Here is a 54,207-nt window from a genome sequence, read left to right as displayed (position 1 = left end):
TGCCTTTTGCCTCGGAATTTCCCCATTCGACGCCCACTGCTGGGTAATACCAAAGGCGGACATCCTCCGTTTGTGGAAGGTCGAGCACCGGATTGCGAGTCAGCATGGGGGACAGGATGGAGCAGATACGGCTTGGATCGATACACGGCCGGACAGCCCTCCTGTTTGGTTAAGGGCTTACGGTGGGTCTCTTTCGGACGGCCTACATGTGTTTTCTTCACTTACCGGTTTTTCTGTCGAGACCTTGCACAGTACTCTGGGTGAGAACGATATTTAGTCTCCCTTCGCTGCCTCATTCTCGCGCTTTTCTTGACTTTTTCCGGCGGTTTCGGGCATTCTATGCGGACGCGGCGGGCGCCGCGCTTCCCCCGTGCCGGTCACGGAAAACCACCCTCACAGGAGCGAGCGAGTCATGCACAAGGTTGTGTTGTTGCGCCATGGACAGAGCACTTGGAACCTCGACAACCGGTTCACGGGCTGGACGGATGTGGACCTGAGCGACCAGGGCCGTCAGGAGGCCGCCGCGGCCGGGAAACTCCTGAAGGAGGAGGGGTTCGAGTTCGACCTGGTGTACACGTCGGTGCTGAAGCGCGCCATCCGCACGATGCAGATCGCCATGGACGAGCTGGACCAGATGTGGGTGCCCGTGGTCCGCAACTGGCGGCTGAACGAGCGCCACTACGGCGGACTGCAGGGGCTGAACAAGGCCGAGACGGCGGCGAAGCACGGCGAGGAGCAGGTGAAGATCTGGCGCCGGGCCTTCGACATCGCGCCGCCGGAACTGGAGGAGAGCGACCCGCGCTTCCCCGGCCATGACCGCCGCTACGCCGACCTGACAAAGGAGCAGCTTCCCCGCACGGAAAGCCTCAAGGACACCATCGCGCGCTTCGTGCCCTACTGGACCGAGGTCATCGCGCCGCAGGTGGCCGCGGGCAAGCGCGTCATCATCGTCGCCCACGGCAACAGCCTGCGCGCCCTGGTGAAGTACCTCGACGGCATCTCCGACGCCGACATCATCTCCCTGAACATCCCCACGGGCATCCCGCTCATGTACGAGCTGGACGCCGACCTGAAGCCGGTTTCCAGCCGCTACCTCGGCGACCCCGAGGCCGCGAAGCGGGCGGCGGAGGCCGTCGCCAACCAGGGCAAGGCCGGGAAGTAACCCCCCGGAGACAAACGCAAGAACGGAGCGGGTCCCGCGCCGCGGGGCCCGCCTCTTTTTTTTAACCACCGATGAACAGTGATGAACGGTGATGGGGAGGGCTCGCTCGCTGCGACTGATTGGTCGGACAGGTCGGACGAGTCGGACGAAGCCAGGAGAATTGATCCGACCGATCCGACGGATCCGTCCGATTGGTCGGAGGTTCCCTTTCGGGTCCGGGCGGGAATCTGCTATCCTGCCGGGACGCCGCGCGCGGCGGGGGCCGCGCGGGCAACAGGAGCTTTCCCATGGACCGCCGTGATTTCCTGAAGGGGCTGGGGGGAGCCGCGCTGGCCGGGGCGTTCGCCGGGGGCGCCGCGCGCGCCGCAGAGGCCGGAGAGGAATTCTGCTTCGCCGTGGTGGCGGACCCGCACTGCGCGGAGGGGCCGCGCAAGGGCATGGAGGCCCTCGGGACGGGGGCGGACCGTTTTCTGCGGTGCGTGGAGGCGATGAAAACCCTGCCGGCGGCGGAGCAGCCGGACTTTGTCCTGGTGCTGGGCGACCTGCATGCGGACGCCTTTCTCCCCCTGCTGAAGGAGGTGCCGTATCCCGTGCATGTCACCTTCGGCAACCACGAGTCCACGCCGGTCCAGCGCAGGGCCCTGCGCGGGGCGTTCCCCGGCGACTTCACGGTGAACGGCGAGCCCTCCGACTATTACAGCTTCACCCACAAGGGCGCGCGGTTCATTTCCCTGTGCGACGCCGGGCTGGGGGGCGAGCACATCGGCACGCTCTGCTCCGAGAACATCCGCCCGCGCGGCCAGTGCGAGTGGCTGGAGGCGGAGCTTTCCGCCCCGGAGCCGCGCAAGGTGCTCTTCGCCCACATCCCCGTGGAGCGCGGCGGCGAGGACCGCGAGATGCACCTGAACCGCAACGACTCCCGCTGGATGAACGCGCTCCTGCGGGAGAAGGGCCCGGACGCGGCCTTCTTCGGCCACCTGCACACGCCCACGGAGGAGTACAGCAACGGCAAGTCCCACGTGTGGCAGGTGCGGTCCTGCTGCTGGAACGGGGGCAATGCGCCGGTGGGTTTTCTGCTGGCGCGTCTGACCCCCGGCGGCGTGTCTTGCCGGGAAATCCTTACGGGCCGCGCGTCCTGACCCGCGCCAGCGGAATGGTTGTCCCCCGGGGGGCATAGTTGCTAAGATGGACGGCCACGGAGCGGCCCGCGCACCGGGCTGGTTTGATGCGCGGGCCGTCTCCCCCGACCGCACAAACTTGGAGACTCCCCGTGTTTGAACGACTGGAAATGGCACCCCCCGACGCGATTCTCGGCCTTACTGAAGCCTTCAAGAAGGACCCCCGCCCGGAGAAGATCAACCTGGGCGTGGGCGTGTACAAGGACGCGGACAACCAGACCCCCGTGCTGAAGTCGGTGAAGGCGGCGGAGCGGCGGCTGCTCGACACGGAGAGCACCAAGAACTACATGCCCATCACGGGCGACCCGGCCTACGCGGAGGCGGTGATCCGCACCGTGTTCGGCGGGGCGGGCGCGGCGGCCCTGGGCGGGCGGGCGCGCGCGGCCCACACCCCCGGCGGCACGGCGGCCCTGCGCGTGGCGGCGGATTTCCTCACGCGCGGCTACGGCGCGCGCACGGTGTGGATGAGCGACCCGACCTGGGCGAACCACCCGGCGGTTTTCCAGGCGGCGGGCCACGCCGTGAAGTCCTACGCCTACTACGACGCGGCGACGAAGGGGCTGGCGGCGGACGCGTTCTTCGCCGCCCTGGAGGCCGTTCCGGCCGAGGACGTCGTGCTGCTGCACGCGTGCTGCCACAACCCCAGCGGTCTCGACCCGGAGCCGGGGCATTGGAAAACCATTGCGGAGATCGCCGCGCGGCGCGGCTGGCTGCCCCTGGTGGACTTCGCGTACCAGGGCTTCGGCGACGGCCTGGAGCGGGACGCCTTCGGCGTGCGCACGCTCACGGAGGCGCTGCCGGAACTGCTCATCTGCACGTCGTTCTCGAAGAACTTCGGACTCTACCGCGAGCGCTGCGGCGGGCTGATTCTCGTGGGCGGCAGCGCCGACACGGCGGCCCGCGCCTTCAGCCAGATGGAGAAGGCCGTCCGCACGAACTACTCCAACCCGCCGGCCCACGGCGGGCTTGTCGTGTCCACCATCCTCAACGACGCGGAGCTTCGCGCCCTGTGGGAGTCGGAACTGGTGGAGATGTGCGGCCGCATCAACGGCATGCGCCAGCTTTTTGTGGAGACGCTCAAGGCGAAGGGCGTGGACCGGGACTTCTCCTTCATCACCCGCCAGAAGGGCATGTTCTCCTTCTCCGGCCTGACGAAGGACCAGGTGACCGCGCTGCGCGAAAAAGACGCGCTGTACATCGTCGGCTCCGGCCGCATCAACGTCGCGGGCATGACGCCGTCCAACATGGACCGGATCTGCTCGGCCATCGCGGCGGTGCTGGCGGGCTGACCCGCAGCCAGTGAGAGGTGTCGCCGGCGGCGGAACGCCGGCGTGGACAGTCAGGGTTTGCAGGCAACCAAAACGAGAGGATTTCGTCATGAAGCAGGCCAAAAGCACGTTTGCGCTGTTTTTCGGTAACCGCGGGTTTTTCCCGGCGTCGCTGCAGGCGGGCGCGCGCAAGGAAATGACCGAGACGCTCCAGAAGCTGGGGCACAAGGTGATCGCGCTGGACGCGGACGCCACGCGCCACGGCGCGGTGCAGACCCCGGCGGAGGGCGAGGTGTACGCGAACTTCCTGCGCCGCAACGCGGGCAAGTACGACGGCGTCATCCTGTGCCTGCCGAACTTCGGCGACGAGACGGGCGCCGTGGCGGCGCTGCAGAACGCCGGGGTGCCGATCCTCATCCAGGCCTATCCGGACGACCTCGACAAGATGGCCCCCGAGCTGCGCCGCGACGCCTTCTGCGGCAAGTTCTCCATCATGGACGTGTTCCACCAGTACGGGCTGGAGTTTACGGTGCTCAAGCCGCACACCGTCCATCCGTCCGACCCGCGCTTCGCGGAGAACGTGGACTATTTCGACCGGCTCTGCCGCACGGTGAAGGCCATGCGCTCCATGGTCCTCGGCGCGATTGGCGCGCGCACCACGGACTTCAAGACCGTCCGCATTGACGAGATCGCCCTCCAGCGCCGCGGCATCACCATGGAGACCCTGGACATGTCCGAGGTCTTCGCCCGCATGAACGCGCTCAAGGCGTCGGACAAGGCGGTGAAGGACAAGGCCGCCCTGCTCAAGGGCTACTCCAACTGGGGCCGCACGCCCAAGCGCGCCTTCGACGGCATCGTGCGCCTCGGCGTCGTGCTGGACACGCTGGTGGACGAGCTGAAGCTGGACGCCATGGCCGTCCGCTGCTGGATCGAGCTCCAGCGCCAGCTCGGCATCTCCCCCTGCGTCCTCCTCAGCGAGATGAACAACCGCGGCATCACCGTCGCCTGCGAGGTGGACTGCGGCAGCGCCGTCACCATGCGCGCCCTGGCCGCCGCGTCCAACGGCGTCGCCACCTGCCTCGACTGGAACAACAACTACGGCGGCGACGACAACAAGTGCATCCTGTTCCACTGCGGGCCCGTGCCCCAGGCCATGATGACCGCCAAGGGGCGCATCACCGACCACGCCATCCTCGCCAACTCCGTCGGCAAGGGCTGCGCCTACGGCTGCAACACCGGCCGCATCGCCCCCGGCCCCATGTCCTTTGGCAACCTCATCACGGAGGACGGCCGCCTGAAGTTCTACCTCGGCGAGGGGCGCTTCACCGCGGATCCCGTGCCGGACGACTTCTTCGGCTGCGCCGGCGTCGCGGAGTTCCCGGACCTCCAGGAGTCCCTCATGCGCATCGGCTACGCGGGGCACCGCCACCACACCGCCGTCGCCATGGGCAGCGTCGCCGCCCCCGTGCGCGAGGCCTTCGAGAAGTACCTCGGTTACGAGGTGCTGCCCGTCTGAGGCACCGGACATTCCCCGAAAGCGCAACGGCCCGTCCATAAAGGACGGGCCGTTTCCTTTTTTCGGCGCGACCCGGGGCCTGCCGGCAGATGGGCGACCCGGGATGCCTTCTTGCCGTTCCCCCTATACAACGAAGAACTCCTGAACATCGTCCCGAGGTGAACCGCCTCCATGCCGTCTACTTCGGGTCCCGTGCGGACGCGCTGATGGAAAAACTCTTCGCATGGGCTTGATCTGTTTCGCCGCCGTGTTTGTCCCGAAGGGACAGCCGAATATAGCCCAGGGCATGCCGCCGCCCGAAGGGCCAGGCTTGCCCTGGGTCAGGGCCTTTACTGAAAAATGCCCTGAAGGGGCATCCGAAATTCAATCCCACACATACTGCTCGTCATACGCGACCCCGTGCCGCGCCAGCAACTCCCGCAGCTCCGCCTTGTAGTCCATCTTCTCGTGGTGCGCCTCCTGGCGCACGATATAGGCCCGCACATGGTCTTCGTTGGACGCACTCACGGAAAACGCCCCGTAGCCGTTCTGCCATTGAAAGCCCGCGTGTTCCGGGCCGTGCTGCCGTGCCCAGACGGTGACCGCGCGCTTGGCCACGCGCACTAGGTCCGCCACCGTTATTGTCCGCGACAGGAGGCAGAGAAAATGGACATGGTCGCCTGTGCCGCCCACCGCAAGCGGCGGGCATTGGTGCCCCCGTAATACCCCTCCGAGAAACGCGTGCAGCTCTTCCCTGAAGGAGGAGGGTTCAATCCATGCTTTCCGGTCCTTTGTCGAAAAGACAACATGAAGCGCAAGATGCGCGAGAGATTGCGGCATGAGTTCCTCCTTTCTGCGGTTGCCACGAATGTAGCACAGGCACCGGATCGGGGGTGTGAGCGGAATTTCGGATGCCCCTACAGGGCAGGTGCTACTGTGCGTCTTTACCCAGGGCAAGCCTGGCCCTTCGGGCGGCGGCTTGACCTGGGCTATATTCGGCAACACCTTTGGTGTTGAAGAGGGCTGCCGGCTTGATGGTCCTTCAAGGGATCACAGATTTGAGGCAACCCATTTCCGGCCATGGGCTGACCGAAGAAGGTAGCTCCTAATGGCGTCTTTGCACTGGTGGCTAGATTGAAATCAAGATGCCGTCTCCTACCCTAGTTTCTCCCACAATGCCCAGCGAACGCAATGGTCTGTGGCACGCGATGTCCGGTTTCCTTGCGCCAGGCAGCGGCAGTTTCCCACAGGACAAATCACATAGGTCGGTTTGTCCTTCGTGAAGGTAACCCGCCTATCCGCAGCTTCCCAGTAGCGGCACGTCGCACATTTCCTCTCCGTAACTCGATATGTTCCAGTAGCCATGCTTACCCTCCTGCATGGGTTCAATCGCTGAGACCTCCAAAATTGGCTTGTCCGGACAGTGTACTGAGACTCAAAGCTGAGTTCAACTGATGTCGCGGCGGTGTTCTGCCGTGCAGGCGGGGGGAGCGCGCAACATCGAAGGTAAGGATGTCATCAGGCACTACGGCCAAACCGGTTCACCGTTCCGGCGCAAAATTCTTGGGCGATCCATCACAAAAGGCTTGACAAATGCTTGAACTTGTGCTACCATCACGGTCGGTTCGATGCTAGGGACTGAGAGTCACGGCGTCTAATAGCGCACATAGGCCAAAGAGGAGTCAGGAGGACAAGATGGTACGTTACGTAGCCCCTGATAGGAAGTGCACACAGAAAACTGTGCGCAGAGATTACAGAGTAACCAACGTCTCTCTGACATTTCTATGCATCGCCACGCTATGTACAACAACATTGCAAGGTTGTGTGGACGGGACGGGGGGGGTAAGAGTCAAGCTGTTAAGGTATTAACAGGGCTCTCCGTTAATAACCTCGAGCTTCAAGAGGCGGTATTTGATGTGCTCGTTCGCGGATATGCAGAGCCCAAGGATGAAGATAACGATGAAGAAGTCAATGTGCCTCTAGGTCAAAGCAGTGGTCCGAAAGACAAATATACGAAAGAAGTCCTATACCGCGCGCGACTAAAAATTACTTATGGAATCCAGCTTTCGGATTTGACCATTGAATCCCCTTCAATGCCATCGAATAGAATGGTCGTTGTCTTAGACGAGCCAACTATGCTTTCAAGCAAGACACTGACAACGGGTGGTTCTGATAAGAAGATTGGTATCTTGGCAGTAAAAGGGGAAGGGTGGTTTAGCGGTTCTGTGCCAAGGGGAGATTTGGATCACAAGATTGAGTCATATTTAGTCAAGAATTCAAGTGTGATTGGCGACAAACTCATGAGTGAGTTAATCCCAAGCATGAAGATTCAATCGGAGGAGATTCTTTGCTCTCTCCTAAATCCAATTCTGCACGACGCAGGGATGGAGCTTGAGATAAAGTGGAATACTGCCCCAAAGCCATATCAAGAGGGCGTATTGTCTCCAAGAACTATTGAGTTGCCCGTCGAGAAGGAGATTTCACAATGATCACGCTAGTCAAGGCCGCGTTCTTCTTTCTTGGAAAGTCGGTAATGGGCATTTTCCGTCTCACGATGCGTTTTTGGATGACGGTGTTGGGGGTCGGCTGGCTGAGTACCGTTGGAACGGTGGCCACTATTTTGTTATTGTGCTGTCTGTTTATTTATGGAACGATGAGTCTTGCGAATCTGTTTTCCTTCACGCGAGCACCTCGCGAATATATATTTCGTCCATCAGAACTACAGGCAACGCTTGAGTCTATCAGTAAGACGGGTGAATTGGTTCTATATCAGACTATGTCTTCTTACAGAAATGATCCGAAAAAAGAAAATGATAAGGGCGGATTTTGGATCGACGAAAATGCGAATATTGAGGATGAACGCGGGAATTTGTTAGATAAGGGGAGTTATTTTTTGGACTATGTGGCGACAGTTACTATCCTTGCCAAGCTTGATCTTAGAAAAGTGCAGGTTTCCTTGGAGGATGGTGTTATTCATGTGCAGTTGCCTGTCCTGACATGTGACACTCGGCGTGAAACAGACTATTCTTTTGTGTGGGATGAAAGCGTTCCTGGAGGGTGGCCGCAATGGGCGGGTGGACAAAAGCCTGTGCCGCAAGAGGGCATTAATAGAGTAAAAGAGTGGTGTGAGAATAAGATAATGACAGATGTGTATTCCGATCCAGAGTTCATAAGTGATGTACGTAATGCCACTCAGCGATGGTTTAAGACAATCTATTCTTTTACTAATTATGATGTAAAGATAGAATTTCCGACACAATTGTTTTCCAGTGCACAAATAGGTGCCAAGGCAATGAGTACCGCGTCTCAGGGCGTGTAGCGCACGGTGCCCGTGTCGTCCACGGTGTACCCGAACTGGCGGACGTACGCGTCGCCGGGGAGGAAGGCGTCGTTGCGTGCGGCTAGGATTTTTTTCAGGCGCGTGTCCAGCTCTTCCTGCACCTGCCGGTATTCCTTCACGCCGCAGAGGTTGCGCTGCTGGTACGGGTCGGCCTCGTTGTCGTAGAGGAGCCAGGGGCCGTCGAGGCTGCGGACGTAGGTGTGCCGCGCCGTGCGCACGCCCCGGTACTCCCGGCCGCCGCGCGTGCGGACCCACTCGCCGAAGGGATGGGCGCACAGGATGAGCGCGGCGTCGCCGTCGGGCCGTTTCCCCTCCCGCAGGGCGCGCGAGAAGTCGCGGCCCTCGGCGGCCGCCGGAATCTCCGCCCCCGCGAGGCCGAGCAGGGTCGGCATAATGTCAGGGGTGTTCAGCGGCGTGTCCAGCGCGCGGCCCGCCTTTCCCAGCCCCGCGGGCCAGCGCAGCAGGAACGGCACGCGGATGGACTCGTCGTAGGGTTTCTGCTTGCGCTCCATGCCCTGCGATCCGAGCATGTCGCCGTGGTCCGACGTGAAGACCAGGATCGTGTCGTCCGCAAGCCCCTGCGCGTCGAGGAAGTCCAGGATGCGGCCCATGTTCTCGTCCAGCGCGCCCGCGTGGGCGTAATACCCCGCCAAATCCTTCCGCGCGCGCCCCGCCATTTCCTCCGGGACATTGGGTCGCAGGGTGATGGTGTCGGGCGAGAACCGCGCCTTCCAGCGTTCCGGGGCGGTCTCATAGGGGTTGTGCGGCGGCCCCCACGACAGGAACAGGGCAAAGGGTCTTTCTTCCGCCGCCGCGCCCTTGATCCAGGCCAGCGCATCGTCCGTCTGGGCGTCCGCGTCGTAGCCCTCCCACAGCCGGGGCTCCGGGCTGTCCGCGTAATACTGCGAATGGTTGTAGTCGTGCGTGCATTCCTGCACGCGCCAGTAGCCGAAACCCTGCCGCCGCTCCGGCGGAATGAACGACGAGCGGCCCCGCCCGTCCAGATGCCACTTGCCGATGTACGCCGTGCCGTAGCCCGCGCCGTTCAGCGCCTCGGCGAAGGACACCGCGTCGTCGCGCAGGGGCACGTCGTTCAGGAAGATGCCGTGGGTCAGCCAGTACTGCCCCGTCAGCAGGCTGGCGCGGTAGGGCGAGCACACGGGGCACCCCGACACGGCATGGGTGAAGTTAACGCTCTGCCCCGCGAGCCGGTCCAGGTTTGGCGTGACGGCGTTCGGGTCGCCCGCGTATCCGAAAGCCTGCGCCCGCCACTGGTCCGCGAAGACAAACACCAGGTTTGGCTTCTTCGCTGGCGCTCCGCAGGCGCGGTTTGCGGCGGCCATCAGCCCCGCCCCGACCGTCCCCAGAAATTCACGGCGTTTCATGCGTCATCCTCCGGAGACGCGTCCCCGCGCCTTTCGTGCTAGCGCCTGTCCGGCGTGGGCGAGGGCGGCGCGGTCCGCGCGGTTGAGCAGCCCGAACAGACAGGCCAGCGCGAAGACTGCCAGCAGCAGACCGCGCGCGGGCAGCGACCACGCATAGGGCAGGGTGAACAGCGGGAAGCTGGCGGCGAGGGCCGCGCCGGACAGGGCGTACAGCCCGAGCATGCGTTTGGTGTCGAAGGGCAGCGGATGCACGATGTGCTGCGCGATGACCCAGGTGAGCAGGAGTTCCAGCCCGAAGGCCGCCAGGGTGGACACGGCGGCGCCGGCCAGGCCGAAGTGCACGATGAACCAGTAGGTGACGGCGATCTTCGCCGCCGCCGCGCCGCAGGTGGCCGCGGCCGCCCAGGCCATGCGCTTGGAGATGCCGATGCCGATGTTGACCACCTGCACCGCGCCGTGGACGGCGTAGGAGTAGGCGATCCACGGGATGATCCCCAGCGCGCCGGCGTAGCCCTCGGCGGGCGCGAAGATCCGGAGCAGCTCGGGCGCGGCGCAGGTGACGCCCGTGGCGCAGAAGAACATGAGCAGGTTGAGCCAGTGCGCGGCGCGGGCGATCTCCGCCTTGCCGTCCGGGCGGAGGATCATGGCGAAGGCCGCCGGCGGCCAGGAAAGCTGGATGGACTGCGTGAACAGCGCCATGAGCGTGCCGATCTTGAAGCCCAGGCTGTACGGGGCCATCTCCTCCAGCGTGAACATCCGCGCGAGGAAGTAGCGGTCCGCCACGGTGAGGATGCCCACGGTCACGCTCATGGGGATGGTCGGCAGCCCGAAGGCCAGCAGCGACCGCAGCATGCCCGGGCTGAACTCGGGCCGAAGATGGCCGCGGCACACCCACAGCGCGGCCGCGGCCAGCACTGTCAGGCCGAACAGGTCGCCCCAGAGCGCCCCGGCGACCCCCTGCCCCAGCCACGCCACCAGGAGCAGAATCGCCAGCGGCCCGGCCACGCCGCGCACCAGGTTGAGCATGGAGAACAGCACGCTGCGCTGCATGGTGCGCAGCAGCGACAGCGCCTGCTTGCCGTAGGCCGTGACGGCGGCGGACAGGAAGACAATCCGCACGAGGTCCGCGTCCGCGGCGTCGCGGAAAATCATCGCGGCGAGGGGCCGCGCGAAGAGGAACCCCGCGCCGACAATCAGCACGTGGGCTGCCAGCACAAAGAGAAGCCCCGTGCTGAAGACGCGCCCGCGGTCCTTCTCCGACTCATGGTCGTGGTAGATGCGGACCACCGCCGGGCTCATGCCGAGGTCCAGCACGGGGAAGAGCAGGATCAGCGTGGTCGTGCAGAGGTCCCACTTGGTGAAGGCCTCGGGGGTGAAGATGCGGGTGAACAGCGGCACCAGCAGGAAGGCCACGCCCCGGTTCAGGATGAGACCGGCCATGTAGACCGCCGTGTGGAAGAGCGTGGACGAGAACCGGCTCATGCGGCGGCCCCGTCGGCGGCGCTTTCGTCCCCTTCCGGCGCTTCCCGGAGGAAGACCAGCGAGAAACCGATCGCGTAGTACAGGACGATCATGCCGGAGACCCATGCGGGCTCGTAGCAGTAGTGCGCCATGGTGCAGAGGTACCCGGCGACCAGCCCCACGGTCACGGGCTCATGGGCGCGCGGCACCTGCCGTATCCGCCGCAGAAAATGCAGGGCGAAAGACGCGTGCAGGGCCAGGAAAAGCCCCAGTCCGACGGGTCCCGTCTGGTAGAGCATGTCGAGGAAAATGTTGTGGGTCGTGCCCTGGATGCGCAGGAAGGTGCCAGACGTGGTCTTCTTCGGGTAGGAAAGCTGGTCGCCCAGCCCCCGGCCCAGGACGGGATGCTCGGCATAGCGCGACAGGGCCTCGCGGTAGGCGTAGAACCGCGTGTCCTCGTCGGACATCAACGGCATGCCGAAAGTCGTCAGGCGCTCCTGAAACATGAACATGACATGGCCGACCCGGTCGGACAGGGCGAAGAAGAGCGCTGCGGTCCCCGCGAGCAGGATCACCCCCACCAGCGCGAGGCGCAGAACGATCCCCGCAATGCCGCGGCCCCGGTTGCGCGCCATGAGCACCACGGCGAGGGCGGGCGCGAGCAACGCCTGCGCGATGCCCATGCGCCAGCCGCTGAAGCACATGAGCCCCGCCGTGGCCGCCGCGAAGCCCAGGGCCGCCAGCTTGAGCGGGCGCGGCCGCTCGGCCAGCAGGAAGGCGGTGAGATAGGCGAGCAGCAGCGCCAGACTGACAATCTCGTCGTCCGCCAGCAGGCGCGGGAAGATGTTGATCTCGTCGTTCGGGTAGAAATACCGGCCCGTCACCAGCCGGAACAGCCCGAAGAGGAACGCGACGCCGCACCCCCCGATCAGGGCCAGCTTCACGCCCTCCAGATGCCTGCGCCGCGTGGCGAGGCACAGCGGCGGCAGCAGGGCCCAGGAGTAGATGAAGAAACGGCGGAAGTCGCCCAGGACATCCTTGATCTCGCAACCGTTCATGACGCCTGTGGCCATGGACACCACGCCCCAGCCCGTCAGCGCCGCCAGCAGCACCACCACCCGGCGCTCCCCCCGTTCCAGCGAGAACAGCGCGGGTTTTCTCCCCAGCGCGGCGGTCACAAAAGTGAACAGCAGCGTCGCGCCCACGAGATACAGGAGGACGTCCCCCCCGTAGAAGCGGAATCCCCCCGCGCGCAGGGGGTGGAAATTCATGGGCGTGCGCAGGCCGAGGGCCGCGCCGAAGAAGATGATCGAAACCCAGGGGGCCGCGGGAAGCAGCACCAGCGCCGCCGCCCCCGCCAGCCCGGCCAGCAGCAGCGTCTCGCTGGAGAGCCCCGCCAGCACCGCCAGCACCGACGCCGCCGCCAGCCCCGCAAGCAGCAGCCCCGCCTGATACGGGGGGACGGCGGCGGTTTCTCTGGTGTCGGCCATGGAACGGCGGTCTCCGGGATTGCGGCGCAAACGGAGTCATGTCACGGGGACAGCATACCAAGCCGCCGGAGGGACCGCAACACCGCGCCGGAAGGGGTTTCTCCGCAGGCGGTCCGCCTCAGGCGACGTTCTGTCCGCCCGTGTCGAACGCGTCCATGAGCGCCATGCGGTCCACGGAACCGGTCCGCGAACGCGGGATCTCGGGCAGCAGCACCACGCTCATGGCGGGGGCGATACCCGGAAACCGCTCCGCGGCGTAGGCCGCCAGCTTTTCCCGTTTTGTCTTCGCGCCGGGCGCCAGCACCACAAAGGCGACCAGCCCCCCCGCCTGTTCATGGCGGGGCAGCACGCAGACTTCCGCAACGGAGGGGTGGCTGATAAAGTACTCGCCCACCTCGTTGATCATGGGGATCATCGTTCCAGACTCCTGTGGAAGGCGCCGGAGAGGCGCCCAATGCAATCGGTGTAGGACCCATATTATCGCCCCATCAGCCCCTCTGGGGCAACTTAAGGCCGAAAAACCGGCCCGCCGTCTTACTCCCCGGACATTAGAAGCCGGTAAATCTCCCAGGCGACCGCCCCGTTCACGATCCCCGAGGCCGCCAGGGCGGGCACATCGTACCCCTCGATGGAAACGCAGGCGTCGGGCCAGTCCCACATGGGGTCAACCCAGACCGCGCCCGCGCCGTCCGCCATGAAATCCCGGTCGGGCCGCACAGACACATAGGCCACCCGCGCCCCTGCGGGCACCGCCCGCCGCAGCAGGGTGTCCGGCGGCTGCTGGTATCCGATGTGCGCGATGAAGTCTCCGGGGGCATAAACGTCCTCCGGATGCGGCACCCGGAACCCGGCGTTCCATGTCGCGGAGGCGAAGACTGTTCCCAGCGCCGTCTTTTCCACCTCGTCGGGGAAAATGTGCCCCATGCTGTACATCCACAGCTTCTTTCCCCCCTCCCGCGCCTCGCGCGCCCACTTGCCCGCCGTTTCCAGCTTTCCCCGCCCCTCCCGCTCGATCCGGCCCAGCATCCGGCCGGTCTCCGCGGCGTAGCGCGCGCCCAGCACGCCCGGCGCAACCGGCGGCACGCCGGGATTCTCGTGGAATGCGATCTCCCCCTGCTTGAACTGGGTCATGCGCGCGTTCCCGCCGTAGGCCCCGATGCTTTCATACAGCACCGGCATCTTTCCCAGCCGCGTCAGGGCGGCAATCAGCTCGCCGGTGAACAGCCACGCGGGCGCCGCCGCCGCCAGGCTCGGCGACACGCCGAACGCCTTCGCATGGCTCTCAAACACCGGCGCGTCCAGGCCGGGTTCCGGCACGCCGAACACGGCCACAAAAGCCGCCGACCCCGCCAGCGCCTCCGGCGCGGCCAGGCCGGGCGCGGGCGTGTGCAGCACCACGTCGTCCGGACCCGGAATCTCCTTTCCCAGGGGGCGGATCATCATGAACCCGCCCGCGCGGCCCGTCAGTTCGCTTACCATCCCCGGTGCGCCCGAGGCGAACAGCCGTCCGCCGCGCGCCAGCCGCGCGGCGGCATCCTCCGCCGGGCCCCGCATCGCGGGAAGGTCCTCCGCGCACCGGGCCACCAGCGCCGCCACCCGCGTCAGGCAGGAGCCGGAGGGCGCGTCCGCGCCGAACAGAAAACACAGTGCCAGCAATGCGGTCATCGGTCACTCTCCTTGTCGCGTGTTCCGCAGCCAGTGTAGCGCAGCGCGGGGTGTGCCGGAAAGTCCGCTCCGACCCCGGCGGGCCTGCTATACTTTTCGCGGCATTCATTCCTGGAACCCCATCATGCTGAAATTCGCCTTGCTTGGAAGCGGGAGCAGCGGCAACGCCACGGTGGTCACCGACGGCTGCTCGACCGTGCTGATAGACAACGGACTGAGCTATGTGCGCCTCGTGGACCGCATGGGCCGCGTGGGGCTGTCGCCCGACCGGCTGGACGCGGTGTTCGTCACCCACGAGCACTCGGACCATGTGCTGGGGCTGGGGGTGCTCTCGCGGAAGGTCCGGGTGCCCATTTTTGCCAGCGCGGGCACCTGCGACGCCCTCCCGAAGAGCCTGGGCAGCCTGCCCAATCTGGTGCCCTTCGAGTCGGGGGACACGGTGCCCGTGGGCAACCTGAGCGTCGGCAGTTTCTCCGTTTCCCACGACGCGGAGGATCCCGTGAGCTACACCGTGACCAACTCCGGAACGAAACTGGGGTTTGCCACGGACTTCGGCCATGTGTCGCAGCTCGTCCAGACCCGTCTGGCCGGGGCGCACGCCCTCGTGCTGGAGTCCAACTACTGTCCGGACATGCTGCGGACCGGCTCCTATCCCCCCGCGGTCCGCCAGCGCATCAGCAGCCGCGTCGGCCACCTGTCCAACCACGACGCCATGCGGCTCCTGAAAGACCTGGCCCACGACCACCTGAAGATTATCGTGCTCGTTCACCTCAGCCAGCAGAACAACCTGCCGGACCTTCCGCTCCAGCTCGCCCGGAAGACGCTTCGGAACCACCCCGCCGAGATCATCATCGCCCCGCCGGACGGGGAGTCCCGGTTTTTTGAGGTGTCGGCCTGATGGACGCCCCCGCGCTGCCGCCCGCCCACGCGAAGATTCTGGAGCGCGCCGCGCGGGTCGCGGGCGTGCCCGTGGCGGTGCACCGCCTGCGCGGCGCCGCGGAGGCGCTCGCCGCCGGGTGGGGCGGATGCGCGGTCTGCCGCGCGGCCTGCGGCTCCGCCGCCGGAAAGGCCGCCTGCGCGCGGTCCCGCGCCTCGGCGCGGCCACTGGCGCGCGCGCAGGGCGGCCCCGTCACCCTGTTCTGCCATCTGGGGCTGGGCTGCGCCACTGCCGCGTGGCCCGGCGCTTCGGACCTCATGCTCACCTTCGGCCCCTACGTTCCCTCCGGAGAGGACCGCGGGCTGGCCGTGGCGGTGCGGCGCGCCCTCGCCGCCCTTCCGGGGGGCCGCGCCCCTGAGAAGGGTGTGCTTGCCCCGCTGGTCGCCGAGATTCCGCGCACACCCCCCGGCGCCGTCCTGGCCGCTTTGGAATGGACGCTCGAGGAACTGGCGCGGGCTCCTTTCCCCGCCGAGGCGGCGCCGGAGGAGCAGGCCGCGACGAAGGAGACCGCGCTTCCGGCGCCTCCGCGGCGGACTGCCCGGCGCAAAGATGCGGGCGCGGACTTCGACGCCGCCCGCATTGCCCTGGCCGCCTCCGGCGGCAAGTGGGCCGAGGTCAGGGCCATGCTCGGCGAGGCGGCCGCCGCCCGCACGGGCACCCGCCGCACGCGCAGCGCGGCGTTCCTGAAGCGGCTCGCGGAGGCGCTCGCCGCCGCGCGGGAGGCGGGGGGCGACACGGCGGGCGCGTGGTCCGTGCTGGCGGAGCTCTCCGCGGACGTTGAGGCCGGTGCGCCGGACGCTGAGGCTCTCGCCGGCGGCGGCGCCCGCGTGCTGCGGGCGGTGAAGTGGCCGGGGAAACGCCCCGGCGCCGGACGGCAAGTCCTGCGGCCCCGGCTGCAATACGCCCCGCTTAACACCATCCTGTTCGCGCGGTATGCGCAGCGGGTGACGCTGGCGGAGGTGGCCGCCGAACTGGGCGAGAACCCCACGACAATCACGCACCGGCTCCAGCGGAACTTTGGGCTCAGCTTTTCGGACTACCTCGCCTGCGTGCGCGCGGAGAAGGCCAAGCCGCTCCTGCGCCGGACCAGGGCGTCCCTGGCCGAGGTGGGCCGCCGGGTCGGCTTCTCCGACGCAAGCAATTTCGCCCGCGCCTTCCTCAAAGTCACCGGCATGCGCCCGGCGGAATACCGCGCCCTGCACGCGCGCCCCGAAAGGAGACGGAAATGAGGCTCTTCAAGCGGCTGCGCGAGTGGTGGCTGCGCCTGCGCTGCCCCACGGAGTTCCTCTGCGACAACTGCCGCTACGACTACGGGCAGGCCTGCACCCGCCGCGAGCGCCCCAACGCCCTGAAGTGCCCCGACTACACCCCGCGCGGGTGAGAGAAGCATGGGAAGGCGGCCGCAATACCTGCCGGCAGCAACGCCCCCCGGCCCCGTCCATGCAGTCCATGTCGTCCATTTCGTCCATCCCCTGACGGAGACTGCCTCATTCCCCGCCTGACGGCAGCAGCAGCACACGCAGCGCCGCGGAGAGGGCGTCGGCGGGGGGGGCGTCCCCCAGCACCCGCGTCACCGCATCCCCCAGTTCCTCCGGGCCGCTGAAGGGTTCGGTCTGTGCCACGGTTCCCCGGAAGCCCGGCGGCAGTCCCGCGGTGTGTGTCGCGGCGATCCAGGCGGCGAGGGCGGGGGAGAGGGTCACCGAGGCGGGGTCGTTGGCCAGGGCGAAGCGGACCCGCGCCTCCAGGCTGCGCCGCCAGTCCATCCACTCACGGGATGGGGCGGCCAGATCGCCTGCGGCCGCGATGCCCAGAAGGCCCGCGAGGACCGGCTCGAACGAGGCGGCGGCGCGGAACACGCGCCAGTCGAAATCCGGCAGGGGCGCGCCGGTGTTCAGGTCCGACCAGCGCACCAGGAAATCGCCCAGCACGGTCGCCTTGTCCCGGTGCTTCTCCAGAAAGGCTTCCCGCCGGGCGGGGGGCCACGGGGCCGTCGCGTCGCGCAGGGCGAGGAGGCACCACGCGGTGTCCGAGGCGTTGACCACCGCCTCCGGAAAGGCGTGGGCACCGTCGGCGTGCGCAAGCACCGGTAGCGACCCGGCGGGGGCGGCGTCCGTCTCCTTCGTCCGCACCAGTCCCATCAAGAATTCCAGTTGCTTTTCGGCCTGGTCCGTGAGGCCCAACCGGGAAAACGCCAGCGCGGCGCAGGCCGCCAACTGCGGCGTGACCACGGCGAGGGGAGGGGTCCCGCAGGGCGCAAAGACCACGGTGCCCCGGAGCTCGTCCCAGGACAGGAGCAGGCGGTCCGCGGCGTGCCGCGCAGTCTCCGGAAGGGGCTGGGGCAGTTCCCCGGCTTTGTCCGCGGCCGCGGCCCACTCGCCAAACGGACGGTCCAGCAGCGTCCGCAGCGTTTCCGTAGCGGTGTTGCGGCTGCCGCCGAAGCCTACGGCCGCCACGGCCCTCCAGCCCTCCCCGTCGGGCACGGGGATGACGCGGAGTTCCAGACGTGCGGATGCCGCGCCCACCGCCGCGCGTCCCGGGGGCGGCGCGTCGGGAAACTGGGCCGTCATGCGGCCCGTGGCGCCCGTGGCAATCCAGGTTCCGCCCTCAAAGATGTCCCAGCCCGCCCGGTTGGCGTCCTCCTCCGCCAGACGGCGGGCCCGCTCGCGGTCCTCCGGGGCCGGTTCGCCGGGGCGGAACACGAACGCGCCGCGTCCGTCCCCGAACACAGCACCGGCAAACCCCCGCGCGGCGGCGAAGGGCGGCGCGGCCAGCGGCACCCCCCGGGCCCGGTCCGTGGCCGGGAGCAGCGCCTGTTCCCACACCAGCGCGGGGGGTTCCGTGGCCGTGCGGGCCTCCAGCTCAACCACAAACCCGTCCATCCCTGGAGGGGCGACGATCCGCTGCCGGATTTCCTCCCCGTCCCGCCGCCAGACCGTCTCCACCAGGCCCCCACTGTGCGTGGAGACCTGTCCCTCCATCTCGTTCAGCCAGGCCACACCGTCTCCGGTGTCCACCCCCCAGTGCGCGGCGCAGGGCCGCGCCGTGCCGGGCAGGCTTCCCGCCTGCTCGATTCCGCCCGCGCCCGGCCACAGGACCGACACCAGTCCCCCGGCGGCATCCAGCGACACCGCCAGCCGCCCGTTGGCGGCGGTGGCCGCCGGGTCCGCCGCCTCCGGCGTCGTCTGGCGCAGGAAATCCGTGACCTCGTTGCCCGACGCGGCTCCCGTGCACACGGACAGGCAGGCCACCAGCAGGAGCGCCATTTGGTTGTCAGGCTTCATGGTGTCTGTCCCGGCGGGTCATCCCAGCGGATGGGGGCCAGCCCCCCCTGCCATGACAGGCCGTCGGCGGTTCTGACCGCCGTGAGCTCCATCCGCCCCGCCTCCTCCAGCACCCGCAGCAGCGGCAGGACCGTTCGATCCAGTTCGCGCGGCGTGGTGCCGGGGAGCCAGCCCTCCGCCGCCGCGTGGGAAAACGACTCGCGGAGCAGCGCGGCCAGCGCCGGTCCCTCCACACGCAGCCAGCACTCTCCCGGGGCGGCGCCCCGCCAGGCCGGCGGGCTGGCGGCCAGCCGAGCCATCAAGGGGGTGTTCGACGCCGCCAGCGCCGCCCCGGCGTCGGCGGGCATCAGGCACAGGGACAGTGCGTCCCCCAGCAGGGGCAGCAGCAGGCCCTCCGCGCCCTCCCATTCCATGATCCGGCGGGCGGGGTCCACCAGACTCCGCTGGAGGCTGTCGTAGGAGGGGAAAAGGCCCCGCCAGGCACCCGCCGCCTCCGGGAGGGGTGCGGCCCCGTCCCAGTGCAGACCGTACAGCGCCATCGCGGCGAAGGGAACCCCGGCATCCTCCGGAGGCTTTGTTGCGGACAGTCCGGGCAGGGACGCGCCCCACCGCGCCCCGGCCGCCGCCAGCGCATCCCGCAGGGGGGAGTCCCCCAGCAGGGAGTCACCCCCCCGCCACAGGAGGGCGAACACCTCGCGGCAGGCCGCCGCGTCCGCCGCGCAGAACGTGAGCGCGGGCTTGTCCGGCCATTCCAGGCGCGGAACCGTCGCGGCGGTTTTCGGCTGGCCGGACGGGTCGGACTTGTCGGACCGGTCCGGCAGATTCACCGTGCCGTCCAGGGTCAGGAGGCTGCCCGAGTCGCCCCTCACCACCGTGGCACGCGCCCACCCCTTGGGAAAGGTCAGAAAAACCGAAGAGGTGCTGAGCTCTGTCTCGATTTCCGGTGGCGGTGCGGGGGTCTCCCGCAGTTCCGCGGCCCATTCCGCGTCGTTGGACAGCACCAGCAGCCCGTCGCGCCACTGGCAGTGCATGCCGCGAAACCTGCCGGCGTTCCCCAGCAGGCCGTTGAGCGTGGTGGCGGCGCGCGCGGCGATGCCGGGACGCGTTACCAGACACCAATGGCCGTCCGCGCCGGACAGCACCGCCGGGGATCCCAGCCAGAAGTCCCACCTGCCCGGCGTGGGGCGGATTCCCGTGAGAAGCCGCGCGCGCAGGGCCAGCGCGGCTTGTCCCTGCGGATAGTGTTTTTGAAAGGCCTCTCCAGGGGTTTCATATTGAAAGTCCACCCAAAACCCGGGAGCATCGGGCGAGCTGGCCACCCAGGCGGCGTCCGGCGGGGCGAGCCGCAGCACGCCGCCCGCCTTCAGGGCGGCGTCCAGCCGGACGAACAGCACCATTCCCGCCACAAACAGGAGGGTCGCCGCAATCAGCGTGCGGCGCGCGCGGTGTCCGGAAGGGGGAGGGGGGGTCACCGGCCAAACTCGTCGTCGAGGACCGACGCGATGAACCGTTCGACGGAGATCTGGTAGTAGCGGCTTTCCGGCGTGAGGATCACCCCCGTGGTGATGTCCTCCTGCCGCTCCATCTCGTCCAGTTTCCGGCTGAGCAGCTCGTCCACCGAGATGTCCACATGCTCGACATGGAGATGCTCGGAGCTGCACTCCACGGGCTTGCCGCGAAAGCCCAGGAACCCGAAGAGGCGGCCGGACAGATCGTTGTCCACGCCGTCCTCGCCGAAAATCTCGCCGTAGCTGGGGTTAAGGTGGGTGGGCCGGATCACGAAGCGCGGCGACACCTGCACCTTGCCGCGCACCATGAACGCGCCGCGCGACGGCTCCAGGGGCTGTCCCAGGCAGAAATAGGGCAGCTCGTGGTAGCCGCTCACAATGCCGTAAGTCGGCTTGCGGACCACCACCGTCCGGTTGAAGATGTCGCGCATCTCGTCAGAACCCAGGGGCATAAAGACCGTCCTCGCAGGTTTCCCGAAGTGTACCCGCACCGCCCGCCGCCGCGCAATCGGGACCGCCGGGCGTGCCTTCAGGGCGCGTGCTATAATCGGCCACGGGCAGCACCCACGGAAACCCGCCATGCGCATCGCCTTCGCCGACATGATGTTCTCCTGGCCGCCGCACGGGGGCGGGGATGTGGACATGTTCCACGTCCTGCGCGGCGCGGCGGGCATGGGGCACGAGGTCCGGCTCTTCGCCGCGCGCGACGAGGCCACCTGGGAACGGGGGCGCATTACGGGGGAGCTTCCCTTTCCCGCCGAAATCCTCTCCTTTTCCACGGGCGATTTCACCGGACCGCACGTGGCGGAGCGGTTTCGCGCCGCCGTGGACGCCTGGCATCCGGACGCTGTGTTTGCGGGCCAGGGGTTTCTGATGAAGCCCTACCTGCTGGCCGCGCTGGGGGATTGGCCGCTGGTCTCGCGCTACCACGCCCACGAGGCGGCGTGTCTCCGCGACATCACGCGGTTCCTCGACGGCGCGCCCTGCCCCAACGCGTTTCTGGAGACGCCGCAACTCTGCCGCGACTGCTCGCTCCGGCGGTGGGGCGGCGCCATCCGCAACGGCGAGACCAACGCCTGGCTCCGCGAATACCTGGGCGCGGCGTGCTGGAAGCCGGAATATGCGGCGCTGGTGCGCGACGCGCTGGCGCGCGTGCGGGTGGCCCTGGTCTCGACGGAATCCATGGCGGCGGCGCTGGGCGGCCTGCCAGTGTCGGTGCGGATCGTTCCGAGTTTCACGGACCTGGACCCCTTTCTCGAAATCCCCCCCGGTTCGGTGGCGGAACCCCTGACTGTCCTCATGCCGGGCCGGGCGGAAGACCCCGTGAAGGGGTTTGCCGTGCTGGCGGAGGCCGCCGACCGGCTGTGGGCGCGCCGGCAGGATTTCCGCGTGGCCGCAACGCTGGCCCCCGGCGGTCCCGGAAGACCCTGGCTGGAGCCCCTGGGCTGGGTGGCCCACGACCAGATGCCGGCCCTTTACGCGCGCGCCGCCGTGTGCGCGGTGCCCAGCGTGTGGGAGGAGCCCTTCGGCCTGGTGGCGGTGGAGGCCATGGCGGCGGGCCGTCCCGTCGTGGCCAGCCGGACCGGCGGGCTGGCGCGCATTGTCGCGGACGGCGAGACGGGTCTGCTGACGCCCCCGGGCGACGCGGCGGCCCTTGCGGACGCGCTGGCGCGGCTGCTGGACGACCCGGCGCTGCGGGCGCGCCTCGGCGCGGCGGGCCGCGCGCGCGCCCTCGCCGAACACACCCCGGCGCGCATTCAGAAGACGCATTACCGGCCCCTGTGGGACGCCTTGGCGGGGGACCGGCCATGAAGCGGCGCGTGGCCTTTGTGGATCTGGTGTTCAGCTGGCCGCCCAACGGCGGCGCGGACGCGGACCTCTACCATGTGATGACGGGCCTCCAGCGGGAGGGGGTGGAGGTGCGCCTGTTCCTCCTGCGCGAGGAGGGCAGCCAGGAGCGCGGCGTGGTCCACGGCATGCTTCCGTTCCCCGTCACGCCGCTGTCGTTCCCCCACAACCGCCTGAACGCGGACACCGTGGCCGCGCGCTTCCGGGAGGCGGTCGCGGAATGGGCGCCGGATGTGGTGCTGCTGACCCATGGGTTCTGCCTCAAACCGCATGTCGCGCGCGCGCTGGCGGGGTTTCCCCTGGTGGGCCGGTATTACGCCCACGAGCTGATGTGCGCGCGCGACGGGTTCCGCTACCGCGCCGGCGCGCCCTGCCCGAACGACTTCCTGCGGACGCCCGGCGTCTGCCGCGACTGCGCCGCCGAATCCCTGCAGCCCGAGATCGCCTCGGGCGAATGGCGCACCTGGGTGTCGGACTACGTCGCCGCGCAAGCCTGGCGGCCCCGGTACCATGAGACGGTAACCGCGTCCCTGGGGGCATTCCGCGAAATCATCGTCTCGAACCGCTCCCTGCGCGAGGAGCTGCTGCCCCATCATCCGGCGGTGACGGTGATTCCCGGCGGGGTGAACGCGGACACCATTCCCCGGAAAGACCCGGCGCGAGGCGGGTCCGGGAAACGGGTCATCCTCATGACCGGCCGGGTCGAGGATCCCCGCAAGGGGCTGGGCGTGCTGCTGGCGGCGGGGGAGCTGCTCGCGCGGAAACGGGACGATTTCGAGATCCACGCCACGCACTTTGACTTGGCGGCCGGCGGGCCGCCCTGGTACCGCCCCCTGGGCTGGATGACCCACGCGGAGGCTCTCGCGCTGTACCAGGGGGCGGACATCTCCGCCGTGCCGTCGCTCTGGCGCGAGCCCTTCGGGCTCGTGGCGGTGGAGGCCATGGCGGCGGGCCTCCCGGTGGTGGCGTCGGACACGGGCGGCCTGTCGGACATCGTCCGCCCCGGCGAGACCGGACTCCTCGTGCCGCCGGGGGACGCGGAGGCCCTCGAGGCGGCGCTGGAGACCCTGCTGGACGACGACGCGCTGCGCGCGCGCATGGGAGCCGCGGGCCGCATCCAGGCGGAGACCGAGCATGACTGGCAGGCCGTGATCCGGCGGCATTACCTGCCGCTGCTGGAAAGGGTGGCCGATGGACGTTCCTAAGCGCATAGGCCTTTTCTACAGCCTCGGCCCCCATTTCGTCCGCGCCCTGCGGCAGGTTCGCGCCGCGCACCCCCATGCCCGCATCACCGCCATCGTGCCCCCCGGCTTCCCCAAAGCCATGCTGGAGCACGCCGACAACGTGCTCACCGTGCCACCCCCGCCCCACGGGCTGCGCAACGCCGCCGCGCTGGTGCGCGTCCTGCGGGAGCAGCGCTTCGACCGGCTGGTGGTCCTCTTTGACAGCCCGCGTCTGCGGGTGCTCGCCCGGCTGAGCGGCGCGCGCGAGCGCTGGTGCTGCGGCCCTGACGGCCGCCACGCCGCGCTGGAGGGGGGCATCCTGGGCACCCTGCTTCGGGGCCTGGGCCGGAAGATCCGGGGCCACCTCACCTGGGCGCGCATCTGGCTGGAAATCCGGTTGGCCCGCAGACTGTGACCTTTTCCGGATCGGAGGGGACAAAACACCGGTCCTGAAGGGCCCCTTTGGGGCAGCCCTTCAGGGCCGGGCGGGTTATGCTTCTGCCCGTTTGCCTAGGGTCTTTCCGCGCTCATTCCGTGCTGGTGAAACGCACTGTGGCGCTGGTGGTCACCGCCACGGTTCCGGCAAGTCCGGGATCCATGACGCCGAGGCGGTTTCGGGAGATGGTGACCCAGCCCTGCACGGAAGATGTCGGCGCATCCGCATCCAGAACCAGCGTGCCTGCGGGCACCGTGTAGGCGCCTGTGTCGGCGACATCCTCCATGATGCCCTGGAGATACTCCCCGGACACGGTCACGGTCGCCAGTCCGTCCGCGATGGGGTTGGTCCAGTTCACCGCAAGGTCGGCGGCACGGGACACGGAGGCGTCCGCTGCGGGGGCGGTCACCGCGAGGGGCACAAGGGTGTCCACGGTTCCGGTCAGGGCGGTGCCGTCGCCGCGGGTGAAGGTGAAGGTGTACTGCTCCGCCGGATCGAGAGCTGTCTGATAGAAGTCAGTGGCGACACCGTTGCGACGGGGCATGGCCACCCCGTTCACCGTCACCGTGTCCCCCGCCGTCAGGATGAGGTTGACGGGGCCGATCCCGGTGCCCGTGGTCCAGAACGAGGCCCGCGCGGTAACGCCGACGTCGTTTACGTCCACGGTGAAGGTGCAGGAAATCTGGTCAGTGGGGTAGTCGCCCGAGTCGCCGGTCTGGCAACCGACCAGTCCGGCGACGCACAGCAGGGCCGAAAGCGCGAGAAAAGCCTGTTTCATGGAGAAACCTCCTTGTTGTTTCTTGGCCGATGTCCTTTGCCCTTTCTGCGAAATATACAAAAGTCTAGCCCTTTTGTTACAGGACGTCAAGGGGAAATCCGGACGCGCCGCCTTTGTGCGGATTCCGGGTGGCGGCGCGGCGGACGGGCGTGATAGGCTTGTTATGCAGTTCAACGGGCCATTTGCAGGGAAATCCCATGGAAAAGCTGACTTTTTTGACGGAAGAGGATGTCCGGCGGGTGCGCCGGGAGTTTGGCACGCCGGTCTTCGTGTATGACCGGGCCGCGCTGGAGGCGCGGGGGCGCGAGGTGCTCGCGTTTCCGAACGTCTTCGGGTTGACGGCGCGGTATGCCATGAAGGCCTGCCCAAACGCGGCGGTGTTGCGCGTTTTCCACGAACTCGGGCTGCACATAGACGCAAGCAGCGGGTATGAGGCCGCCCGCGCGATGCGCGCGGGAATTCCCGCGGCGCACATTCAGATCACGGCGCAGGAGCTTCCGGACGACCTGGAGGCGCTGGTGCGGGCCGGGTGCCTGTTCAACGCGTGCTCCATCCGCCAGCTGGAGGCTTACGGGCGGCTGTTTCCGGACACGGAGGTGTCGGTGCGGGTGAATCCCGGCCTGGGCTCCGGCGCCACGAACCGCACGAATGTGGGCGGCCCCGGGGCGAGTTTCGGCATCTGGCACGGGCATCTGGACGAGGCGCTGGCGGCGGCGGAGGCCCACGGTCTGCGCGTGACGGGCATGCACACGCACATCGGTTCGGGCTCCGACCCGGAGGTGTGGGTGCGTTGCGCCGGGCTTTCCCTCGGGATCGCGGCGCGCTTGCCGGAGGTGACGCGGCTGAGCCTGGGCGGGGGGTACAAGGTCGCGCGGATGCCTTATGAGAAGGGGGCCAACCTCCAGGAGATCGGCGCGCAGATCGTGCCCGCCTTCGAGGCCTTCGCCCGCGAGCACGGCCGCCGCCCGCATCTGGAGGTCGAGCCGGGCACCTATCTCGTGGCGAACGCCGGGTCGCTGGTCTGTTCGGTGGAGGACGCGGTGGACACGGGCGCGGACGGCTACACCTTCCTCAAGGCCGACGCGGGCATGACGGAGAACCTGCGTCCCAGCCTCTACGGCGCCCAGCACCCCCTGATCACGGTGCCCGCAGCGCCGGAGACGCGGGAGACAGCGGAATACATCGTGGCGGGCCACTGCTGCGAGAGCGGCGACCTTTTCACCCCCGAGCCGGGGAATCCCGAGGGGCTGGCGGCGCGCACCCTGACCCGCGCGGTGCCGGGCGACCTGCTGGTGATGGAGGGCGCGGGGGCCTACTGCGCCGGAATGGCCGCGAAGCACTACAACAGCTTTCCCGAGTGCGCGGAGGTGCTCCGCGAGCTTGACGGGACCTTCCGCCTCATCCGGCGGCGGCAGACCCTCGACCAGATCATCCAGAACGAAGTGTGACCGACCAGCCGCGCGGCGCGGGGGACCGGTTTCGTGCGCATCCTGTTCATCTGCCAGTATTTCCCGCCCGAGCCGGGGGCGCCGGCGGCGCGGACCCATGAGCACGCGCGGGCCTGGGCGCGTCTCGGGCACCAGGTGACGGTGGTCTGCGGCGTGCCGCACTATCCCGAGGGCGTGGTGCCGCCGGAATACCGGGGCCGCCTCCTGACCCGCGAGCAGGTGGACGGCGTGGCCGTGCTGCGCTGCTGGATGTTCGCCGCAAAGAACCGGGGCGTTTTTCTGCGCAGCCTCTCCTTCCTCTCCTTCATGCTTTCCTCGACCGTGGTTGCGGCGTTCTTCGCCGGCCCGGCGGACGTGGTCGCCGCGACCTCCCCGCAGCTGCTGTGCGGCGTGTCCGGCTGGGTCGCCGCCCTGCGGCGGCGGTGCCCCTTCGTATTCGAGGTGCGCGACCTGTGGCCCCGGCAGATTGTGGACCTGGGCGTCATCACCAGCCCGCTGCTCATCGCGCCGCTGCGGTTTCTGGAGAAGTTCCTTTACCGCCGCGCGGCGGCCGTGGTGGCCGTGGCCCCGGCGTCGCGCGACGCCCTCGTCGCCGACGGCGTGTCCGCGGACCGGGCGCACTGCATCCCCAACGGCATCGAGGTGGACTTTTTCCGCCCCCTGCCGCGCATGAACACGGCGCGGGAGCGGAATGGGTGGGGCGGGGAGACCTTTGTCGTGCTGTACATCGGCGCGCACGGGCTGTCGCAGGGGCTGGAAACCGTGCTGGACGCCGCAAAACGCGTCGCGGACCGGCCGGACATCCGGTTTGTGTTCGCCGGAGGCGGCGCGCGGCGCGAGGCGCTCATGGCGCTTGCCGGGGAAATGGGGTTGGGGAACGTCACCTTCTTGACGGCGCGGCCGAAGGCCGAGATGCCGGAATACTACGCCGCCGCCGATGTCTGTCTTGTGCCGCTGCTCAAGCGGGAGGTCTTCGAGACCAACATTCCCAGCAAGATGTTCGAGATCATGGCCTGCGCGCGGCCCATGATCCTCGGCGCGGGGGGACAGGCCCTCGCGCTGCTGGAGGAGGCGGGTGCGGGGGTTGCGGTCCCCCCGGAATCCCCGGACGCGCTGGCCGAGGCCATCTTGTCCCTGCATGGGGATCCGGGTGCCTGCCGCGCGTATGGTGAAGCCGGCAGGGCTTACGCGGAGCGCCACTGCAACCGGGCCGACCGCGCGAAGGAGTATGTGGCGCTGTTTGAGTCGGTGGTGGGGCGCGGGGAGTGAGGGGGGTGGACGCTGTGGACAGGGTGGACTGTGTGGACGAAGGCTCGATGCAGATTATCTCCTAACCCGTGACTTGGCAAAAGGTTGCGCAGAATACTGTCGCGGGTGTACACTGTCGGCCTGTCAACCGATTATTCACCGGGAGACCGTCCGGGGGCGGGACGGGCACCCGACCTACTGCAAGGGATCATCCATGGCGCGCAGCATGACCGGCTTTGGACGGGCGACCGTTGAGTACGCGGGCGAGGGCATCACCGTCGAGGTGAGCGGCGTGAACAGCCGTTTTCTGGAGTGCATGGTGAAGCTGCCGCCCGTGTGGAGCGCCATGGAGCCGCCCCTGCGTGAGGTGGTCCGGCGCGAGGTTTCCCGGGGCAAGGTGAATGTCTTCATCCGCCGCGCGTTTGGGGCGTCGGGCCGCGCGCGGGTGACGCTGGACGAGGACGCGGCGCGGGGCTATATCGAGGGGCTGAAGCGGCTTAACGAACTGGCGGGACTCCAAAGCGGCGCGCCCCTGGGGGTGGACCGGCTGGCCCTGCTGGACGGGGTGTTCATCCATGCGGAGGCGGAGGAGGACCAGGAAGCGCTGCTGGCGGCGCTGACTTCGGCGCTGACGGCGGCGCTGGCGGCGTACAACGCGGCGCGCGAGGCGGAGGCCGCCCAGCTCATGGCGGACATGGCGGCGCGGATTGACGCGATGGCGGCGGCGACCGACCGGGTGGAGGCCCGGGTGCCGGAGATGCAGGCGGCCCACACGGAGCGCCTGCGCGAGCGGATGCGCGAAATCTGCGCCGACCCGGCGCTGAAGGAGGATCGGGTGGCGATGGAGGCGGCCCTGATGGCCGACCGCATGGATGTGACGGAGGAGTTGGTGCGGCTGCGGTCGCATTTTGTCCGGGCGCGCGAGCTGTTCGCGTCCGCGGAGCCCGTGGGCCGCGACCTGAACTTCCTCCTGCAGGAGATGCAGCGGGAGATCAACACGGCGGGGTCCAAGCTCCGCGACCTGGACAGCGCCCGCGAGCTGCTCTGGCTCAAGTCCGAGCTGGAGAAGCTGCGCGAGCAGGTCCAGAACATCGAGTAGGCTTTCCATGGAACGCGGCAACCTGTATGTGCTGTCGGCCCCGTCCGGCGCGGGCAAGAACACGGTGCTCGACGAGGTGCGCCGCCGCGCGGGGCACCTGGTCTCGACGGTTTCCGCCACGACCCGCGCCCCGCGCCCCGGCGAAGTGGACGGCCGCGACTACCACTTCCTCCCCCGGGAGGAGTTTGACCGGCGCGTGGCCGCGGGCGGGTTTGCGGAGTGGGCGGAGGTGCACGGGAACCGCTACGGAACGCTGAACACGGAGCTGGAGCGCTGTCTGGCGGCCGGGCATGATATACTACTGCAACTCGACGTCCAGGGGATGCGCAGCCTGAAGCGGCTCCACCCCGGGACTGTCGGCGTTTTCCTGGCGCCGCCCTCCCTGGGTGAGCTGGAGCGGCGGCTGCGCGCGCGCGGCACCAACAGCGAGGAGGACATCGCGGTCCGCCTGCGCAACGCCCGGACGGAAATGGCGGCGGCGGGCGAGTTTGACCATGTGGTGGTAAACGACACGGTGGCGCGCGCGGCGGAGGCCATCCTCCGCATCATGGCGGAAAGACGAGGCGAGTGACTCCGGCCCCGCGCCGGGTTGACCCTACAGACACGGGAGACTAGACAGATGCCTGCACCCTACTGCGTGGACGATTTCAAGGACAAGTTCGACAGCCTGTACCGGCTGGTGATCGTGGCGGGCAAGCGCTCCGTCCAGATCAGCCGCACGGAGTCGCACGGCTTCGGCGCGGCGGCCCGGGGCCGCAAGCCCACCATCACGTCCCTCGAGGAGGTGATGGAGAACAAGCTGACCTGGTCCGCCGAGGAAGAGGCGGCGGGCGACTTCTTCGCGGACGACGAGGAGTCGGAGTGATTCCATGAAGCGGTGCTTCTCCGGCAAGACCGTCGTGCTCGGCGTGACGGGGTCCATCGCCGCCTACAAGGCGTGCGAGGTGGCGTCGAGGCTCGTTGAATGCGGCGCGGCGGTGATCCCCGCGCTCTCGGAGTCCGCCTGCAAGCTCATCGGCCCCGCGACCCTGGAGGCCATCACGGGCCGCCGGGCGATCCTGGGCCTGTGGGAGCCCGGCACCGCGTCGGAGATGGAGCACATCGCCATGGCCCGCCAGGCCGACCTGTTCCTGGTCGCCCCGGCCACGGCCAACATCATCGCGAAGGCGGCCAACGGCATCGCGGACGACTGGATCTCGACGACCCTGCTGGCCACGCGCGCGCCGGTGCTCTTCGCCCCGGCGATGAACACCAACATGTACCTGCACCCGGCCACGCGCGACAACATCGCCCGGCTGCGGCGGCGCGGCGCGCTGTTCGTGGGGCCGGGCAGGGGCCGGCTCGCCTGCGGCACCGAGGGCGAGGGGCGCCTCATTGAGACGGACGTCATCCTTGAGGCCGCCGCCATGGCCCTCAACCCGCACAAGGACCTTTTCGGCCGCACCATCCTGATCACCAGCGGGGCGAACCACGAGCCTCTCGACCCGGTCCGCTACATCGGCAACCGGTCCACCGGCCGCATGGGCCGCGCCTTTGCCATGGCCGCCCTCAGCCGCGGCGCGCGGGTGTGGGTCGTGCGCGGGCCGTCCACCGAGCCCCTGCCCGCGGCGGCGCAGGTGACGGACGTGCAGACCGCCCGCGAGATGCACGACGCGGTCATGGAGCTGGTGCCGCGCGCCGACGTGTTCATCGCCGCGGCCGCCGTGGCCGACTACCGGCCCGAGACCACGCACCTTTCCAAGATCAAGCGCAGCCCGGACGCGTTCACGCTGCCGCTGGTGCCGAATCCGGACATCGCGGCGGCGGTCGGCGGCAACCGCCGGCCCGGCCAGATACTGGTGGGGTTTGCCGCCGAGACGGAAAACGTGCCCGCGAACGGCGCGGCGAAGCTGCGCGCCAAAAACCTCGACCTGCTCATCGCGAACCGCGTCGGCGGCGCGCGCAGCGCCATCGGCTCCGAGGACTGCGAGGCCTGGCTGGTCCACCGCGACCGCGAGCCGGACGCCTACGGCGTCATTCCCAAGACCGTGCTGGCCGACCGCGTGCTGAGCGAGATTGCCCGCATGCTGAGCGCCCCGCGTCCCGTCGCCTGATCCCCCCTACCGTTATCCCGCCTCCACCGCGCCCCGGCGCGCGTTAAGCGTGATGCCCAGCACGATGAGCGCCATGCCCGCCGCCTTGGGCGCGTCCACGCCGTGGCCGAACACCGCCGCGTCCAGCCCCGCCCCCATCACGATCTGGCTCAGCCCCACCAGCGCCATCAGCGTGGGCCGGCCCCGCCGGTATGCCGCCGTCATGAGCAGCTGGCCCGCCGTGCCGCAGACGCCCATGGCCGCCAGCACGGGCAGGTGCCGCGCGGGGGACCACGCGCCCGCGGGCAGGGTTCCGCCCGCCCCCGACAGTGCCAGGGCGAGGGTGGCAAGGGTCGCGAAGAGGGAGAAATGGGTGACAACCGTCTCCTGCGGATAGTCGTGGGTGCGGCTCAGGCTGACCATGGCCACGGCCACGGCCACCGACCCCGCCAGCGCGACAGCCAGCGGCAGGGAGTCCGCCGAGAAGGAGGGCCTCTCCATGAGGAGCACCCCGGAAAGGGCGAGCGCCAGATGGAGCCAGGTGGCAGGCGGCGTGGGCGCCCGGTCGAGGCGCGCGGTGATCAGGACGATCCACAGGGGGCTCATGGCGAAGATCACCACCGTGTCCGCCACGGGCATGCGGCTCAGGCAGTAGAAGGTGGTCAGCAGGCCGAGGGTGCCGAAGACGCTCCGCAGCCACAGCGTGCGGTTGCCCAGCAGCACCAGGGGCGCGCGCCGCGCGGCCAGCACCCCCGCCATCACGGCCAGCATCGCCGCGCACCGCGCGAAGGCCACCACCGGCCACGGCAGATCCCCGCGCAGGCCGTGGGCCAGCGCGGCCATGAGGGCGAACCCCGCCGCCGCGCCGAACATGGCCAGGGCGGCGCGCCGGTTGTCGTCGCGGGAGGGCTGGGGCCGGGAAGGGGAGGGCATGACGGACACTGTACCCTGCGGCGCTCCACGGGTCAAGGCGGGGCCTGACCGTCGGACTAGTCGGACAGGTCGGACCAGTCCGCCGGGCCTGGGAGGTTGTGTGTGGTTGCGCGGGCGCCGACAGGTCCGTGCCCGTCCGTGTCAGTCCGTGCGCGCGGGGGGCGGGGCCTCGGTGAGCAGCAGCGACACCTGCACCGCCGCCGCGCGGGGCGAGGCCGTGCGCTCATACAGGCGGCGGGCAGCGACGGTCACCGTATCCAGGCGGTGGTCGCCCGCCAGTTTCTCCAGCACCGCCCGCAGCGCGTCGAAATCCCCCGCGCGCACGCCGTGCGCGCAGCCCCGCCGGAGGAGCGCGTCCAGGCCGCACCCGTGGGCGGCGACCACCGACACCCCCGAGGCAAAGGCGCGCACCGCCGCGTCATGCGTCCGGCCGGGACCCGGGGCGCCGTCCCCGCAGAACCCGACCACCACGGCGTCCACGCCGGAAAAAGGCGTGCCGCCGGATTGTGGAGGGGCGGGCACGGCCGCCCGCATGTCGAGGCGCTTGAAGAAATGTCCGGCATTGTCGGCCGTGCCGCCGACCGGCAGAACGCGGAATCCTTCCAGCGCGGCACCGCCCGCCGGGGGAAAGGAAGGCGCGTCGGGGCATCCCCCTCCCACGGGGAACCCCGCGCCCTCCAGACCGGGCAGCACGCGGGAGGTGGTTTGCCGCACCACCGCGCCGGGAAGGGCCGCCGGTTCGGGCGCGTCCTCGAGAAACACGGGAAAGCCCTGCGGGAAGGGGAGTCCCACGAGCAGCCGCGCCGCGTCTCCGACAACATACAGGGCGTCGGCCCCGGCCAGATGTTTCGTGATGGCCTCCGCCGTCTCCACGGCCTCCGCTTTGGCGATGTCGTGGCTCGTGAGGATGTCGGCGAGGGCGCGCGCGCGCGGGGCGTCCGCATCGGCCCCCAGCACGAGCACCCGCGGGCGCGGCGTGATCCGCGACAGGGACGGCAGGCCGTCGCGGCCCAGCAGCGTGACATTGCCCCGGACGATCCGCTCGACGAAGCCCGCGCGGTGGCGCTGGGTGTCCGTGAGCTGCCCCCAGCCGGGATGCCGCCGGTAGAGGGCGAGCAGCGCGTCCACCGCCACCGGCTCCACGCTGTGCGTGTAGCGCAGGGCGAGGTCCCAGTCCTGCCCCCTGGGCAGGGAGTCCGTGAACCCGCCCAGCCGCTCATACAGCGCCCGGTGGTGCATGAACGTGTTCAGATCCAGGTGGTTCCGCACCAGGAGCCGCTCATAGTCGTGGTCTATCCCCCGCGCCGAGCGCACCCGGAAACGGCCGTCCGTGCCGGCGACGGCCTCCACGCTCCGCGCGAAGGCGCATACCGGCCCCCGGCCCGCCACGGCGGCGAGCATAGTCTCCAGATAGGCCGGGTGCCACAGGTTGTCCGTGTCCAGATACGCGATGTGTTCGCCCCGCGCCTCCGCGAGGCCCGCGTTGCGCGCCCGCGCCGCGCCCCCGTGCGGGAGCCGCAGCACGCGCACCCGGGGATCGCCCGCCGCCACCGCGCGCGCCGCCGTGCCGTCCACGCTGCCGTCGTCGCACACGAGCAGCTCCCACTGCGTCCAGGTCTGCTCCAGCACGCTGCGCACGGCGTCGCCGATGACCGCCTCGCGGTTCCAAGCGGCCATGATGACCGAGACCAGCGGGGCGGGTCCGGCCGGGGAATGCTGCCGCCGGAGGGCGGCGGCATGGGCCTCGCTGGCCCGCCAGACATGGGGAAGCAGGGGATACCCCCCGTCCCGGAGCAGTTCCGCCATCCTGCCGCCGAAAAGCGAGGCGTCCGGCGGGGCGGCGGTCTCGGTCCGGTTCACCGCGGGCAGGCGGTCCGGATACCACGCCCCAAAGTCCGACCACGCCAGCCACGCGCGGAACAGGCCCATGACCTCCGCCGCCTCCTCCGTTGGCATGCGGAAAGCGCGCTTCTTCACGCCCAGCGCCCCCGCCGCGCGGCGCGCCGCAATGCCCAGCCGCCACCACGGGCTCCGCGCCATGCGCGTCAGCTCGCCGTAGATTCCCGCCAGGACGCGGCACTGCGCGTTCACCGCGTCCACCGCCTCCGCGCCCGAAAGCCCGCCGCCGTCCAGCGTCTCCAGCACCCGGCGCTGCTCCTCCTCCGCGCGCGCGCGCAGGGCGGCCGCCGCCTCCGCGGGCAGCGGCGGCTTTGGCAGCAGCCCCAGCGCCTCCAGCGCGGCCCGCCGCCGCAGGCCCGCCCGCCACCACCACAGCCCGTCCATCTCCTCCAATGCGAGGCCGACCTGCGCCGTCCAGTCGCACAGGCGCAGATAGTCGGCGCGGAAACCGCCGTCGCCGCGCGGCGTCTCGTGGTGTGTTCCGGACATGCGGACTCCCTTGGTTTGCGCCCCTATGGTAGAGTAAGCCTTGTCGAAAGCGCAAAGACCGGCGGCCGGGACGGGCCGCCGCGCACAGGAGGGTTTCCCATGTCGTTTCTGCTTGCCGTGACGATGCTGGCGTGCGGTGCCGACGCCGCGTCCACCGAGGGGCTGGTTCTCCCCATGTTCAAGACCAATGTGGAGACCCACCGCGTCTTCGGGCAGGAGCATCCCGGCCCGTACAAGCACCCCGCCTCGATCACCCAACTCGCCAACGGGGACCTCTACATCGCCTACTACGGCGGCGAGAACGAGTATGACGACAACACGGCGGTCTACGGCGCCCGTCGGAAGGCCGGGGAGGAGGGCTGGTCCCACCCCGTGGTCATCGCGGACACGCCGTTCCAGGGAGACGGTAACCCCGTGGTCTGGCAGGCGCCCGACGGGCTGGTGTGGCTCTTCTATGTGAACCGCCTCGGGGAGACGTGGTGCACGTCGCGGGTGAAGGCGAAGGTGTCGAGGGACGGCGCGGAGACCTGGTCCGACTCCTTCATGCTGACGTGGGAGGAGGGCACCATGGTCCGCGGACAGCCCATCGTGCTGAACAACGGCGACTACCTCCTGCCGCTGTACAAGGAGATGGGCGGCGACCGCGAGTTCACGTCCCCCGAGACCACCTGCTTCTTCCTGCGCTACACCCCGTCCACCAAGACCTGGACCGAGAGCAGCCGCATCCACTCGGCCAAGGGCAACGAGCAGGCCCAGGTCGTCCAGCTCACGGACGACCACCTCTTCTGCTTCACCCGCCGCAGCGGCGGCTACGAGCCCACAACCGACGGGTGGATGATCCGCAGCGACTCCTTCGACGGCGGCAAGACCTGGTCCGAGGGCGTCAACACGGAGTTCCCCAACTGCAACGCGGCGGTCGAGCTCATCAAGCTCACCAACGGCGACCTCCTGCTGGTCTACAACAACAACATGAACGACCGCACGCCGCTCACCGTCGCCGTCAGCAAGGACGGCGGCGAGACCTGGCCCCACAAGCGCGACATCGCCGGGGGCAACAACGACTTCGCGTACCCCTACGCCGTGCAGGGAAAGGACGGGAAAATCTACCTCGTCTACACCACCAACGGCCGCACCACGATCATGCTCGCCGTGTTCGACGAGGCCGCCATCACCGAGTACACCGACGAGTGACGGGGGGATGCCGGGTCTCCGGAGGAAGAGGGGGGAAACCACCGATGAACAGTGATGAACACCGATGGGAGGGACGGGCTGGGAAGGGATGAACCTAAACGGAAGGGTGTCGGTCCCGCGCTCCTGGGATCGCCAGGCTTCCCCCTGGCTTTCGGGAAAACGTGCCATGGATAGGCCCGCGCGGGAAAGACCAAGAGGCCAAGCTGGAGCTTGGCGATCCCAGGGGCGCGTGGTTGGGGGAAAGCGGGGAAGCGGAATCGTGGCGTGCACGAGATGGCTTCGCTTCGCTCGCCATGACCTGGGTGCGCGGGGCGGTGGCGGGAACGAGATCGCTTCGCTTCGCTCGCGATGACGCGGAAGAACACGTCATTGCGAAGGAGCGGCAGCGACTGCGGCAATCCCGTTCCCGACACACCCCGGTTCTCACGCTTCCCTGTCCGGTGTTTCCGCGCCGCTTTCCGTTTGCCTTGGCACGGCGGTTTTCGTATGCTGGTGTCTCCAACCAACAAGGAGCGCGGACCATGGGCAAGATCGGCATCGGCGTGAACATGGAGTTTGTCCGGCACGAGGACAAGAGTTTTGAGTGGGGGGTGGAGAAGGCGGCGGCGCTGGGCTATGAGTATGTGGAGCCCATGGTGCACTGGGGCCGGGAGCTGCTGAGCGAGGCGGGCTACTTCCACAGCGTCTCGATGCTGGACGACCCGCTGCGCCTGCGGCGGGCCTGCGAACAGGCGGGGATCAGGATGTCGGGCCTGAGCGCGCACTGCCCGCTGTGCAAGCCGGAGGTCAGCGTGGAGTACCTGAAGCAGGCCGTGCGCTTCGCCGCGGAGGCGGGCGCGCCGGTGATCAACACGGACGAGGGGCTGAAGCCCGCATGGACGACGGTGGAGGAGGACCATGTGCTCATGCGGTACACGCTGTGCGAGGCGGTGGCGGTGGCCGCGCCGCGGGGCATCGTCATCGGCATCGAGCCGCACCAGCAGTACAGCAAGACGCCGGACGGGCTGGACCGCATCCAGGCGCTGCCGGCCAGCCCGGTGGTGGGCATCAACTTCGACACGGGGAACAGCTACCTCGGCGGCGAGGACCCCTATGTCTGGCTGGAGCGGGTGAAGGACCGGCTGGTCCACCTGCACGCGAAGGACATCTCGGTCAGCCAGTCGGACTCCGAGCGGGGCAAGGTCACGGGCACGCCCGTGGGCTGCGCCTGCGGCGACGGCGTCATTGACTGGAAGCGCGTCGCGGACATCTGCCGGACCGTCCCGCAGGACATCGTGTTCTCCGTCGAGTGCGGAACGGTGGACCAGGCGGAGCGGAGCATCGCGCACTTGAAGGCCGTGCTGGGGTAGGAGGACGGGGCGAGCCTTCGTTTCCCCTGTCACGACCGCAGGGAGAAGGGGAGGAGCAGGGACTCCCCGACGGCGGGCGGCGTGAAGGGCTCGAACTGCCCGTTCTTCCGCATGAGGAAGAGATACCGCTCCGATTCGGGCGCTTCGGCGAAGTCGAGGCGGATGTGGACGGGTCCCCTGTCCCCCGTGGCCAGCACGGTCACCACCAGCCCGTCCAGATCGCGTGTGTCGCCGGGCCGCAGCGGGTCTTCCGACGAGCTCAACAGCCGCTCGAAGGCGCCCTCCAGCATCTCGCCGCCGAGCACCTCCAACTCCATGGTCCGCTCTCCGGTGCGGATGAGGCGGTGGTCGTAAGGCGCAAAGGAGAGGGGCCACCAGGACCGCGCCCGAGGCAGCCCCGCGTGGGCGCGGACGATGGGAGGATAGATACCCGCATAGGGGTCCGGGACGCAGGGCACAATCACCTGGCGCCGCGTGATGTCCATGTTTTCCAGCGGGTTGCGGAGGATGCCGCGGTTCAGGTGCGCGCCCACGGCGCGGAGTCCTGCTGTCTGGATCGGCCAGGACAGGGGGGCGAAGACCAGATGAAGGCAAAACAGCAGCCCCGCCACGGCGGCGGCGGCGCGGCGCTTTGTCCGGGTGTCCGCGTCCAGCGCGGCGCGGCCCGCATGGCGGAGAATCACCGCCAGGATCACCGCCCCGCCCAGGGAGACGGCCAGCAGGAGCCGCGAGGTCATGATCGCCGAGAGGGCGGGGGCGGCGGCCATGGCCGTGCCGGGGCCCATCCACCGGAGGGCGCGCCGCTCGCGCGGGTCCATGCGCCGCCAGAAAACCGCCACCAGCAGGAGGATGAACGCGAGCGCGCCCGCGCCCGCCGCAGCCAGGGCGGGCGCCAGCCCGGGAATCAGCGTCTCCGCCTCGCAGGGGATGGACAGGAACTGTCCGCCCGCCAGCTGGAGAAAGCGCAGCGGGGCCGCGGCGAGGTATTTCAGCGGGGTCGCGCCGGGGTCAACGTACATGTCGGAGTGCGCCGCGCCGTAGCCCGCCGCCCGGTACCACAGAAAATAGCCCAGCGCCAGGACTGCGGCGGGCGTGAGGGAAAGAGCACGCCGGATCCGCCCGCCCTCCGCGCCGAAGGCCTCATAGGCCGCCACATAGGCCAAAATGCCGACGGCGGCCTCCGCGCCGAGGAGTCCGGCGGCGTACCCGAGCAGGGACAGCGGCAGGCCCGGCCGCCATCCGGTCTCCCGCCAGCGCAGGTGCGCCGCCAGCCCCAGCACGGCGGTTGCGCAGGCAACCACGGCGTTGCGGTTGGACCACCATGCGGCGGGGAAGAAGTGGGCGTCGTCCACAATGAACAGAACCAGCGCCAGCGAGCAGGCGGCGGGCGGCAGGACGCGGCGGAACACGAGCAGGGCCCCCAGGCAAAGCAGCAGATACCAGAGCAGGGAATGCGCCTGGAATCCCGGAAAGAACTGCCCGAACAGGGCGCGGTCCAGCCGCATGAGGGCGACGGACAGGGGGCGGAAGAACTTCGCCTTGGCCTCCAGCCCGGCAAACCACGGGAAGGGTCCCGAACGCTGGTTGGCCGACATGACCGCCGCGCTCCCCGGGGCGAAACAGTAGGGATCCAGGGGGACGGCGGTCACCTGCTTCCCGTCAATCAGGATCAGGTGAAAGAAGTCGTCGCCAAAGAAGCCGAGGAAGAAGGCCGGAAGCATGACCAGCGCGGCCAGGGGAAGCAGGCGGCGGCCGTCTGCACCTTCCAGAAAACGCAGGATGCGGAACATGGGGCACTCCGTGGGGAAAAGCCGGGCAAAGGACTGCCTTTGCCGGGGCCGACATGCTACCATATCTTGGGCGGCGCGCACGGGGCGCGCCTTTGGCGGCGGGTCCGCGGCATTCAGGAGGCCTTGTCATGCCTGTCAAACCGGTGGACTGGCGGAACGGCCAGCTTATCATTCTCGACCAGACGCTGCTGCCCCGGGAATGCTGCGAGTCGGAGCTGAAGACGGCCCGCGCGGTGTGGGACGCCATCCGGCGCCTGAGGGTGCGCGGCGCGCCCGCCATCGGCGTCTGCGCGGCCTACGGCGTGATCGTGGGGGTGCGCGAGCAGGAGCCCCGCGACGGCGCGGCGGCGGTGGCGGCGGCCGTGACCGCGGCGGACTACCTGGCCACGGCGCGCCCCACGGCGGTGAACCTTTTCTGGGCCCTGGACCGCATGCGCGCGGCGGCGCGCACGGTGCCCGCGGGGGCCTCCGCCGCCGCCGCCCTGGGCGTGCTTGAACGCGAGGCAAACGCCATTTTCGCGGAGGACGACGCCATGTGCCGCGCCATCGGCGCGCACGGCGCGCCGCTGATCGCGGAGGGCGCGGGCCTGCTCACGCACTGCAACGCGGGCGGGCTGGCCACATCGGGGTACGGCACGGCCCTGGCGCCCATGTTTTCCGCCCATGCGGCGGGGCGGAAGTTTCATGTGTTCGCCGATGAAACCCGGCCCCTGCTCCAGGGGGCGCGCCTGACGGCCTGGGAACTCCAGCAGGCGGGCATCCCCGTGACGCTCATCTGCGACAACATGGCCGCGGTGGTCATGCGCGACCGCCGGGTGGACCTGGTGATTGTGGGCGCGGACCGCATTGCGGCGAACGGCGACACGGCCAACAAGATCGGAACCTACGGCGTGGCGGTGCTCGCGCGGGCGCACGACATCCCCTTCTACGTCGCGGCCCCGTCCTCCACCTTTGACCTTTCCCTGGACTCCGGCGAGGCCATTCCCATTGAGGAGCGCGACCCGCTGGAAATCACCTGCGGCTTCGGCATCCAGACCGCGCCGGAGGACATCGGCGTGTACAACCCGGCCTTTGACGTGACCCCGGCGGAGCTGATCGCCGGGATCATCACGGAGAAGGGCGTCATCACCGAACCCGGCCGGGAAAAGATCGCGCGGATTGTCGGCGGGGGCGCGGCATGAGCGGGGCCGCGCGCATTGTCGCCATAGACGGCCCCGCGGGGGCGGGAAAAAGCACCGTCGCCCGCCGGGTCGCGGAGCGGCTGGGTTTCGCCTTTCTGGACACGGGGGCCATGTACCGCGCCGCCACGTGGCGCGCCCTCGCCCGGGGGGTGGACCTTGACGACCCCGACGCGCTGGCCGCCTCCACCCGCGACATGCGCCTGGAAATGGAAGAGACGCCGCAGGGGCAGCGGGTGACGGTGGACGGGGAGGACGTGACGGCGGCCATCCGCACCCCTGAAGTGACGCGCCTCATCTACAAGCTGGACCAGATTCCCGGGGTGCGCCGCATCCTGGTGGACCACCAGCGCCGTTTCGGCGAGCGGGGCCCCACGGTCGCCGAGGGGCGCGACATCGGCACGGTGGTCTTTCCCGCCGCGAAGTGCAAAATCTACCTGGACGCGTCGCTGGACTGCCGCACCCGCCGCCGCGCGGCCGAACTCTCGGCAAAGGGGCTGCCAGTGGATTTTGACCAGCTGCGCGAGGATATCCGCGACCGCGATGAGAAGAGCGCCACCCGCGCGGACTCGCCATTGCGCCGCGCCGAAGACGCCGTGCTCCTGGACACCACCGACATGACGGCGGACGAGGTGGTGGAGGCCATCGCCTCCCTCGCGGGGAAATGCCCATGAAGCGGGAGTTCCCGCGCGCCGTGTGGCGCGTCGCGGAGATGGACCGGCGTGCCGCCGCCGATCTCGCCCAGGCGGCGGGCGTGCCGCCGGTGGTGGCGCAGCTGCTTCTCCAGCGGGGCGTCTCCACGCCCGAAGAGGCCCGGCTCTTTCTGAACCCCTCCCTCTCGCAGCTCTTTGACCCGTTCCTGATGACGGACATGCAAAAGGCGGTGGACCGGATCACCCTGGCCCGGGAGCGGGGGGAGCGGGTCGTTGTCTTCGGCGACTACGACGTGGACGGCGTCTCCGCCACGGCCCTGCTCACGCGGGCCCTCGCGCGCTTCGGCATCGCCTCCGTGCTGCCGCGCATGCCCGACCGGCTACGCGACGGCTACGGCATCCTGCCCGCCCATGTGGACCAGGCGCACGCCGACGGCGCGGGGCTTATTGTCACGGTGGACAACGGCACGAGCGCGCTGGCCGCGGCGGAGCGCGCGCGCGCGCTGGGCATGGGCCTGGTCGTCACGGACCACCACAGCATAGAGGGCCCCCTGCCCCCGGCGGAGGCGGTGGTCAACCCGCGCCGCGAGCCCGAGGGGCATCCCGGCGGCGCGCTCTGCGGCGCGGGCGTGGCCTTCAAGCTGGGCTGCGCGCTCAACGGCACCCCGAACGACCTGGACATCGCGGCCCTCGGCACGGTGGCGGACATCATGCCGCTGCGGGGCGAGAACCGGAACCTGGTGGCCCTGGGGCTGCGCCACATGAAGCGCTATGAGCGGCTGGGCATCGCGCGGCTCGCCCAGGTGGCCGGGTTCAGCCTCAAGGAGGTCACCTCCGAGCGCATCAGTTTCCATCTGGGGCCCCGGATCAACGCCGTGGGCCGGCTTGACGACGCGCGCGCCGCCCTGGACCTGCTTCTCGCGGAATGCCCGAAGGAGGCCGGGCGGCTTGCCGACGTGCTGAATGCGGCCAACACGGAGCGCCGCCAGATCGAGCAGCGCATCTTTGACGAGGCCATGGAGGAGATCGAGAGTCTCGGCCTGGAAAAGGGCGACGCCATCGTGGTCGCCCGCTCCGGCTGGCACCAGGGGGTTGTCGGCATCGTCGCCTCCCGCCTCGTTTCGCGGTACCACCGGACGGTGGCCGTGCTGTGCGTGGAGGGGGACATCGCCCGGGGCTCCGCGCGCGCCGCGCCCGGCGTGGACCTCATGGAGGCGCTTAACGCTTGCCGCGCCCATTTCTCCAAGTACGGCGGGCACCGGGCCGCCGCGGGCATGACCCTGGGCCGCCCGGCCATAGACGCCTTTGCGGCGGATTTCGTGCGCGCCGTGGGCGTCCAGACCGGCGGGGATCCAGCCCGGCCCCTGCTCCACGTGGACGCGCAGGCGGCCTTCAGCATGGTGGACGAGGCGCTCCTGCGGGCGCTGGAGGCGATGGAGCCCTTCGGCAACGCAAACCCCGCCCCGGTCTTCGCCGCCTACGGCGTCGAGGTGGTTGCCGGCTCGGTGCGCGTGCTCAAAGACCGGCACCTCAAGATGTCCCTGCGCCAGGGCGACAAGGTGTTCGCCTCCCTGTGGTTCCAGCAGGCCGAGCGCTACCTGACGGGCGATTTCCCCTCCCTCGCGGACGCGGCGTTCACCCCCGTGTTTGACGAGCGGGCGATGGACGGGTCCATCCAGCTCTACCTGAAGGACCTGCGCCCGGCTGAGGGGGGCTGAGGGAGTCAGTCCTGGGCGGACAGGCCGTATTTTTGCAGGCGGTAGCGCAGGGAGCGCGGCGTGAGGCCGAGCAGCGCCGCCGCCCGGATCTGGGAGAACCGCGAGCGCTCCAGCGCCTGCTCGATGTATTTGCGCTCCATGTCCGAGATGATGGCCTCCAGATTGACACCGCCGCCGGGCAGGTCGGCCAGGGGCGTTTCGGGCGGGGGCACATACTCCCGGATGGCGGGGGGGAGGTCCCTCGGCTCGATCCTCTCGCCGCTGAGGGCCAGCGCGCGCTCGACCACGTTCGCCAGCTCCCGGATGTTTCCGGGCCAGGAGTACCGCGCCAGGAGCGCCTCGGTCTCCGGCGAAAGCTCCTTTACCCCGCAGCCCATGTTCACCGCGTGCTTCTGGACAAAGTGCCGCGTGAGCAGCGGGATGTCCTCGCCCCGGTCCCGCAGGGGGGGGACATGGATGGGGATCACGTTCAGGCGGTAGAAGAGGTCCTTGCGGAAGTCCCCCTGCTCCACCATCTCCTCCAGGTTGCGGTTGGTGGCGGAGACGATGCGGACGTTGACGTTGATGGAGGCCGTGCCGCCGACCGGGGTGACGGAGTTGTTGTCCAGCACCCGCAGCAGCTTCACCTGGAGCTTCATCGGCATCTCGCCGATCTCGTCCAGCAGGAGGGTGCCGCCGTTGGCGACGACAAAGAGCCCCTCCTTGTCCTCGCCGGCGCCGGTGAAGGCGCCCTTTTTGTAGCCGAACAGCTCGCTTTCCAGGAGGGTTTCCGGGATGCCGCCGCAGTTGATGGCGACGAAGGGCTTTTCGGCCCGGAGGCTGAGGTGGTGGAGCGCGCGGGCGACAAGTTCCTTGCCCGCGCCGCTCTCCCCGTAGACGGCCACGGTGCTCGGCAGCCCGGCCACGCGCCGCACCATGGAGAGGACCTCGAGGAAGGCGGGGCTCTTGCCGACCATGTTCCCCGGATTGCTCCGGTGGGCCTGGTCCTTTCGGAGGGCCTCGTTTTCGCGGCGGAGATTGCGCTCGGAGACCACGCGCGCCACGCGCAAACGGATCTCGTCGTTGGAGCGGAAGGGCTTCTGGACATAGTCGGCGGCGCCCAGGCGCATGGCCTCGACGGCGGTCTCCACCGAGCCGTGGGCCGTGATGACCACCACGGGCATCCGCGGGTCGGCCTCGCGCATCCACGACAGCAGGCGCAGGCCCGCGTTGCGGTCGCCGCCCATGTGGAGGTCCGTCATGGCCGCGTCAAACTGCGCGCCGTCCATGGCCGCGCGGGCCTCATCGTCGCCGGAGGCGCAGTGCACCTCGTAGCCCGCGCTTTCGAGAACGATCTCGAGAAGCTCGCGCATGCTCAGCTCGTCGTCCACGACGAGCACACGGTGCCTTGCCGTCACCCTTGGGTTTCCTCCGGGCCCGACGCCGCCGTCCGGCCGGGTTCGTCTCCTTCCGCCGCGGCGGGGAAAGCCCTGGGAAGCCGGACGACAAAGACCGCGCCCCCCCCGGGCCGTGTCGCGGCCTGTATCGTGCCGTCATGCACCGCCGCGATCCTGCTGCAGACCGCGAGGCCCATGCCCACGCCGCGCTCCTTGTCAGTATAGAACGGCTCGAATATCTGTGCAACTTTGTCGGGGGGGATGCCGGGGCCGCAGTCCTCAAACCGGACCTCGACGGTGGTCTCCCTGGGCTGGACGGCGATGTCCAGCCGTCCCTCGCCCCCCATGGCGTCCGCGGCGTTCTGGCACAGGTTGATGAAGAGCTGGCGCATCTGGGTGGGGTCCGCGTGGACGCTCTCCCCCCCCGGCTCGGTGCGGACCTCCACCCGGACTCCGGGGTGCTTTTTCTCGAAGAGTTCGCGCATCTCCCCGGCGAGCCGGGCCAGCGACACCGTGGAGCGCCGGAGTTCGGGGTTGCGCGCGAAGTCGAGGAAGCCGGAGACCACCTTCTCCAGGTGGTCCGACTCGCGCAGGGTGATCGCCGTGAGCCGCCCGGCGGTCTGGGGGGGCAGGTTGCCCTTCCCAAGCTCCTCCATGGCCCCGCGGATGGAGGTCACGGGGTTGCGGATTTCGTGGGCGAGCTCCGCGGCCATCTCCCCGATGTAGGCCATGCGCGCCTGGACCAGCATTTCCTTGCGGATGCGTTCCATCTCCGTCAGGTCGGTGAACGAGACGATCAGGGTTTCCAGGCGCCCGTGCGCGTCGTAGAGGTGGTTCGTGCTGAGGCCGAGCAGGCGCAGCCCGCCCCGGCGTGTGGTGACGGGGCACTCGTAGCTGAGGTAGTCGCGGCCCTCGCGGAGCGCGGTGACCACGGGGCACTCCGAGCCGTCCTCGGGGACCAGTGCCTGGTCCACGGGCCGCCCCCGCAGGCGCGCCTCGTCAATGCCCAGGATGCCGCAGGCGGCGCGGTTGGCCCCCGCCACCACCCCGTTCCGGTCCACGAGGAGAAAGCCCCCGCTCATGTTGTCGAGGATTTCCCGCTGGAACTGCTTCATCCGGCTGAGGCGGAGGTTCCAGTAGCCGCTGATGAAGGCCGCGCAGAACAGCGCCACCCACTGGAGGGAAACGCTGTACCAGTGCTCGACGGGGGCTTTTGTGGAGAGGGTGCTGTCGAGCGACATCCACAGCAGGAGAACCGCCGCGCCCAGGGCGAAGAGGAATCCCTGGGCCAGCCCCAGCAGCACGCCCGCCTCAAGCACCACCACCAGCAGCAGGAAGACGAAGACGCTTTCCTGGCCCCCTGTGAAGCTCACCGTCGCGGCGACCACGCTGAAATCCAGGAGCATCTGTGTCCAGGTGAGGCCGGCGGTCACATGCGACGTGGCGCGCAGGGAGTGCAGGTAGGAGAGGCCGCACACGGCGGCGGCCAGATAGATGCCGATGAGAATGTTGTAGGCGAGGTCATCGCGCACGAGGGCGTGCGCCCCCCCGGCGATGAGGAGGATGGCGGCGGTCCGGCCCAGTCCGGCAAACCAGAGCCAGGCGGGCGGCCCGTCGTAGACGGGCCGGAGAAACGCCCCCGCCCGGCGCCAGACGGGGCTTCCCCCGGGCGTCTTCCGGCGCCTGCGGGCGCTCATGCGGCCCGCTCCGCGGCGGCGCCCGCCGCAGGGCGCGCCCTCAATCCCGGAGCCCCTTTTCCACGAGGTTCTGGAGCCCCTCCGGGTCCATGGTGCGCTTGAAGGCCATGTCCGGCGTGATGATGCCGCGGCGCATGAGCCGGTAGAGGGACTGGTTCATGGTCATCATGCCCTCGCCCTTGCCGATCTCGATCATGGAGGGTATCTGCTCCAGCTTCTCCGCGCGGATGAGCGAGCGGATGGCGGGGTTGGGGATCATGATCTCCATGGAGAGGACGCGGCCGAGGCCGTCGGCCCGCGGGATGAGCTGCTGCACGACCACGCCCTCGAGCACGAAGGAGAGCTGGGTGCGCACCTGCGCCTGCTGCGCCGAGGGGAACACGTCCACGATGCGGTTGATGGTCTGGAGGGCGTCGTTGGTGTGCAGCGTGGCGAAGGCGAGGTGGCCCGTCTCGGCCACCGTCAGCGCCGCCTGGATCGTCTCCGGGTCGCGCATTTCGCCGATCAGGATCACGTCGGGGTCCTGCCGCAGGATGCGGCGCAGGGCCTCCGAGAAACCGTTGGTGTCGGCGCCCACCTCGCGCTGGTTGATGATGGACATCTTGTGCGAGTGCAGGTACTCGATGGGGTCCTCGATGGTGATGATGTGCGTCTTGCGCTCGCGGTTGATCTTGTCCAGGATCGCCGCGAGGGTGGTGGACTTTCCGCTTCCCGTGGGGCCGCACACGAGCACGAGGCCCATGGGCTTGTGGGCGAAGTCGGAGATGATCCGGGGAAGCCCCAGCTGCTCAAAGGAGAGGATCTCGAAGGGGATCGTGCGGAACGCCGCCACGACGGACCCGCGGTCGCGGTAGACGTTGAGGCGGAACCGGCTCAGACCGTCAATGCCGAAGGACATGTCGCACTCGCGGGTGGCCTCGAACTCCGCCACCTGCTGCTCCGTCATCACGCTGTAGACGAGCTCCTGGGTCTGTTCCGGCGTCAGGCGGCGGTAGCCCGGCAGCGGCTCCACCGACCCGTGCACCCGGATCATGGGCGGGCCGCCCACGATGATGTGCATGTCGCTGGCCCCCTCCTGGATCATCTTGGTTAGGAGTTCTTTGATGCTCAGACTTTCGGCCATCGGGGCTCCCTTCTCTTGCGTTCTCCCGCGCGGTCACCGCCGGGGGGGGGTCAGTCGGCAATGGTGTGCTCGTGCACCTGTTCAAGCGTGGTCAGGCCCTGGGCCGCCTTGGAAAGGGAGTTCTGGCGCAGGGTCCTCATCCCGCACTGGATGGCCGTCCGCTTGATGTCCTGGGACGAGGCGCGCTTGAGCACCAGCGGCTGCACCTCCGGCCAGTTAAGCATGGCCTCGATCACGGCGACCCGGCCCTTGTACCCCGTGTCCTTGCACTTTGGGCAGCCACGCCCCCGCACAAACTGCGGGTTGGGGATGTAGTCGAAAGGCTGGTACTGGAAGCGCTCGAGCGCGTCCGCAGGCACGGTGATCGCCTCCTTGCACTCGGGGCAGACCCGTTTCAGCAGCCGCTGCGCCGCGGCCAGCGCCACGGAGGACTGCACGAGGAAGGGCTCCACCCCCATGTCAACCAGGCGGGGGAACACGCCCGCCGCGTCGTTGGTGTGCAGGGTGCTCAGGACCAGGTGGCCCGTGAGGGCGGCCTTCACCGCCACGTCGGCCGTTTCGCCGTCGCGGATCTCGCCGACCATGACGATGTCGGGGTCCTGGCGCAGGATCTGGCGCAGGGCCTCGGCGAAGGTGAAGCCGATCTGCTGCTTGACCTGCACCTGGTTCACGCCGAAGAGCTCGTACTCGATGGGGTCCTCAACCGTGACGATGTTGGTGTCCACCGTGTTCAGCTTGTGCAGGGCGCTGTAGAGGGTGGTGGTCTTGCCGCTGCCGGTGGGGCCCGTCATCAGGATCATGCCGTGGGGCATGCCGAGGGCGTGGTGGAAGGCCTCGGTGGGCTGCGGCTCAAAGCCCAGCTTGTCCAGGTCCAGGGTCAGGGTGGTCTGGTCCAGGACGCGCAGCACCACCTTCTCGCCGTATTTGCAGGGGAGGAACGCCACGCGGAAGTCAATGTCGCGCCCCTTGTAGCGCATGCGGCACCGGCCGTCCTGCGGGAGGCGGCGCTCGTCAATCCGGCATCCGGAGAGGATCTTGAGCCGGGCCACGATGTTTGGATGCATGGTCCTCGGGGGGGCCTTGCCCTCCTCCAGCGACCCGTCCACGCGGTAGCGCACGCGCACCAGCTTCTCGAACAGCTCGAGGTGCACGTCGCTCGCGCCGCGCTCGAGGGCGTTGAACATGATGAAGCGCGTCATGTTGCGCACCGGCTCGTCGTCCGCCCCCGCCTCCATGTTGGAGACGTCCTCCACCTCCTCCGTGATCTCCTGGACCCCGTCAAGCTCCTCGTCCCGCTCCGCCTGGGCCGCCGTCAGCGTCTTGAATATCTTGTCGGCCTTGCCGCCGCCGTAGTGGCGGTCTATGGCCTCGCGCAGCTCGCACATCATCGCCACGACCGGCTCGATCTCGTAGTTTGAGATCATCCGCAGGTCGTCCACGGCCATGATGTTGAGGGGGTCGGCCATGGCCAGCGTCAGCACCTCCCCGGTGAGCGACACGGGCAGCATCATGTACTGCCGGGCCAGGGCCTCGGGCACCTGGCTGAGCACCTCCTTGGGGATGTTGTAGTTGGCGACGCGGATGTGGGGGATGCCCAGGTGCTCGCTGATGGTGACGACGAGGTTTTCCTCGCTGAGGTAGCCCTTTTCCACCAGGAGCTGGGGCAGGCTGTGCCCGGTGGTGCGGTGGAGCTGCAGGCACTCCCGGATCTGGTCGCTGGTGACAAGGTGCTCGGAGAGCAGCATGTCCTCGAGTTTCTTCTTCTGCACTTTCATGGGTTCACCCGTCCTCCGCGGCGCCCGGGGGCGCTCATGCGGCCTCCTCTGCGCCGAGATGGCTCAGGATTTCCTGGGCCATCTCCACGCTGATGTCCTTTCCGATCAGCCTGGCAAACGCCGTGATTTTCCGCAGCGCGCCGATCATCTTGCGCACGTCGCCCGGCACGCGCATCGCGATGAGGGAGAGGATTTCCTCGGGAACCGGCACCCCCGCCCCCGCCATCTGGTGCTTGAGTATCTGCATGCGGGTTTCCCACTCGGGCGGCTTGAGCTCCGCCACGATGCCGCTGGCGAAGCGGGAAACCAGGCGCTGCTCCAGCAGGCCGAGGCGGTCGGGCGCCTTGTCCGCCGCGATGATGATCTGGCGCCCCTGCTGGTGGAGGGCGTTGAAGATGTGGAAAAACTCCTCCTGCGCCTCCACCCGGCCCCCGAGGAACTGGATGTCGTCCAGGATGAGCACGTCCCAGTGGCAGTAGTTCTCGCGGAAGGCGTCCAGCGCGCCCTCCGCCACCGCCTCCGCCATCCGGCGGGCGAAGTGGCTCGCCGAGACATACCCCACGCGCGGCGCGGGGGTCTTGGCCTTCTTGCCGCCGCCCGTCAGGATGGTGTTGCCGATGGCGCTGATGAGGTGGGTCTTGCCGCACCCGACGGTCCCGTACAGGAAGAGGGGGTTGTACTCGCCCCCGGGCCCGGCGGCCACGGCCTGCGCCACCTTGAAGGTGAAGGCGTTGACCTTGCCCGGGAAATAGTTTTCAAAGGTGAGCGACTCCAGGGGGATTTCCGAGTCCAGCGCGTCCATGATGCGGCCGTCCGACTCGTCCACCCGCGTCGCCTCGTCCGGGTCCGCGTCCGGCGCCAGGCCGAACGGGGCCACGGAGGCGTGCCGGTTCTTGCGCCGGCGCATGAGGTCGCGGCGGTTGTTCTCCGCCACCAGGTGCGACTCGATCAGCTCGGTGGTCTGCTTGACGGACTGCGTGGCCGCCTCGGCGATCTTCGCCAGCTGCGACTGCTGGCTCTCCTGGCTTTCCCGGGCCTCGCGGATGGACTGAAGCGTCGTCTGCGCGATGCGGGCCAGCTCCTCCTGCTGCGCCGTGAGGGCGTTCCGGCTTTCCCCGGCGATGGCCGACAGGGCCGTCTCCGCGACGCGGGCCAGCTCCGACTCCTGCCCCTTTTGGGCGTCCCGAAGCTCCGCCAGCCCCCGGTTCACCGCCTCCGCCAGCCGTTCCGCCAGGGCGGTGGCCGCCTCATTGCGGCTTTCCGCGTCGGCGGACTCGGTGCGCGCGAGGGCGGACTTCAGCTGGACGGTCATGCCGGCCATGGACTCCTCCACGGCGTGGGCCACGCCCTCCTGGAGGGCCTGCGCCAACAGGGAGAATTCCTGCTCCGACTGGGTCCTTGTTTCCGCCTGCCCCTCGAGCGTCTTGCGGAGGCTTTCGCCCAGCTGCTCCAGGGCGTCCCGGACCACCGCCCCCACGCTCTGGCTTGCGGCGTCGGCCCATTCCGAAGGGGAGGGGCCGTCGGGGGCGCGCTGCTGGAGCTCGTTCAGGGAGCGCAGCTCCGCGCTGACCGACGTGAGGGCTCCGCCCACCGCGGCGCCCACGCCGTCCTGGATGCCCTGCGCCAGGGCCGCGAAATCCGGCGGGGCCGCCGGCTCCTGTTCGGTCCCTTTGCGAATCTCCGCGGCCACCCCGGCCAGCTGCGCCGTCAGGGGCTGCATGGCCTCTGCAACCGCGGCGCCGAGCTGCTCCCGGAGCATGGCCGCCAGCCGGTCATCCCCGTCCCCGGCGGGGGCCTGGGGCCAGCTTTCCTTCAACCCGTCCAGGCTCGTGCGGAGTTCCCCCGCCAGCGACTGGATGGAACTTTCCATGGAGTCCCGAAGGGCGGTGGTCAGTTCGGCAAGGGCCGCCGCGCCGTTGTCGGCGGCGGGGGACGCGGCCCGGTTCTCGCGCATGGCCAGAAGAAGATCGGCCAGGTTTTCCTGCAGGCCCTCGCTGAGGGCGGCCCCGATTTGCCGGGCACTGTCGGCGGAGATGGTCTGCAGGCCGGCTCCCAGCCCGCGCGTTGGCGGGCGGGACGGGGCCGGCTGCATGTCCTCATCCTCGTCGTCCAGCATGCCCGGGGCGGTGTCCCTGGCCTTTTGCCTGGCCGCCCGCTCTTCGGGTGTTTTGGGTTTGGCGGGGGAGTGCTCGCGGGTCAGAATGGAGTATTCCGCGGAGCGCGGCACGGGGGCCTTCCCAAAAAGCCGCTCCGTGACAATTCTGAAATGGTCCCAAGAGCAGAGGATGGGCTTGATGCGCAGGTCCGGGCAGTGCTTCTGCACCTCCTCCAGCGCCTCGGCGTCCAGAGGGTTCACCATGGCCACCGTGAGGATGCGCGCCAGCTTGTCTATCGGCAGCACGTTCAGGCGGAGACAAATCTCCTCCGGCACCAGCTTGGTGAACTGCTCGTTGATCTCGTAGCCAATCAGGCTGACGTGCGGAATCTGGCACTGTTTGGAAAGAAACTCTGTCAGGCGGTCCTGGGTCAGATGACCGAGCTCCACCAGGATGGCGCCCAAGTACCCGCCCTTCTCCTCCTGCACGGCCAGGGCGCTTTCCAGTTGTTGCTGGGTGGCGACGCCCTCCTCCACGAGAAGAGAGCCCAGGCGCTTCTGTCCTTTTCCCTTGGACGGACCGGATGCAGGACGCATCATCGCCATGATGGAGCCTTTTCTCTCTCGGTTATGAGGGTCACGAACCCTCCATGCCACCCTGAAGTCAATTCCATTTTAGCACGTTCCAAGCCAGTGTTCAACGACAAAAACGGTCATTTTCGGCCCAAAAAGGGAAAGTTATTTCTTGACAAACCGGGAAAAACAGGGGGAAGAATGCGGGAAGGGGAGGAGAGCGGGGGGAAGAAGTGCCGGAAACCTCCCCGAAAAGAAGACGGTGCGGGCAAGGCAAGATATGGTATAAGAATGCGAAGCCGTACGGTGTTTGCCTGAAATGGACCGCTGGCACTAAGTGTTTCAGAGGCGGACAGAAGGGCGGGACGGCGCCAACAGGAGGCTTTTCCAGAATGGACCTGCTGAAGAAACGGATGGTGTGTTTCGTGAAGTTGTTGATTGCGACGGCGTGCGCCGCAGCGTTGCCGGCGTTGGCGCAGGAGGGGGATGAGAACGCAAAGGCCCTGCTGGAAAAGGCCATGCGGGATACCGCCGCGTTTTCCTCCCTGGGGGTGGATTTCTCCGCAAGCACCCGGGTGGTAAAGGCTTCTGACGGAGGAGACGAGGTGAATGAGGAGGAGTTCTCGGGGGAAATGCTGCTTCGCGGCACGACCGACCTGTATCAGCGGTTGTCTCAGAAGGGGGGCAACGGCGAGGTGCGGATCATCAGCAACGGGAAGGTGCACAATGTGTACCTGCCTGCGGAGAAGCGCGCGGACCGGCTGGAGCAGGAAGTGCCCAGGGATGTTCTGGTTAGCGCCGCCCTGGGCGGCCTGCTCAAGGCGCCGGGCATGTGGCTGGCTGATTATCTCCACGGGAACGCGGCGCTGGTGAACGACGCCCAGTCCGTGACCCATGCCGGCACGCGCGAGATCGGCGGCCTCGCCTGCGACGGCATCGCGCTTGCCTACGAGGGCTTTGATGTCATCGCCTGGCTTGCGCCGGGGGAGACGCGCCGGCTTGTCCAGCTCAATGCGGACCTTTCCAAGGGCGTCTCCGCCTCGGCGCACGGGGGAAGCAAGATCACCGCCGAGGTGGTGTTCCAGTTTTCGAACTGGCGCATTAATCCCGAACTCAAGGACGAGCAGTTTGTCTTCACGGCCCCCGAGGGGGTGAAGGTTCAAGACCGCAAGGAGCCCGAACCCGGCACCGGGCGGGAATCGTCCCTGAAGACGGGGAGCCCCGCGCCGGACTTCACCCTGCCGCTGCTCAAGGGCGGCGAGATGACCCTTTCCGCCGAAAAGGGCAAGGTCGTGGTGCTGGACTTCTGGGCCACCTGGTGCGGCCCCTGCCGCCAGGCCATGCCGGTCATTGAAAAAGTGGTGCACGCCCACGCGGACAAGGGGGTGAAACTCTACGCCATCAACCAGGCGGAGCCCCCGGAGACGGTCACCAAGTTCCTGGAGTCCAGAAAGATGGACATGCCGGTGCCGATGGACAAGGACGCAAAGGTGGGCAACCTCTACGGGGTGCAGGGCATCCCGTTCATCGTGGTCGTTGACCGGAAGGGGATGGTCTCCGAGGTCTTTCCGGGCATGCCGCCGGATTTTGAGAAGGTCCTGACGGACGCGGTGCAGAAGGCGCTGGATTCCTAACCCAAAGCCCCCTTGCGGAGGAGGAGCGCCGGAGTGGCCCCGAAACCGGAACTGATGACCACCACGCTGTGGGATTTTCCCTCACAGCAGTACGGCAACGAGCGCCAGGGGGACAAGAATTACCAGGGCGCGACACCGGCCTACATCCTGTGGAACCTGCTTCAGCGCTATACCAGGCCCAAGGACCTCGTGGTGGACCCCATGGCCGGCAGCGGCACCACGCTGGACGTGGCGCGCGATCTGGGCCGCCGCGCGCTGGGCTACGACCTCCAGCCGACCCGGCCGGACATCTTCCGCAGCGACGCGCGAAAACTGCCCCTGGAGGACGGGAAGGCGGCTTTTGTCTTCGTGGACCCGCCCTACTCCACGCACATTGACTACGGCGACGATCCCGCCTGCATCGGCAAGCTGCACGCGGGCGGACCGGAATATTACCGGGCCATGGAGGGGGTGCTCTCGGAAATCCACCGCGTCCTGCGGCCGGGCCGCCACATGGCGCTCTACGTCTCCGACTCCTTTGAGAAGGGGAAGCCCTTCATGCCCATCGGCTTCGAGCTGTTCCACCGGATGTGCCGGCTCTTCGAGCCTGTGGACATCGTTTCCGTCGTGCGCCGCAACAAGAAGCTGGACCTGAACCACTGGCACACCGCCGCGGTGGAGGGGAATTTCTTCCTGCGCGGGTTCAACTACCTCTTCATCCTGCGCAAGCCCGAGGCCGCCGTCGCGCCGCCCAGGCCGTCCGCCGCCCGCCCGCGGGGCGCGTCCGCCGGGCCCCGCCCGGAAAAGGCGAAGCGGCCGCCCTTCCCGGGGAAGCGGCGGCCGCCTGGAAAGCCGGGCCGGTCAGGGGGCCAGGGTTAGGCCCGCCAGCACCGGGAAGTGGTCCGTGGGATAACGCCCGTCCTCGTTGTACAGCACCGTCTCGCAGAACCGGGCGGAAACGTTCCCCCGGAAGAGCACCCAGTCAATCCGGCTCTCCTCCCCCCCCTTGGGCGCGGCAAAGGCCGACCAGGTGATGGGCGGCCCCTTCTTCTCCGGCGCCTCCACCCACGCATCGCGCAGGCCCGCTTCCATGGCCCGGGCATGGGGCGCGCTCGCGCCCGCCTTGGCGTTGAAGTCCCCGGTCAATATCACGGGCAGCGCCGGGTCCTCCTTCTCCAGCTCCCGGCAGATGACGCCGATGCCCTCCGCCCGCGCCTGCTCGCCCTTGTGGTCGAGGTGCGTGTTAACATAGGTGAAGAAACGCCCGGTCTCCTGGTGCTGGAAGCGGATGAGGGTGGCCATGCGCGTCAGGCTGGAGTCCCACGAAATGGACCCCGGCACCTCCGGCTGCTCGCTCAGCCAGAAATGCCGCACCAGCACCGGCGAAAGTTTCCGCGTGCGGTAGAGCACCGCCGTCATCTCGCCCTTGCCGTTGGGGTCGCGGCTCACGCCGACCCACTGGTACTCCGGCAGCCCGGCCACAATGTGCCGCGCCTGGAACTCCAGGCACTCCTGGAGGCCGATGATGTCCGCGTCCGCCTGCTTCACGCAGTTCACCACGATGTCCTTGCGCTTGGGCCAGGCGTTCTCGCCGTCCGGCGCGGTGCCGTAGCGGACATTGAACGACATGACCCGGAGGGAGACCTCCTGCGCGGCGACGGCACCCGCGAAACAAGCCAGCAGGATGAGGGCCACGGCTTTCTTCATAGCTTGAACTCCTTGTCTTTCCACAGTTCCGGCTCCGTGCCGCCCGAGGTGCCCCCCGCGGCGTCCACAAAGACCTTTCTTTCCAGTTTCTGGTTCACAAACCCCACCCGGGCGGCCGACCCGTCCGGATTGTCCCACCGGTGCCACACCGTCACGGAGGGAGAGGTGTACCCCGGCGTTCCCTGCTCGTATTCCGTCTCCGTCTCGTCCGACTCGCGGCCGAACCGCTCCATGACGTTTTCATAGGTCATGCCGTAAAGCAGCTTATCCACCATCTCACCGGTGACGGGCGCGGGCGCGGGCGGTTCGGGCGGCTCGGGGGCCTCGGGCGCGGGAGGCGCCGCCGCTTCGGGCGCGGCGGGGGGCGCCGGGGCGGACGGCACCCCCCGCAGCGCGATGAGCGCGGCCAGGCCCGCCGCCAGCACGGCGGCAATGATCCACACCCCTTTGTCGCCCACGGGAAAACCTCCTTCATGCTTCCGGGGAATTTCGTTTCCAGTGTAGCACGTTCACGACGTGTTGCAAAACCGCCAAGGCGCGGGCCGGATCGCCGGAGAAGGCGCTGTGAGAACCGTGGCGATGCCGAGAACGAGATGGCGTCGCTTCGCTGCTAATGAAGTAAGTCGGCGAGAACGCCCGCAAAGTAGACGCGCCATCTTGGCGCGTTCTTTGGGCCAACGAAAACCCCAAGAACGCGCCAAGATGGCGCGTCTACTTTTCCGGCCC

At 68.6% G+C, this 54,207-nt stretch carries 45 protein-coding genes; 25 read left to right on the top strand and 20 right to left on the bottom strand.

Annotated elements, in window-relative coordinates; translation table 11 throughout:
• Positions 1-412: 412 nt before the first annotated feature.
• The 4 genes from gpmA (at position 413) to GXY15_16685 (ending at position 5,124) form a co-directional block, all read left to right on the top strand.
• Positions 413-1,162, top strand: a complete 750-nt coding sequence (gpmA, locus tag GXY15_16700; protein NLV42853.1) for a 2,3-diphosphoglycerate-dependent phosphoglycerate mutase — start codon at positions 413-415, stop codon at positions 1,160-1,162.
• A 287-nt stretch (positions 1,163-1,449) separates the two neighbouring features.
• The gene (locus GXY15_16695; protein ID NLV42852.1) at positions 1,450-2,301 is read left to right on the top strand and encodes a twin-arginine translocation signal domain-containing protein; all 852 of its coding nucleotides are present in this window, start codon (positions 1,450-1,452) and stop codon (positions 2,299-2,301) included.
• A 131-nt stretch (positions 2,302-2,432) separates the two neighbouring features.
• Entirely contained in the window at positions 2,433-3,629 is a 1,197-nt protein-coding gene (locus GXY15_16690) for an aspartate/tyrosine/aromatic aminotransferase (GenBank protein ID NLV42851.1), read from the top strand.
• 88 nt (positions 3,630-3,717) lie between these two features.
• Positions 3,718-5,124, top strand: coding sequence for a hypothetical protein (locus tag GXY15_16685; GenBank protein ID NLV42850.1), 1,407 nt, complete (start codon positions 3,718-3,720; stop codon positions 5,122-5,124).
• Between the two features lie 363 nt (positions 5,125-5,487).
• Here GXY15_16685 and GXY15_16680 read toward each other — a convergent pair whose 3' ends face one another.
• Positions 5,488-5,943, bottom strand: a complete 456-nt coding sequence (locus GXY15_16680) for a transposase (GenBank protein NLV42849.1) — start codon at positions 5,941-5,943, stop codon at positions 5,488-5,490.
• Positions 5,944-6,902: 959 nt separating this feature from the next.
• Here GXY15_16680 and GXY15_16675 point away from each other — a divergent pair.
• Together GXY15_16675 and GXY15_16670 are read left to right on the top strand one after the other, a co-directional pair.
• Positions 6,903-7,592 (top strand): hypothetical protein, encoded by a 690-nt coding sequence (locus tag GXY15_16675; protein ID NLV42848.1) that lies wholly within the window; start codon positions 6,903-6,905, stop codon positions 7,590-7,592.
• Positions 7,589-8,422, top strand: a complete 834-nt coding sequence (locus tag GXY15_16670; GenBank protein NLV42847.1) for a hypothetical protein — start codon at positions 7,589-7,591, stop codon at positions 8,420-8,422. The genes GXY15_16675 and GXY15_16670 overlap by 4 nt, the downstream gene beginning before the upstream one ends.
• On the opposite strand, the gene GXY15_16665 is transcribed toward GXY15_16670, so the two are convergent.
• The 5 genes from GXY15_16665 to GXY15_16645 form a co-directional block, all read right to left on the bottom strand.
• Positions 8,410-9,828 (bottom strand): sulfatase, encoded by a 1,419-nt coding sequence (locus GXY15_16665; GenBank protein NLV42846.1) that lies wholly within the window; start codon positions 9,826-9,828, stop codon positions 8,410-8,412. The genes GXY15_16670 and GXY15_16665 overlap by 13 nt on opposite strands.
• Positions 9,829-9,831: 3 nt before the next feature.
• Positions 9,832-11,310: a lipopolysaccharide biosynthesis protein gene (locus GXY15_16660; GenBank protein NLV42845.1), complete on the bottom strand. Its 1,479-nt coding sequence runs from the start codon at positions 11,308-11,310 to the stop codon at positions 9,832-9,834.
• Entirely contained in the window at positions 11,307-12,779 is a 1,473-nt protein-coding gene (locus GXY15_16655; GenBank protein ID NLV42844.1) for an O-antigen ligase family protein, read from the bottom strand. Before GXY15_16655 ends, GXY15_16660 begins: the two co-directional genes overlap by 4 nt.
• A 118-nt stretch (positions 12,780-12,897) precedes the next feature.
• Complete coding sequence (locus tag GXY15_16650; protein NLV42843.1) at positions 12,898-13,194, bottom strand: amino acid adenylation domain-containing protein; 297 nt, start codon at positions 13,192-13,194, stop codon at positions 12,898-12,900.
• 119 nt (positions 13,195-13,313) lie between these two features.
• Positions 13,314-14,444, bottom strand: coding sequence for a hypothetical protein (locus GXY15_16645; protein ID NLV42842.1), 1,131 nt, complete (start codon positions 14,442-14,444; stop codon positions 13,314-13,316).
• Positions 14,445-14,568: 124 nt separating this feature from the next.
• On the opposite strand from GXY15_16645, the gene GXY15_16640 reads away from it, so the two are divergent.
• The 3 genes from GXY15_16640 to GXY15_16630 are packed head-to-tail and all read left to right on the top strand — an operon-like array spanning position 14,569 to position 16,762.
• The gene (locus GXY15_16640) at positions 14,569-15,342 is read left to right on the top strand and encodes an MBL fold metallo-hydrolase (protein ID NLV42841.1); all 774 of its coding nucleotides are present in this window, start codon (positions 14,569-14,571) and stop codon (positions 15,340-15,342) included.
• Positions 15,342-16,610: a helix-turn-helix transcriptional regulator gene (locus tag GXY15_16635; protein ID NLV42840.1), complete on the top strand. Its 1,269-nt coding sequence runs from the start codon at positions 15,342-15,344 to the stop codon at positions 16,608-16,610. The genes GXY15_16640 and GXY15_16635 overlap by 1 nt, the downstream gene beginning before the upstream one ends.
• The gene (locus tag GXY15_16630) at positions 16,607-16,762 is read left to right on the top strand and encodes a hypothetical protein (GenBank protein NLV42839.1); all 156 of its coding nucleotides are present in this window, start codon (positions 16,607-16,609) and stop codon (positions 16,760-16,762) included. Before GXY15_16635 ends, GXY15_16630 begins: the two co-directional genes overlap by 4 nt.
• A gap of 106 nt (positions 16,763-16,868) precedes the next feature.
• On the opposite strand, the gene GXY15_16625 is transcribed toward GXY15_16630, so the two are convergent.
• From GXY15_16625 to GXY15_16615, 3 genes are read right to left on the bottom strand one after another with little or no spacing between them, the layout of a single operon-like run.
• Positions 16,869-18,662 (bottom strand): hypothetical protein, encoded by a 1,794-nt coding sequence (locus tag GXY15_16625; GenBank protein ID NLV42838.1) that lies wholly within the window; start codon positions 18,660-18,662, stop codon positions 16,869-16,871.
• A complete protein-coding gene (locus GXY15_16620; GenBank protein NLV42837.1) occupies positions 18,659-20,134 on the bottom strand; it encodes a hypothetical protein in 1,476 nt (491 codons plus the stop codon). Before GXY15_16620 ends, GXY15_16625 begins: the two co-directional genes overlap by 4 nt.
• A complete protein-coding gene (locus GXY15_16615; protein ID NLV42836.1) occupies positions 20,131-20,622 on the bottom strand; it encodes a hypothetical protein in 492 nt (163 codons plus the stop codon). The genes GXY15_16620 and GXY15_16615 overlap by 4 nt, the downstream gene beginning before the upstream one ends.
• A 730-nt stretch (positions 20,623-21,352) precedes the next feature.
• Here GXY15_16615 and GXY15_16610 point away from each other — a divergent pair.
• From GXY15_16610 to GXY15_16600, 3 genes are all read left to right on the top strand, one after another.
• Positions 21,353-21,982: a glycosyltransferase family 4 protein gene (locus GXY15_16610; GenBank protein ID NLV42835.1), complete on the top strand. Its 630-nt coding sequence runs from the start codon at positions 21,353-21,355 to the stop codon at positions 21,980-21,982.
• Between the two features lie 725 nt (positions 21,983-22,707).
• Positions 22,708-23,223 (top strand): glycosyltransferase family 4 protein, encoded by a 516-nt coding sequence (locus tag GXY15_16605; GenBank protein NLV42834.1) that lies wholly within the window; start codon positions 22,708-22,710, stop codon positions 23,221-23,223.
• Positions 23,210-23,656 (top strand): hypothetical protein, encoded by a 447-nt coding sequence (locus GXY15_16600; protein ID NLV42833.1) that lies wholly within the window; start codon positions 23,210-23,212, stop codon positions 23,654-23,656. The genes GXY15_16605 and GXY15_16600 overlap by 14 nt, the downstream gene beginning before the upstream one ends.
• A gap of 112 nt (positions 23,657-23,768) precedes the next feature.
• Here GXY15_16600 and GXY15_16595 read toward each other — a convergent pair whose 3' ends face one another.
• Positions 23,769-24,455, bottom strand: coding sequence for a hypothetical protein (locus tag GXY15_16595; protein ID NLV42832.1), 687 nt, complete (start codon positions 24,453-24,455; stop codon positions 23,769-23,771).
• Between the two features lie 197 nt (positions 24,456-24,652).
• On the opposite strand from GXY15_16595, the gene GXY15_16590 reads away from it, so the two are divergent.
• The 6 genes from GXY15_16590 (at position 24,653) to coaBC (ending at position 30,343) form a co-directional block, all read left to right on the top strand.
• Positions 24,653-25,903, top strand: a complete 1,251-nt coding sequence (locus tag GXY15_16590) for a diaminopimelate decarboxylase (protein ID NLV42831.1) — start codon at positions 24,653-24,655, stop codon at positions 25,901-25,903.
• Between the two features lie 33 nt (positions 25,904-25,936).
• Complete coding sequence (locus GXY15_16585; protein ID NLV42830.1) at positions 25,937-27,172, top strand: glycosyltransferase family 4 protein; 1,236 nt, start codon at positions 25,937-25,939, stop codon at positions 27,170-27,172.
• 193 nt (positions 27,173-27,365) lie between these two features.
• Entirely contained in the window at positions 27,366-28,250 is an 885-nt protein-coding gene (locus GXY15_16580) for a YicC family protein (protein NLV42829.1), read from the top strand.
• Positions 28,251-28,257: 7 nt separating this feature from the next.
• Positions 28,258-28,821 carry a guanylate kinase gene (gene gmk / locus GXY15_16575; GenBank protein ID NLV42828.1) on the top strand — a complete coding sequence of 188 codons (564 nt, stop codon included), beginning with the start codon at positions 28,258-28,260 and terminating at the stop codon, positions 28,819-28,821.
• A gap of 48 nt (positions 28,822-28,869) precedes the next feature.
• Positions 28,870-29,115: a DNA-directed RNA polymerase subunit omega gene (gene rpoZ / locus GXY15_16570; GenBank protein ID NLV42827.1), complete on the top strand. Its 246-nt coding sequence runs from the start codon at positions 28,870-28,872 to the stop codon at positions 29,113-29,115.
• 4 nt (positions 29,116-29,119) lie between these two features.
• The gene (coaBC, locus tag GXY15_16565) at positions 29,120-30,343 is read left to right on the top strand and encodes a bifunctional phosphopantothenoylcysteine decarboxylase/phosphopantothenate--cysteine ligase CoaBC (protein ID NLV42826.1); all 1,224 of its coding nucleotides are present in this window, start codon (positions 29,120-29,122) and stop codon (positions 30,341-30,343) included.
• Between the two features lie 12 nt (positions 30,344-30,355).
• Here coaBC and GXY15_16560 read toward each other — a convergent pair whose 3' ends face one another.
• Positions 30,356-31,255 carry a DMT family transporter gene (locus GXY15_16560; protein ID NLV42825.1) on the bottom strand — a complete coding sequence of 300 codons (900 nt, stop codon included), beginning with the start codon at positions 31,253-31,255 and terminating at the stop codon, positions 30,356-30,358.
• Positions 31,256-31,396: 141 nt separating this feature from the next.
• Complete coding sequence (locus GXY15_16555) at positions 31,397-33,643, bottom strand: glycosyltransferase family 2 protein (protein ID NLV42824.1); 2,247 nt, start codon at positions 33,641-33,643, stop codon at positions 31,397-31,399.
• A 99-nt stretch (positions 33,644-33,742) separates the two neighbouring features.
• On the opposite strand from GXY15_16555, the gene GXY15_16550 reads away from it, so the two are divergent.
• Together GXY15_16550 and GXY15_16545 are read left to right on the top strand one after the other, a co-directional pair.
• Entirely contained in the window at positions 33,743-34,834 is a 1,092-nt protein-coding gene (locus GXY15_16550; protein ID NLV42823.1) for an exo-alpha-sialidase, read from the top strand.
• Positions 34,835-35,355: 521 nt separating this feature from the next.
• The gene (locus tag GXY15_16545) at positions 35,356-36,183 is read left to right on the top strand and encodes a sugar phosphate isomerase/epimerase (protein NLV42822.1); all 828 of its coding nucleotides are present in this window, start codon (positions 35,356-35,358) and stop codon (positions 36,181-36,183) included.
• A gap of 29 nt (positions 36,184-36,212) precedes the next feature.
• Here GXY15_16545 and GXY15_16540 read toward each other — a convergent pair whose 3' ends face one another.
• The gene (locus GXY15_16540) at positions 36,213-37,973 is read right to left on the bottom strand and encodes a hypothetical protein (protein NLV42821.1); all 1,761 of its coding nucleotides are present in this window, start codon (positions 37,971-37,973) and stop codon (positions 36,213-36,215) included.
• A 128-nt stretch (positions 37,974-38,101) separates the two neighbouring features.
• Here GXY15_16540 and mtnA point away from each other — a divergent pair, with 128 nt between their 5' ends.
• Genes mtnA through recJ form a run of 3 tightly spaced genes read left to right on the top strand, consistent with a single transcriptional unit; the run spans position 38,102 to position 41,522 of the window.
• Positions 38,102-39,154: an S-methyl-5-thioribose-1-phosphate isomerase gene (mtnA, locus tag GXY15_16535; protein ID NLV42820.1), complete on the top strand. Its 1,053-nt coding sequence runs from the start codon at positions 38,102-38,104 to the stop codon at positions 39,152-39,154.
• Entirely contained in the window at positions 39,151-39,825 is a 675-nt protein-coding gene (locus GXY15_16530) for a (d)CMP kinase (GenBank protein NLV42819.1), read from the top strand. The genes mtnA and GXY15_16530 overlap by 4 nt, the downstream gene beginning before the upstream one ends.
• On the top strand, positions 39,822-41,522 hold the full coding sequence (gene recJ, locus GXY15_16525; protein NLV42818.1) for a single-stranded-DNA-specific exonuclease RecJ: 1,701 nt from the start codon (positions 39,822-39,824) through the stop codon (positions 41,520-41,522). Before GXY15_16530 ends, recJ begins: the two co-directional genes overlap by 4 nt.
• Before the next feature lie 5 nt (positions 41,523-41,527).
• Here recJ and GXY15_16520 read toward each other — a convergent pair whose 3' ends face one another.
• The 5 genes from GXY15_16520 to GXY15_16500 are packed head-to-tail and all read right to left on the bottom strand — an operon-like array spanning position 41,528 to position 50,194.
• Positions 41,528-42,874, bottom strand: a complete 1,347-nt coding sequence (locus GXY15_16520) for a sigma-54-dependent Fis family transcriptional regulator (protein ID NLV42817.1) — start codon at positions 42,872-42,874, stop codon at positions 41,528-41,530.
• Positions 42,875-42,915: 41 nt separating this feature from the next.
• Positions 42,916-44,595, bottom strand: coding sequence for a PAS domain-containing protein (locus GXY15_16515; protein ID NLV42816.1), 1,680 nt, complete (start codon positions 44,593-44,595; stop codon positions 42,916-42,918).
• 40 nt (positions 44,596-44,635) lie between these two features.
• Entirely contained in the window at positions 44,636-45,718 is a 1,083-nt protein-coding gene (locus GXY15_16510; GenBank protein NLV42815.1) for a type IV pilus twitching motility protein PilT, read from the bottom strand.
• Positions 45,719-45,768: 50 nt separating this feature from the next.
• Positions 45,769-47,493, bottom strand: a complete 1,725-nt coding sequence (gene tadA, locus GXY15_16505; GenBank protein ID NLV42814.1) for a Flp pilus assembly complex ATPase component TadA — start codon at positions 47,491-47,493, stop codon at positions 45,769-45,771.
• A 34-nt stretch (positions 47,494-47,527) separates the two neighbouring features.
• Positions 47,528-50,194: an ATP-binding protein gene (locus GXY15_16500; GenBank protein ID NLV42813.1), complete on the bottom strand. Its 2,667-nt coding sequence runs from the start codon at positions 50,192-50,194 to the stop codon at positions 47,528-47,530.
• Positions 50,195-51,222: 1,028 nt separating this feature from the next.
• Between GXY15_16500 and GXY15_16495 the strand changes: the two genes are divergently transcribed.
• On the top strand, positions 51,223-51,795 hold the full coding sequence (locus GXY15_16495; GenBank protein ID NLV42812.1) for a redoxin domain-containing protein: 573 nt from the start codon (positions 51,223-51,225) through the stop codon (positions 51,793-51,795).
• Between the two features lie 33 nt (positions 51,796-51,828).
• Positions 51,829-52,653 (top strand): DNA methylase, encoded by an 825-nt coding sequence (locus GXY15_16490; protein ID NLV42811.1) that lies wholly within the window; start codon positions 51,829-51,831, stop codon positions 52,651-52,653.
• Here the strand turns inward: GXY15_16490 and GXY15_16485 are convergent.
• Positions 52,636-53,481, bottom strand: a complete 846-nt coding sequence (locus GXY15_16485; GenBank protein ID NLV42810.1) for an endonuclease/exonuclease/phosphatase family protein — start codon at positions 53,479-53,481, stop codon at positions 52,636-52,638. The two genes, GXY15_16490 and GXY15_16485, sit on opposite strands and share 18 nt — an antisense overlap.
• Entirely contained in the window at positions 53,478-53,939 is a 462-nt protein-coding gene (locus GXY15_16480; GenBank protein NLV42809.1) for a hypothetical protein, read from the bottom strand. The genes GXY15_16485 and GXY15_16480 overlap by 4 nt, the downstream gene beginning before the upstream one ends.
• Positions 53,940-54,207: the final 268 nt, after the last annotated feature.

The organism is Candidatus Hydrogenedentota bacterium (assembly GCA_012730045.1).
Taxonomy (GTDB): domain Bacteria; phylum Hydrogenedentota; class Hydrogenedentia; order Hydrogenedentales; family CAITNO01; genus JAAYBR01.
The sequence above is the reverse complement of the archived record's forward strand: the minus strand, read 5'-3'. Positions and strand labels throughout refer to the sequence as shown.

Coding starts and splice junctions, on each gene's coding strand:
- GXY15_16655 (NLV42844.1), bottom strand. CDS start 12,779: ATGGCCGACACCAGAGAAACCGCCGCCGTCCCCCCGTATCAGGCGGGG.
- GXY15_16665 (NLV42846.1), bottom strand. CDS start 9,828: ATGAAACGCCGTGAATTTCTGGGGACGGTCGGGGCGGGGCTGATGGCC.
- GXY15_16695 (NLV42852.1), top strand. CDS start 1,450: ATGGACCGCCGTGATTTCCTGAAGGGGCTGGGGGGAGCCGCGCTGGCC.
- GXY15_16515 (NLV42816.1), bottom strand. CDS start 44,595: ATGAGCGCCCGCAGGCGCCGGAAGACGCCCGGGGGAAGCCCCGTCTGG.
- mtnA (NLV42820.1), top strand. CDS start 38,102: ATGCCTGTCAAACCGGTGGACTGGCGGAACGGCCAGCTTATCATTCTC.
- GXY15_16560 (NLV42825.1), bottom strand. CDS start 31,255: ATGCCCTCCCCTTCCCGGCCCCAGCCCTCCCGCGACGACAACCGGCGC.
- GXY15_16645 (NLV42842.1), bottom strand. CDS start 14,444: ATGACCGCATTGCTGGCACTGTGTTTTCTGTTCGGCGCGGACGCGCCC.
- GXY15_16520 (NLV42817.1), bottom strand. CDS start 42,874: ATGCGCGAGCTTCTCGAGATCGTTCTCGAAAGCGCGGGCTACGAGGTG.
- GXY15_16615 (NLV42836.1), bottom strand. CDS start 20,622: ATGCCCCTGGGTTCTGACGAGATGCGCGACATCTTCAACCGGACGGTG.
- GXY15_16610 (NLV42835.1), top strand. CDS start 21,353: ATGGCGGCGGCGCTGGGCGGCCTGCCAGTGTCGGTGCGGATCGTTCCG.
- gmk (NLV42828.1), top strand. CDS start 28,258: ATGGAACGCGGCAACCTGTATGTGCTGTCGGCCCCGTCCGGCGCGGGC.
- GXY15_16540 (NLV42821.1), bottom strand. CDS start 37,973: ATGTTCCGCATCCTGCGTTTTCTGGAAGGTGCAGACGGCCGCCGCCTG.
- GXY15_16485 (NLV42810.1), bottom strand. CDS start 53,481: ATGAAGAAAGCCGTGGCCCTCATCCTGCTGGCTTGTTTCGCGGGTGCC.
- GXY15_16670 (NLV42847.1), top strand. CDS start 7,589: ATGATCACGCTAGTCAAGGCCGCGTTCTTCTTTCTTGGAAAGTCGGTA.
- GXY15_16660 (NLV42845.1), bottom strand. CDS start 11,310: ATGAGCCGGTTCTCGTCCACGCTCTTCCACACGGCGGTCTACATGGCC.
- GXY15_16635 (NLV42840.1), top strand. CDS start 15,342: ATGGACGCCCCCGCGCTGCCGCCCGCCCACGCGAAGATTCTGGAGCGC.
- GXY15_16590 (NLV42831.1), top strand. CDS start 24,653: ATGGAAAAGCTGACTTTTTTGACGGAAGAGGATGTCCGGCGGGTGCGC.
- GXY15_16675 (NLV42848.1), top strand. CDS start 6,903: ATGTACAACAACATTGCAAGGTTGTGTGGACGGGACGGGGGGGGTAAG.
- GXY15_16555 (NLV42824.1), bottom strand. CDS start 33,643: ATGTCCGGAACACACCACGAGACGCCGCGCGGCGACGGCGGTTTCCGC.
- GXY15_16650 (NLV42843.1), bottom strand. CDS start 13,194: ATGATCCCCATGATCAACGAGGTGGGCGAGTACTTTATCAGCCACCCC.
- GXY15_16605 (NLV42834.1), top strand. CDS start 22,708: ATGACCGGCCGGGTCGAGGATCCCCGCAAGGGGCTGGGCGTGCTGCTG.
- rpoZ (NLV42827.1), top strand. CDS start 28,870: ATGCCTGCACCCTACTGCGTGGACGATTTCAAGGACAAGTTCGACAGC.
- GXY15_16685 (NLV42850.1), top strand. CDS start 3,718: ATGAAGCAGGCCAAAAGCACGTTTGCGCTGTTTTTCGGTAACCGCGGG.
- tadA (NLV42814.1), bottom strand. CDS start 47,493: ATGAAAGTGCAGAAGAAGAAACTCGAGGACATGCTGCTCTCCGAGCAC.
- GXY15_16530 (NLV42819.1), top strand. CDS start 39,151: ATGAGCGGGGCCGCGCGCATTGTCGCCATAGACGGCCCCGCGGGGGCG.
- GXY15_16580 (NLV42829.1), top strand. CDS start 27,366: ATGGCGCGCAGCATGACCGGCTTTGGACGGGCGACCGTTGAGTACGCG.
- GXY15_16600 (NLV42833.1), top strand. CDS start 23,210: ATGGACGTTCCTAAGCGCATAGGCCTTTTCTACAGCCTCGGCCCCCAT.
- coaBC (NLV42826.1), top strand. CDS start 29,120: ATGAAGCGGTGCTTCTCCGGCAAGACCGTCGTGCTCGGCGTGACGGGG.
- GXY15_16640 (NLV42841.1), top strand. CDS start 14,569: ATGCTGAAATTCGCCTTGCTTGGAAGCGGGAGCAGCGGCAACGCCACG.
- GXY15_16680 (NLV42849.1), bottom strand. CDS start 5,943: ATGCCGCAATCTCTCGCGCATCTTGCGCTTCATGTTGTCTTTTCGACA.
- recJ (NLV42818.1), top strand. CDS start 39,822: ATGAAGCGGGAGTTCCCGCGCGCCGTGTGGCGCGTCGCGGAGATGGAC.
- GXY15_16545 (NLV42822.1), top strand. CDS start 35,356: ATGGGCAAGATCGGCATCGGCGTGAACATGGAGTTTGTCCGGCACGAG.
- GXY15_16625 (NLV42838.1), bottom strand. CDS start 18,662: ATGAAGCCTGACAACCAAATGGCGCTCCTGCTGGTGGCCTGCCTGTCC.
- GXY15_16500 (NLV42813.1), bottom strand. CDS start 50,194: ATGGCGATGATGCGTCCTGCATCCGGTCCGTCCAAGGGAAAAGGACAG.
- GXY15_16510 (NLV42815.1), bottom strand. CDS start 45,718: ATGGCCGAAAGTCTGAGCATCAAAGAACTCCTAACCAAGATGATCCAG.
- GXY15_16630 (NLV42839.1), top strand. CDS start 16,607: ATGAGGCTCTTCAAGCGGCTGCGCGAGTGGTGGCTGCGCCTGCGCTGC.
- gpmA (NLV42853.1), top strand. CDS start 413: ATGCACAAGGTTGTGTTGTTGCGCCATGGACAGAGCACTTGGAACCTC.
- GXY15_16595 (NLV42832.1), bottom strand. CDS start 24,455: ATGAAACAGGCTTTTCTCGCGCTTTCGGCCCTGCTGTGCGTCGCCGGA.
- GXY15_16550 (NLV42823.1), top strand. CDS start 33,743: ATGTCGTTTCTGCTTGCCGTGACGATGCTGGCGTGCGGTGCCGACGCC.